This window comes from Conexibacter arvalis (assembly GCF_014199525.1).
Classification (GTDB): Bacteria; Actinomycetota; Thermoleophilia; order Solirubrobacterales; family Solirubrobacteraceae; genus Conexibacter; species Conexibacter arvalis.
On the sequence record NZ_JACHNU010000001.1, the window covers coordinates 333,377 to 389,934 of the forward strand.

The 56,558-nt window shown below is 75.3% G+C and carries 49 protein-coding genes and 1 riboswitch (2 of these 50 running past the window's edge); of the genes, 21 read left to right on the forward strand and 28 right to left on the reverse strand.

Features of this window, described 5'->3' with window-relative positions; genetic code table 11:
• Together BDZ31_RS01545 and BDZ31_RS01550 are read left to right on the forward strand one after the other, a co-directional pair.
• Positions 1–1,037, forward strand: partial view of an ABC-F family ATP-binding cassette domain-containing protein gene (locus BDZ31_RS01545; RefSeq protein ID WP_183338317.1) — the 3' portion only. The gene continues 823 nt to the left of window position 1, outside the view; the window shows 1,037 of its 1,860 coding nt (coding positions 824–1,860); its start codon lies off the left edge, out of view; it ends in the stop codon at positions 1,035–1,037.
• Positions 1,038–1,291: 254 nt separating this feature from the next.
• A complete protein-coding gene (locus BDZ31_RS01550; protein WP_183338319.1) occupies positions 1,292–3,439 on the forward strand; it encodes an FUSC family protein in 2,148 nt (715 codons plus the stop codon).
• Between the two features lie 55 nt (positions 3,440–3,494).
• Here BDZ31_RS01550 and BDZ31_RS01555 read toward each other — a convergent pair whose 3' ends face one another.
• The 3 genes from BDZ31_RS01555 to BDZ31_RS01565 all read right to left on the reverse strand — a co-directional run bounded on the left by BDZ31_RS01555 (position 3,495) and on the right by BDZ31_RS01565 (position 5,620).
• Positions 3,495–3,818 (reverse strand): UBP-type zinc finger domain-containing protein, encoded by a 324-nt coding sequence (locus BDZ31_RS01555; RefSeq protein ID WP_183338321.1) that lies wholly within the window; start codon positions 3,816–3,818, stop codon positions 3,495–3,497.
• 66 nt (positions 3,819–3,884) lie between these two features.
• Positions 3,885–5,048 (reverse strand): hypothetical protein, encoded by a 1,164-nt coding sequence (locus tag BDZ31_RS01560; protein ID WP_183338323.1) that lies wholly within the window; start codon positions 5,046–5,048, stop codon positions 3,885–3,887.
• Positions 5,045–5,620, reverse strand: a complete 576-nt coding sequence (locus BDZ31_RS01565) for an RNA polymerase sigma factor (RefSeq protein WP_183338325.1) — start codon at positions 5,618–5,620, stop codon at positions 5,045–5,047. Before BDZ31_RS01565 ends, BDZ31_RS01560 begins: the two co-directional genes overlap by 4 nt.
• 113 nt (positions 5,621–5,733) lie before the next feature.
• Here BDZ31_RS01565 and BDZ31_RS01570 point away from each other — a divergent pair, with 113 nt between their 5' ends.
• On the forward strand, positions 5,734–6,549 hold the full coding sequence (locus BDZ31_RS01570; protein WP_183338327.1) for a hypothetical protein: 816 nt from the start codon (positions 5,734–5,736) through the stop codon (positions 6,547–6,549).
• A 102-nt stretch (positions 6,550–6,651) separates the two neighbouring features.
• On the opposite strand, the gene BDZ31_RS01575 is transcribed toward BDZ31_RS01570, so the two are convergent.
• The 4 genes from BDZ31_RS01575 to BDZ31_RS01590 all read right to left on the reverse strand — a co-directional run bounded on the left by BDZ31_RS01575 (position 6,652) and on the right by BDZ31_RS01590 (position 12,073).
• Complete coding sequence (locus BDZ31_RS01575; protein WP_183338329.1) at positions 6,652–8,256, reverse strand: PucR family transcriptional regulator ligand-binding domain-containing protein; 1,605 nt, start codon at positions 8,254–8,256, stop codon at positions 6,652–6,654.
• Between the two features lie 143 nt (positions 8,257–8,399).
• Positions 8,400–9,911 carry a CoA-acylating methylmalonate-semialdehyde dehydrogenase gene (locus tag BDZ31_RS01580; protein ID WP_183338331.1) on the reverse strand — a complete coding sequence of 504 codons (1,512 nt, stop codon included), beginning with the start codon at positions 9,909–9,911 and terminating at the stop codon, positions 8,400–8,402.
• Positions 9,912–9,958: 47 nt separating this feature from the next.
• Positions 9,959–11,356, reverse strand: coding sequence for an aspartate aminotransferase family protein (locus BDZ31_RS01585; protein ID WP_183338333.1), 1,398 nt, complete (start codon positions 11,354–11,356; stop codon positions 9,959–9,961).
• Between the two features lie 105 nt (positions 11,357–11,461).
• A complete protein-coding gene (locus tag BDZ31_RS01590) occupies positions 11,462–12,073 on the reverse strand; it encodes a TetR/AcrR family transcriptional regulator (RefSeq protein ID WP_183338335.1) in 612 nt (203 codons plus the stop codon).
• A gap of 325 nt (positions 12,074–12,398) precedes the next feature.
• Here BDZ31_RS01590 and BDZ31_RS01595 point away from each other — a divergent pair, with 325 nt between their 5' ends.
• Positions 12,399–12,848, forward strand: coding sequence for a hypothetical protein (locus BDZ31_RS01595; protein ID WP_183338337.1), 450 nt, complete (start codon positions 12,399–12,401; stop codon positions 12,846–12,848).
• A gap of 211 nt (positions 12,849–13,059) precedes the next feature.
• Here BDZ31_RS01595 and BDZ31_RS01600 read toward each other — a convergent pair whose 3' ends face one another.
• Both BDZ31_RS01600 and BDZ31_RS01605 read right to left on the reverse strand, forming a co-directional pair.
• Positions 13,060–13,878, reverse strand: a complete 819-nt coding sequence (locus BDZ31_RS01600; protein WP_183338339.1) for an SRPBCC family protein — start codon at positions 13,876–13,878, stop codon at positions 13,060–13,062.
• Positions 13,875–14,570 (reverse strand): winged helix-turn-helix domain-containing protein, encoded by a 696-nt coding sequence (locus tag BDZ31_RS01605; protein WP_183338341.1) that lies wholly within the window; start codon positions 14,568–14,570, stop codon positions 13,875–13,877. Before BDZ31_RS01605 ends, BDZ31_RS01600 begins: the two co-directional genes overlap by 4 nt.
• 474 nt (positions 14,571–15,044) lie before the next feature.
• Between BDZ31_RS01605 and BDZ31_RS01610 the strand changes: the two genes are divergently transcribed.
• Together BDZ31_RS01610 and BDZ31_RS01615 are read left to right on the forward strand one after the other, a co-directional pair.
• The gene (locus BDZ31_RS01610; protein ID WP_183338343.1) at positions 15,045–16,133 is read left to right on the forward strand and encodes a phosphotransferase; all 1,089 of its coding nucleotides are present in this window, start codon (positions 15,045–15,047) and stop codon (positions 16,131–16,133) included.
• A 124-nt stretch (positions 16,134–16,257) separates the two neighbouring features.
• Positions 16,258–16,340: riboswitch (cyclic di-GMP riboswitch) on the forward strand.
• Between the two features lie 51 nt (positions 16,341–16,391).
• A complete protein-coding gene (locus BDZ31_RS01615; protein WP_183338344.1) occupies positions 16,392–16,952 on the forward strand; it encodes a CAP domain-containing protein in 561 nt (186 codons plus the stop codon).
• Positions 16,953–16,954: 2 nt separating this feature from the next.
• On the opposite strand, the gene BDZ31_RS01620 is transcribed toward BDZ31_RS01615, so the two are convergent.
• The gene (locus BDZ31_RS01620; protein ID WP_183338346.1) at positions 16,955–19,063 is read right to left on the reverse strand and encodes a RecQ family ATP-dependent DNA helicase; all 2,109 of its coding nucleotides are present in this window, start codon (positions 19,061–19,063) and stop codon (positions 16,955–16,957) included.
• Positions 19,064–19,261: 198 nt separating this feature from the next.
• Between BDZ31_RS01620 and BDZ31_RS24440 the strand changes: the two genes are divergently transcribed.
• Entirely contained in the window at positions 19,262–19,510 is a 249-nt protein-coding gene (locus tag BDZ31_RS24440; protein ID WP_221242780.1) for a type II toxin-antitoxin system VapB family antitoxin, read from the forward strand.
• On the forward strand, positions 19,510–19,899 hold the full coding sequence (locus tag BDZ31_RS01630) for a type II toxin-antitoxin system VapC family toxin (protein ID WP_183338348.1): 390 nt from the start codon (positions 19,510–19,512) through the stop codon (positions 19,897–19,899). The genes BDZ31_RS24440 and BDZ31_RS01630 overlap by 1 nt, the downstream gene beginning before the upstream one ends.
• Before the next feature lie 109 nt (positions 19,900–20,008).
• Here BDZ31_RS01630 and BDZ31_RS01635 read toward each other — a convergent pair whose 3' ends face one another.
• The 4 genes from BDZ31_RS01635 to BDZ31_RS25755 form a co-directional block, all read right to left on the reverse strand.
• Positions 20,009–20,740, reverse strand: a complete 732-nt coding sequence (locus tag BDZ31_RS01635) for an ABC transporter permease (RefSeq protein WP_183338350.1) — start codon at positions 20,738–20,740, stop codon at positions 20,009–20,011.
• Positions 20,737–21,714, reverse strand: coding sequence for an ABC transporter ATP-binding protein (locus BDZ31_RS01640; RefSeq protein WP_183338352.1), 978 nt, complete (start codon positions 21,712–21,714; stop codon positions 20,737–20,739). Before BDZ31_RS01640 ends, BDZ31_RS01635 begins: the two co-directional genes overlap by 4 nt.
• Before the next feature lie 83 nt (positions 21,715–21,797).
• Positions 21,798–23,948 carry an MMPL family transporter gene (locus BDZ31_RS01645; protein ID WP_183338354.1) on the reverse strand — a complete coding sequence of 717 codons (2,151 nt, stop codon included), beginning with the start codon at positions 23,946–23,948 and terminating at the stop codon, positions 21,798–21,800.
• 150 nt (positions 23,949–24,098) lie between these two features.
• The gene (locus BDZ31_RS25755) at positions 24,099–24,878 is read right to left on the reverse strand and encodes a L,D-transpeptidase family protein (protein WP_183338356.1); all 780 of its coding nucleotides are present in this window, start codon (positions 24,876–24,878) and stop codon (positions 24,099–24,101) included.
• Between the two features lie 72 nt (positions 24,879–24,950).
• Here BDZ31_RS25755 and BDZ31_RS01655 point away from each other — a divergent pair, with 72 nt between their 5' ends.
• The 4 genes from BDZ31_RS01655 (at position 24,951) to BDZ31_RS01670 (ending at position 29,990) form a co-directional block, all read left to right on the forward strand.
• Positions 24,951–26,774 carry an ABC transporter ATP-binding protein gene (locus BDZ31_RS01655; RefSeq protein ID WP_343075500.1) on the forward strand — a complete coding sequence of 608 codons (1,824 nt, stop codon included), beginning with the start codon at positions 24,951–24,953 and terminating at the stop codon, positions 26,772–26,774.
• Positions 26,775–26,884: 110 nt separating this feature from the next.
• Positions 26,885–28,066 (forward strand): beta-ketothiolase BktB, encoded by a 1,182-nt coding sequence (gene bktB / locus BDZ31_RS01660; protein WP_183338358.1) that lies wholly within the window; start codon positions 26,885–26,887, stop codon positions 28,064–28,066.
• 169 nt (positions 28,067–28,235) lie between these two features.
• Positions 28,236–28,733, forward strand: a complete 498-nt coding sequence (locus BDZ31_RS01665; protein WP_343075544.1) for a TetR/AcrR family transcriptional regulator — start codon at positions 28,236–28,238, stop codon at positions 28,731–28,733.
• 195 nt (positions 28,734–28,928) lie between these two features.
• Complete coding sequence (locus BDZ31_RS01670; RefSeq protein WP_183338360.1) at positions 28,929–29,990, forward strand: LacI family DNA-binding transcriptional regulator; 1,062 nt, start codon at positions 28,929–28,931, stop codon at positions 29,988–29,990.
• 22 nt (positions 29,991–30,012) lie between these two features.
• Here the strand turns inward: BDZ31_RS01670 and BDZ31_RS01675 are convergent, their stop codons facing one another.
• From BDZ31_RS01675 to BDZ31_RS01720, 10 genes are all read right to left on the reverse strand, one after another.
• Complete coding sequence (locus tag BDZ31_RS01675) at positions 30,013–31,602, reverse strand: amidohydrolase family protein (protein ID WP_183338361.1); 1,590 nt, start codon at positions 31,600–31,602, stop codon at positions 30,013–30,015.
• A 64-nt stretch (positions 31,603–31,666) separates the two neighbouring features.
• On the reverse strand, positions 31,667–32,893 hold the full coding sequence (locus tag BDZ31_RS01680) for a M24 family metallopeptidase (RefSeq protein WP_183338363.1): 1,227 nt from the start codon (positions 32,891–32,893) through the stop codon (positions 31,667–31,669).
• A gap of 90 nt (positions 32,894–32,983) precedes the next feature.
• Positions 32,984–34,030 carry an ABC transporter permease gene (locus tag BDZ31_RS01685; RefSeq protein WP_183338365.1) on the reverse strand — a complete coding sequence of 349 codons (1,047 nt, stop codon included), beginning with the start codon at positions 34,028–34,030 and terminating at the stop codon, positions 32,984–32,986.
• Positions 34,027–35,535: an ATP-binding cassette domain-containing protein gene (locus tag BDZ31_RS01690; RefSeq protein WP_183340916.1), complete on the reverse strand. Its 1,509-nt coding sequence runs from the start codon at positions 35,533–35,535 to the stop codon at positions 34,027–34,029. Before BDZ31_RS01690 ends, BDZ31_RS01685 begins: the two co-directional genes overlap by 4 nt.
• A 26-nt stretch (positions 35,536–35,561) precedes the next feature.
• Positions 35,562–36,698, reverse strand: coding sequence for a sugar ABC transporter substrate-binding protein (locus BDZ31_RS01695; RefSeq protein WP_183338367.1), 1,137 nt, complete (start codon positions 36,696–36,698; stop codon positions 35,562–35,564).
• Between the two features lie 205 nt (positions 36,699–36,903).
• Positions 36,904–38,814: a glycoside hydrolase family 15 protein gene (locus BDZ31_RS01700; protein ID WP_183338369.1), complete on the reverse strand. Its 1,911-nt coding sequence runs from the start codon at positions 38,812–38,814 to the stop codon at positions 36,904–36,906.
• A gap of 124 nt (positions 38,815–38,938) precedes the next feature.
• The gene (locus tag BDZ31_RS01705) at positions 38,939–40,333 is read right to left on the reverse strand and encodes a hypothetical protein (RefSeq protein WP_183338371.1); all 1,395 of its coding nucleotides are present in this window, start codon (positions 40,331–40,333) and stop codon (positions 38,939–38,941) included.
• 221 nt (positions 40,334–40,554) lie between these two features.
• A complete protein-coding gene (locus BDZ31_RS01710) occupies positions 40,555–42,840 on the reverse strand; it encodes an FtsX-like permease family protein (RefSeq protein ID WP_183338372.1) in 2,286 nt (761 codons plus the stop codon).
• Between the two features lie 70 nt (positions 42,841–42,910).
• A complete protein-coding gene (locus tag BDZ31_RS01715; RefSeq protein ID WP_183338374.1) occupies positions 42,911–43,600 on the reverse strand; it encodes an ATP-binding cassette domain-containing protein in 690 nt (229 codons plus the stop codon).
• Positions 43,597–44,121: a PadR family transcriptional regulator gene (locus BDZ31_RS01720; protein WP_183338376.1), complete on the reverse strand. Its 525-nt coding sequence runs from the start codon at positions 44,119–44,121 to the stop codon at positions 43,597–43,599. Before BDZ31_RS01720 ends, BDZ31_RS01715 begins: the two co-directional genes overlap by 4 nt.
• A gap of 116 nt (positions 44,122–44,237) precedes the next feature.
• Between BDZ31_RS01720 and BDZ31_RS01725 the strand changes: the two genes are divergently transcribed.
• Positions 44,238–44,729 (forward strand): nitrogen regulation protein NR(II), encoded by a 492-nt coding sequence (locus BDZ31_RS01725; protein ID WP_183338378.1) that lies wholly within the window; start codon positions 44,238–44,240, stop codon positions 44,727–44,729.
• A gap of 25 nt (positions 44,730–44,754) precedes the next feature.
• Here the strand turns inward: BDZ31_RS01725 and BDZ31_RS01730 are convergent, their stop codons facing one another.
• A complete protein-coding gene (locus tag BDZ31_RS01730; RefSeq protein ID WP_183338380.1) occupies positions 44,755–45,399 on the reverse strand; it encodes a hypothetical protein in 645 nt (214 codons plus the stop codon).
• An 88-nt stretch (positions 45,400–45,487) separates the two neighbouring features.
• Positions 45,488–46,129, reverse strand: a complete 642-nt coding sequence (locus BDZ31_RS01735) for an FMN-dependent NADH-azoreductase (protein ID WP_183338382.1) — start codon at positions 46,127–46,129, stop codon at positions 45,488–45,490.
• A 77-nt stretch (positions 46,130–46,206) separates the two neighbouring features.
• On the opposite strand from BDZ31_RS01735, the gene BDZ31_RS01740 reads away from it, so the two are divergent.
• The 5 genes from BDZ31_RS01740 to BDZ31_RS01760 all read left to right on the forward strand — a co-directional run bounded on the left by BDZ31_RS01740 (position 46,207) and on the right by BDZ31_RS01760 (position 51,723).
• Positions 46,207–46,719, forward strand: coding sequence for a MarR family winged helix-turn-helix transcriptional regulator (locus BDZ31_RS01740; protein WP_183338384.1), 513 nt, complete (start codon positions 46,207–46,209; stop codon positions 46,717–46,719).
• 160 nt (positions 46,720–46,879) lie between these two features.
• Positions 46,880–47,995, forward strand: a complete 1,116-nt coding sequence (locus BDZ31_RS01745) for a CapA family protein (RefSeq protein WP_221242782.1) — start codon at positions 46,880–46,882, stop codon at positions 47,993–47,995.
• A 29-nt stretch (positions 47,996–48,024) separates the two neighbouring features.
• Entirely contained in the window at positions 48,025–49,575 is a 1,551-nt protein-coding gene (locus BDZ31_RS01750) for a family 43 glycosylhydrolase (protein ID WP_183338386.1), read from the forward strand.
• Positions 49,576–49,716: 141 nt separating this feature from the next.
• Positions 49,717–50,694 carry a helix-turn-helix transcriptional regulator gene (locus BDZ31_RS01755; protein ID WP_183338388.1) on the forward strand — a complete coding sequence of 326 codons (978 nt, stop codon included), beginning with the start codon at positions 49,717–49,719 and terminating at the stop codon, positions 50,692–50,694.
• Between the two features lie 99 nt (positions 50,695–50,793).
• Positions 50,794–51,723 carry a hypothetical protein gene (locus BDZ31_RS01760; protein WP_183338390.1) on the forward strand — a complete coding sequence of 310 codons (930 nt, stop codon included), beginning with the start codon at positions 50,794–50,796 and terminating at the stop codon, positions 51,721–51,723.
• On the opposite strand, the gene BDZ31_RS01765 is transcribed toward BDZ31_RS01760, so the two are convergent.
• Together BDZ31_RS01765 and BDZ31_RS24665 are read right to left on the reverse strand one after the other, a co-directional pair.
• Positions 51,683–52,609, reverse strand: coding sequence for a sterol desaturase family protein (locus tag BDZ31_RS01765; RefSeq protein WP_183338392.1), 927 nt, complete (start codon positions 52,607–52,609; stop codon positions 51,683–51,685). The two genes, BDZ31_RS01760 and BDZ31_RS01765, sit on opposite strands and share 41 nt — an antisense overlap.
• Positions 52,610–52,981: 372 nt before the next feature.
• Positions 52,982–53,866: a FadR/GntR family transcriptional regulator gene (locus BDZ31_RS24665; RefSeq protein WP_246344374.1), complete on the reverse strand. Its 885-nt coding sequence runs from the start codon at positions 53,864–53,866 to the stop codon at positions 52,982–52,984.
• Between the two features lie 277 nt (positions 53,867–54,143).
• Here BDZ31_RS24665 and BDZ31_RS24445 point away from each other — a divergent pair, with 277 nt between their 5' ends.
• The 3 genes from BDZ31_RS24445 to BDZ31_RS01785 all read left to right on the forward strand — a co-directional run.
• Positions 54,144–55,157 (forward strand): YybH family protein, encoded by a 1,014-nt coding sequence (locus BDZ31_RS24445; RefSeq protein WP_221242783.1) that lies wholly within the window; start codon positions 54,144–54,146, stop codon positions 55,155–55,157.
• 77 nt (positions 55,158–55,234) lie between these two features.
• The gene (locus tag BDZ31_RS01780) at positions 55,235–56,077 is read left to right on the forward strand and encodes a DMT family transporter (protein WP_183338394.1); all 843 of its coding nucleotides are present in this window, start codon (positions 55,235–55,237) and stop codon (positions 56,075–56,077) included.
• An 86-nt stretch (positions 56,078–56,163) separates the two neighbouring features.
• Positions 56,164–56,558, forward strand: partial view of an iron-siderophore ABC transporter substrate-binding protein gene (locus tag BDZ31_RS01785; RefSeq protein ID WP_183338396.1) — the 5' end (the start) only. Its footprint extends 613 nt past the window's final position; 395 of the gene's 1,008 nt are visible here — the first part of the coding sequence; it begins with the start codon at positions 56,164–56,166; its stop codon lies beyond the right edge, outside the window.

Here is a 56,558-nt window from a genome sequence, read left to right on the forward strand (position 1 = left end):
CGCGCAACACCGTCGAGCTGCTGCGCTTCTCCAGCGCGCGGCTCGGCGGCAAGGTGCTGGAGGCCGAGGAGGTGACCGTCAGCTTCGGCGAGCGCACGCCGCTGCGGCGCGTCACGTGGCGGCTGGGGCCGGGCGACCGCGTCGCGCTGGTCGGCGTCAACGGCTCCGGCAAGACGACGTTGATGAACGTGCTCGGCGGCGAGCTGGAGCCGGCGAGCGGGAGGGTCGAGCGCGGCCAGACGGTCCGCCTCGCCCACCTGACGCAGGACGCCGTCGAGCTGCCCGGCGACCGGCGCGTGCTGGAGTCGCTGGAGGAGGTGCGCGGGCGGATCGCGCTCGCCGACGGCAGAGAGCTGACCGCCGGCGGCCTCTGCGACCGCTTCGGCTTCCGCGGCGAGCGGGCGCGCACGCTGGTGAGGGACCTGTCAGGCGGCGAGCGGCGGCGGCTGCAGCTGATGCGGCTGCTGATGGGCGAGCCGAACGTGCTGCTGCTCGACGAGCCGACCAACGACCTCGACGTCGACACGCTCGCGGCGCTGGAGGACCTGCTCGACGAATGGCCCGGCACGCTGGTCGTCGTCAGCCACGACCGCTACTTCGTCGAGCGCGTCTGCGACGACGTCTACGCGCTCGGCACCGACGGCTCGATCCGCCACCTGCCCGGCGGGATCGAGCAGTACGTCGAGCAGCGGCGGACGGCGGGCGGGGGCGCGGGCGGCGGTGGCGCGCGCGGCGGGCGCGGCGGCCCCGGCGGCGGAGGCGCCAGCGGGCGCGGCGGCGGGAACGGCGCCAGCGGGAAGGCCGGCGGTGAGAAGGCCGGCGCGATCATCCGCGCCGCCCGCAAGGAGGTCCAGCGGACCGAGCGCCAGCTCGACAGAGTCGCGGCGCGCGAGGCCGCGCTGCACGAGGAGATGGCCGCCGCCGCGACCGACCACGGCCGCCTGCGCGAGCTGAACGACCAGCTCGCCGCGCTCGCCGCCGAGCGCGAGCAGTTGGAGGCCGCCTGGCTCGAGGCCTCCGAGGCGCTCGAGGGGTAGCGAGAGCGGCCCGACCGCAGGGCGCCGCGAACGACGCGCCCGACGTGAAGACCCGCTGCGCCGGCGCGCCCCAGGTCTGGCCCGCCGGCGCGCATCGGGTCTGGGCCGCCGGCGCGCGCCAGGTCTGGCCCGCCGGCGCGCGCCAGGTCTGGCCCGCCGGCGCGCGCCAGGTCTGGCCGGCCGGCGCGCGCGGGTCCGGTCGGCCGACCGCGAGGGTGGCCGCGGCGACGGTTGTCCGGAATGCTGTGCGGCAGATGTCCCGCTGGCGACCGGCGATCAGCGACCCCGGACTGTTCGGTCTGCGCAACGCGGCGCGCGCCGCGCTCGTGATGCCGGCCGTCTTCGCCTTCGCGCACTTCGTCGTCGACGACCCGCAGACGACGCTGTTCGCCGCCTTCGGCTCGTTCGCGGTGCTCGTCTTCGCCGACTTCGGCGGGACGCCGCGCCAGCGGCTGGAGGCGTACGGCGCGCTGGCGCTGGCCGGCACGGTGCTGATCGCGCTCGGGACGCTCTGCTCGCGCACGACCTGGGCGGCGACGGCGGCGATGGCCGCGATCGGCTTCGCGATCCTCTTCGCCGGGATCGTCAACGGCTGGCTGGCGGCCGGCGCGACCGCCGCGCTGCTGACGTTCGTGCTGCCGGTCTCGCTGCCGGCGGACGTCGCCGAGATCGCGCCCCGCCTGCTCGGCTGGGGCATCGCCTGCCTCGCCGGCACCGCCGCCCAGCTGGTGCTGTGGCCGCGGCGACCGCGCGACGCGCTGCGCGACCAGCTCGCCGACGCCGCGCGCGCCCTGGCGGCGCAGGTCGCCGCGCCCACTCCGGAGCGCGAGGCGGCGGCGGCCACCGCGGTGCGGGAGCTGGAGCGGCGCTTCCTCTCGACGCCCTACCGCCCCGCCGGCCCGACCGCGACCGCCGCCGCGCTCGCCTACCTCGTCGACGAGCTCGCCTGGCTCGCCGCCCTCGACGCCCAGCCGCTCCCCGGCGCCGGCGCACCGGACGCATCCGCCGACGACCGCGCCCTGCTCGGCGCCGCCGCGCGCACGCTCCACACGGCGGCCGATGCGCTCGACGAACCGCACCGCGCGAGCCGCCGTCGCGCGCTGCACGACGGCCTGGCGGCGTTGGATGCGGCGCGCGACGAGCTCACGAAGCGGCTGCCCGAGCGCTCGCAGGCGGCGGCCGCGGCTGGGGAGACGGCGCTCCAGCAAACGGTCGCCGAAGCCTTCCGCCACACCGCGGTCGCGCGCGCGGCCGCGGACGTCGGCCGCGCCGCGCTGGTCGCGGCCGGCGAGTCGCCGCCGCGGCTCGCGGAGGCCGGTCGCGCCGCCGAGCGGCTCGCGGCCGACCACGCGAGCGCGCGCTCGGTCTGGTTCCGCAACAGCGTGCGCGGCGCCGTCGCGCTCGCGCTGGCGGTGCTCGTCGCCCACGAGACCGGCGTGCAGGAGGGCTTCTGGGTCGTGCTCGGGACGCTGTCGGTGCTGCGCTCCAACGCGCTCGGGACCGGCGCGACGATCGTCGGCGCGCTCGTCGGCACCGCGCTCGGGATCGTCGCCGGCGCGGCGATCGTGCTCGCGATCGGGACGAGCGGCCCGGCGCTGTGGGCCTGCCTGCCGCCGGCGGTGCTGCTCGCCGCCTACGCGCCGCGCGCGATCTCGTTCCCCGCCGGCCAGGCCGGCTTCACCGTGCTGCTGCTGGTGCTCTTCAACCTGCTGAGACCGGTCGGCTGGGAGGTCGGGCTGGTGCGGATCGAGGACGTCGCGCTCGGCTTCTCGGTCAGCCTGCTCGTCGGGCTGCTGTTGTGGCCACGCGGCGCCGGCGCGCTGCTGCGCGCGACGCTCGGCGACGCCTACGCCCGCGGCGCCGACCACGTGCGGGCGGGGCTGCACGCGCTGACCGCGCCGGCCGGCGCGGCCGACGGGGCGCTGGCGGCGGCCGAGCGGGCCGCCGAGGGCAGCGGGCGGCGGCTCGACGACGCGCTGCGCCAGTACCTCTCCGAGCGCGGCGGCGACCACGCCGGACCGGCCGACGTCGCCGCGCTCGCGGCCGGCGCCGCGAGCGTGCGCCGGACGGCCCGCTCGCTCGCGGCGCTCGTCCCTGACGGCGACGACTCGCCGCTGCTGGAGCAGGGCGCCCGCGCGCTCTCCGACGACGTGCGCGCGGTGCACGACTGGTACGAGGGCCTCGGCCGCGCACTCGCCGCCGGCGAGGACGCCCCAGCGCTGCCGGCGCGCGACGGGAGCGCCCAGGAGCACGTCCTGCGCTGCGCCAGCCAGGCGGTCGCGGCACGCGACACCGGAGCGACCGCGGCCGCGTTCGCGCTGCTGTGGGCGAGCCTCCACCTCGACGACCTGCGGCGGCTCGAGCGCCGCCTCCGCGCCCCGGCCGAGGCGTTCGCGCGCTAGCGAGGCGCGGCCGCGGGCGCGGCCGCGCCGGCGCGCCCGACCTCCCGCCGCCCGCTCACGGGCCCCATTCGAGCGCGAGCGGCGAGGGCGGGATTCTCGTCTCGCCGTGGACCTGCGGCAGCGCCAGGCCGACCTCGTCGGCGAAGCACCACGACCACGTCTCGCCCGGCTCCAGCGAGCGGATCAGGGGATGGCCGGAGTCGGCGAAGTGTCTTCTCGCGTGCTGGTTGGGCGAGTCGTCGCAGCAGCCGACGTGACCGCAGCCGAGGCAGATCCGCAGATGGAGCCATCTGTCGCCGGTCGCGAGGCAGTCCTCGCAGCCGTCGACCGACGCGGGCAGCTCGGTGACGGCGACGGTGTCGAGGTGGGTGCAGGCCATCGAGGCTCCCTCCGGATCGGACTGGTCGAGGTGAGGCTACCCGCCGCGGGCGATCGGCTCGACGGCTCACCCTCCGCCGCGCTCGAAGACGGGCGGCGTCAGCGGCGGAAGCGGCCCGCCCATCGCGTTCAGTCCGGCGGCGAACATCGTGGCCCGCTCGGCGGTCATGCCGTCCGTGACGTCGAGCCCGCTGCGCCCGTCGATCCCGTCCGGAAGCGCCATCGGGTCGATCGCGACGACGCCCAGCAGGCGATCGTCGACGATGATCGCGACGTGCTGGACGGCGGCGAGCTCCGGCAGGCCCGGACGCAGCAGCGCCTGGCCGCGCCGCGAGACCGCGCGCGTGAGCTCGTGCACGCGGGCGTGCGCCTCGGCCCGGAAGGCGTAGCGGACCGCCGGACCGCCGCTGCCGCGCGGGACGGCGCGCACCCGCTCGACGTCGGCGCCGGTCAGCGGCGGCCTCCCGCGCAGCACGTGGAAGCGGGCACGCGGATCGTCGCGGCCCGGCCCCATGCCGTCCGGGCCGAGCGCCTGCACGATCGCCGTCGGGCCCGGAACGCGCTCGGCGGCCGCCTCGGCGTCGGCGAGCGACATGCCGGCGCCCGGCTGGCCGGCCATCATGCTCGTCCGCAGCGACCTCGCATCGGTCCGGCTCGCGATCGGCCGCCCGTCGCGGTCGACGACGCTCTCCTCCCAGTCGTAGAACGCGAGCTGGCCCGCTCCGAGCGCGGCGCCGATCTGGACGCGCTGGTTGGCGCGACCGCCCCGCCCGCTCGTCCACGACATGCCGGCGGCGACCCGCGAGCCGTCGCCGCGCACCTCCGCCGCCGGGTAGCCGACCGCGGCGAGCCGCGCGCGCACGCGCTCCAGCACGACGGCGTCGGCGCTCGCGCCCCATCTGACGGAGAAGCGCAGCCGCACGTCGCCGCGGACCGCGAGCGCCGCGCCGCTCCCGCCGCTCCCGTTCCCGCGGACGGTTGGCGCGCCGCGATCGCCGCGGAGCGTCGTGTCGTCCGCGGCGCCGCCGAGCGGCCCGCCGGGGACGAGCGCGACCGCCAGGGCGGCGACGAGCAGGGCGCCGGCGGCGGTGCCGCCCGCGATTCGGCGGCGGCTGCGGCGCCAGCGCAGGCGGCGCTCGGCCTCGATCAGCTGGCGGCCGACTCTCGCGAGCGGGTCGCCGTCGGGGGCGGGCGCGGAGGGCGCCCGCGGCGGGTCTCTGGTCACGGTCATGCGTCCTGCTCCCGGGTTCGGTCGATGCGCGCGCCGAGCCGGCGCAGCCCGCGGTGGACGCGGGCGCGCACGTTCGCCTCGCTCGTGTCGAAGCGCGCCGCCAGCTCGGCGTAGCCGGCCTCCTCGACGACGCGCGCCAGCACCGCCTCACGCTGGTCGGGCGGCAGATCGGCGACCAGCCGCATCGCCAGCTCGCCGTCGGCCTGCTCGCTGAGCCGCCGGTCGACCTCGGCGATCTCGTCGCGCGTCAGGTCGAGCGCGTCGATCCGCAGACGCCGCAGCGCGCGGCCGGCGACATACGAGCGGCGCCGCGCGTCGAGCAGCTTGTGGTTGGCGATCCCGAACAGCCACGCGCGCACCGGTCCGTCCGCCGCGCGGTAGCGGGCGGCCGCGTGCAGCGCCGACGCGAACGTCTCGGCGGTCAGGTCGAGCGCCTGCTCGGTCGAGCGCGTCCGCGCCCGCAGATAGGCGAGCACGGCCGGCGCGTGGCGCTCGTAGACGGGGCCGAAGGCGGCCGGGTCGCGGCGCGTGGCGGCGAGCAGCGCCGCGTCGGAGTCGTCTGCTGGTGCCATCTACCCAGTGCTTCGCACGGGCGCCGGCGCTGTGACAGCACGACGCCGCCGCCGGTGGGAGATTCTCTCCGACGGCCCCCTCGCCGCTTGCCAGGCCGATCTAGACTCGAACGGTGCCCCCAGCTCCGCAGCGCAACCGGCCCGGCCGCGCGATCGTCCACCTCGACGCCGGCAGACCGGGCGTGGCGCTCCCGCTCGGCAGCGACGTCGTCGAGGTGCTGCGGACGAAGGCCGCGGCGCTCGAGGCGCTCGCCGCGACGGTGGAGCGGATGCGGGCCGACGGCTGGCGGACCGAGGGCGCCGTCGGGCTCGCCTTCTCGCTCGGGATCGACGGCGTCAGCTTCGAGCGCGACCTGTCGGACTTCTCGCGGCTGGAGCGGGTCGCGCACGCGCTGCCGACCGGGACCGTCGTCCACTGGCACCGCCACGACCGCACGTGGCGCACCGGCGGCTGGATCGCCGGCCTGCCGGCCGATCAGCAGCTCGGCGAGGCCGACGACCTGCCGGTGATCGTCCAGTCCGCCCGCAGCGGGCGCCAGACTCGCTGCGAGAGCCAGCAGCAGCTGGTCGAGGCGGTGCTGCTCCACCTCGGCGAGGTCGCCGACGATCTCGACCTCGACCGGGCCCAGGCCGCACGCGCGGCCGAGGTGCGCGCGCAGATCGACGCGCTGCGGGCCGGCGAGCCGCCGCAGGTCTACTACCGCTTCGAGGGCTCGCCCGAGGCGGAGGACGCGCTCACCAGCGCCCACGTCGTCAACGTGCAGCCGGAGGGGCTCGCGCGCTGGGAGGGCTTTCTCGACGGCGTCACCGGCGAGCCGCTGTACGAGGGCGACAGCCGCCTGGAGGGACTGTCGGGGCTCGCCTTCCGCGACGGCTTCCGGCTCGGCGCCGAGCGCGCCCACCTGCTCGCGCCCCGCGGCCGGGGCTGAGCCGCCCGCGGCCACCGCCGCCCACGCCCCGCCCGCCGCCCCGCGCCCCGCGCCCGCGCCTCGACCCGCCCGCCGGCCGCGGCCGCCCGCCGCTCGCGCCGGCTACCCCGTGTACTCCCGCGCCAGCAGCGCGACGTGCAGCGTCAGCAGCTGCTCGGGGTCGCCGAGATCGACGCCGAGCAGCGCCTCGATCCGCGTCAGGCGGTGGTAGAGCGCCTGCCGGTTCAGGTGGAGCGCACGCGCCGTCTCGGCCTTCTGCCCGCCGTTGGCGAGCAGCGCCTCGAGCGTCGGCAGCAGCGCGAGCTTGCGCTGACGGTCGTGCGCGACGAGCGGCCCAAGGACCCGTCGGGCGAAGGCGGCCAGCTCCGCGTCGTCGCGGCCGCTCCACAGCAGCCGGCGCAGCTCCAGCCCCGCGACGTCGTGCCACGGGCGGGGCGGCAGCACGGCGGCGCTGGCCGCGCTCTCGGCCGCCATCCGCAGCTCGGCGCCGGCGTCGGCGAGCGCGCTGGCGCGGCCGGCGACGACCGTCGCCCCCTCGGCCGCCTCGGCGCCGAGCCGTCTCGCCAGCGTCGCGCGCACCAGCTCGGCGGCCGTCTCCACCGCGGCGCCCCGCTGCGCGGCGTCGCGCAGCGCAACCAGCAGCAGCGCGGTCGTCCCGCCCGGCCGCCGTCCCGCGACCGCCGGCAGCCCGCGGTCGGCGAGCAGCAGGCCGAGCTCGCGCAGCGCGACGTCCCAGTCGGCGTCGGCGGCGACCGTCTCCTCGCCGGCGCGCGCGGCGAGCGGCAGCACGAGCGCCGGCACCCGCTCCAGCCCGGCGGCGAGCAGCGCGCGGCCGACCGCGGCCGGCGCGATCCGCCCGTCGAGCAGGTTGACGAGCACGCTGCCGCGCTCGCGCGCGAGCAGCTCCTCCTCCTGGCGGGCGCGCAGCAGCGCGAGCGCGACGATCCCAGACGCCTGCTGCAGCGCGACCCTCGCGACGGTGTCGAGCGGCGGCCGCAGGTCGGCGACGAGCAGCCGCCCGTCCTCCTGGTGGCCGGCCATCCGCACCGCCGCGGCGGCCGTCCCGGGAGCGGCCGCGCCGGCGCCGCCGAGCCGCGCGACCTCCCAGCGGTCGAGCGGGTCGCCGTCGAAGCCCGGCGGCAGCCCGTGCGACAGCAGCTGGCCGGCGGGGTCCTCGAGGAAGACCGGGGCGTGCAGCGTCGTCGCGAGCGCGGCGAGCACCGCCGGGATCCCCTCGCCGTCGAGCATCATGCCGGTCAGCTCGCGCTGGATCTGCTCGCCGCGGCGCAGCAGCGCGTAGTGGGAGGAGACGATCTCGGTGTGGATCGCCTCGGTGACGGCGACGAACGGGATCTCGCTGCGCAGCGCGACGAGCGGCAGGAGGTGGCGCTCCGCGGCGGCGACGAGCGGCGGCGGCAGCTCTCTGAAGACCGTTCCCAGCTCGATCACGAGCGCGACCGCGCCGCGCTCGGCCAGGCCCTCGACGTATCTGCGCTGCTCGGCGGCGCGCGCGCCGATCCCCATCCCGGTCGTCAGTAGCATCTCGCCGCCTGACAGCAGCGAGCCGATGTTCGCCGCCTCGCCGGCGTGGACCCAGCGGATCGGCGTGTCGAGCCGCTCCGCGCCGGCGACGACCTCGGGCAGCCCGCGGCGCAGCACCGGCAGCTCCAGCGCGCGGCGGACGGTGATGTCGGGCGGGGCTCTCACGGCGCGTCGCAGGTCGTGCGCGGTCGCGGTCGCGCCTCCTCAGCGCAGGATACCCCCGCCGCGCCAGCCGCCCCCGGAACGACACGAGGCGCGCCCCGCGTGGGGCGCGCCTCAGCTCCTTCCAGGGGAGTTGTCGTCCGGGCCTACTTGTGGACCGGGAAGCCGAGGTCGATGCCGCGATCGGCCGGATCGGGCCAGCGCCGCGTGACGACCTTGCCGCGCGTGTAGAAGCGGACGCCGTCGGGTCCGTGGACGTGCAGGTCGCCGAACAGCGAGTCCTTCCAGCCGCCGAAGGAGTGGTAGGCCATCGGGACCGGGATCGGCACGTTGACGCCGACCATGCCGGCGGTCACGTCCTGCTCGAACTGGCGGGCGGCGCCGCCGTCGTTGGTGAAGATCGCCGCGCCGTTGCCGTACGGGCTGGAGTTGGCCAGCTCGATCGCCTCGTCGTAGGAGTCGGCGCGCACGACGCACAGCACCGGGCCGAAGATCTCCTCGTCGTAGATCGCCATGCCGGGCTTCACGTCGTCGAACAGCGTGGGGCCGAGCCAGTGGCCGCCGGGACGGCCCTCGACCTCGATCGCGCGGCCGTCGGCGACCAGCTTGGCGCCATCGGCCTCGCCGGTGTCGACCAGCCCGCGGACGCGGCCGAGGTGGCGCTCGCTGACCAGCGGCCCCATCTCGGAGTCGGCCTCGAAGCCGTCCCCGACCTTCAGGCCGGCGATCCGCTCCTGGATCTTCTCGACGAGCGGGTCGGCGATCGAGCCGACGGCGACGGCGACCGAGACGGCCATGCAGCGCTGCCCGGCCGAGCCGTAGCCGGCCGAGACGAGCGCGTCGGCGGCGAGGTCGAGATCGGCGTCGGGCAGCACGACCGCGTGGTTCTTCGCGCCGCCGAGCGCCTGCACGCGCTTGCCGTGGGCGGTCGCGGTCTCGTAGACGTGCTTGGCGATCGGCGTGGAGCCGACGAACGAGACCGCGCTCACCTTGGGGTGGACGAGCAGCGCGTTGACCGCGTCCTTGTCGCCGTTGATGACGGTGAAGACGCCCTTGGGCAGGCCGGCGTCGGCGAGGATCTCGGCCAGCAGCAGCGAGGCGCTCGGATCCTGTTCGCTCGGCTTCAGGACGAAGGCGTTGCCGCAGGCGAGCGCGACCGGCGCCATCCACAGCGGGACCATCACGGGGAAGTTGAACGGCGTGATGCCGGCGACGACGCCGAGCGGCTGGCGCAGCGAGTAGGAGTCGACGCCGCGCGAGACCTGACCGGACATCTCGCCCTTCAGCAGGTGGCCGAGGCCGCAGGCGAACTCGATCACCTCGAGGCCGCGCTGGACCTCGCCGGCGGCGTCGGAGAGGACCTTGCCGTGCTCGCGCGTGATCGCGCGGGCGAGCTCGTCGCGGCGGGCGTGGACGCCCTCGCGGAAGGCGAACAGGACCTTCGTGCGCTGGCCGAGCGACGACCGGCCCCACGCCTTCGCGGCCTCGGCGGCGACGCGGACGGCGCGGTCGACGTCGGCGTCGGTCGCGAACGGGACGCGCGCGACGACCTCGCCGGTCGCCGACTCGGTCACCTCGCCGAAGCGGTCGCCGCCGCCGGCGTCGGCGCGACCGCCGATCCAGTGGCTGAGCGTCGTGGGAGTGGTGGTCGTGGACATGTGGTCAGGGCTCCGTTGGTGCGATGGGGACGGTTTGGGGCGCGGCGTCAGGCGGCGGTCGCGGTCGCGGGCTCGACGCCCATGAACGTACCCGCGTCGGCGAGCACCTCCGCGAGCCGGTCGACGATCTCGTCGAGGACGGCCGTGTCGCTGATCAGCGGCGGCGCGATCTGGAGGACCGAGTCGCCGCGGTCGTCGGCGCGGGCGATCAGGCCGGCGTCGAGCAGGCGGCCGGGGAGGAAGCCGCGCAGCAGCCGGTCGCGCTCGGGCTTGTCGAAGGTGCGGTTGCCGGCGTCGCCGACCAGCTCCATCGCCCAGAAGTAGCCGCGGCCGCGCACGTCGCCGACGATCGGCAGCGCGAGCAGCTCGCGCAGGCGGGACTCCAGATGGGCCTCGTTGGCGCGCACGTTCTCGAGCACGCCCTCGCGCTCGAAGATCTCGATGTTCTTCAGCGCGATCGCGGCGCTGACGGGGTGGCCGCCGAAGGTGATGCCGTGTCTGAGCGGGCTGTTCATCGTCGCGACGACGTCGGCGACCTTGTCGCTGACGAGCACGGCGCCCATCGTCGCGTAGGCGGAGGTGAGCCCCTTCGCGGTCGTCGCCATGTCTGGGACGACGCCCTCGCGCTCCGAGCCGAGCCAGTGGCCGAGGCGGCCGAAGCCGCAGATCACCTCGTCGGCGACGAGCAGCGCGCCGAACTCGTCGGCGAGTGCCCGCAGGCCCTTCCAGTAGCCGGGCGGCGCGACGAGGCAGCCGCCGGCGTTCTGGACCGGCTCGGCGATGATGACCGCGACCTCGTCGGGGCCGGCGGCGACGATCGCGGCGCGGACCTCGTCGAGCAGCCGCTTGCAGAAGGCGGCCGGGTCGCCGCCGTCGGGGGCGCGGAACGCGTTCGTGTTGGAGACGTGCGTGACCTCGATCGGCGGCGTGCCGAAGATCTCCTTGAAGCCGGGGACGCCGGTGAAGGAGAGGGCGCCGAGCGTGACGCCGTGGTAGGCGCGGTCGCGCGCGATCGCCTTCGTCCGCTGCGGCTCCCCCTTGGCGACGAAGTGCTCGCGCGCGATCTTCCACATCGCCTCGACCGACTCCGAGCCGCCGGAGGTGAAGAAGACGTGGTTGAGCTCGCCGGGCATGATCTCGGCGAGCTTCTCGGCGAGCGCGATCGCCGGCGGATGCGCGGTCGCCCAGTTGGTGTTGAAGGCGAGCCGCTGCATCTGCGACGCCGCCGCGGCCGCCATCTCCTCGCCGAACGAGTAGCCGATCTGGGAGCAGAAGAGGCTGGAGAGCGCGTCGACGTAGCGGTTGCCCTTGTCGTCGAAGACGTAGGGACCCTCGCCGCGGTCGAGCACGAGGAGGTCGCGCTCGCCGCCGTACGCCGCGGCGTGGTTGGTGAAGTGGAGCAGGAGGTGCTCGCGAGCCGAGTCGTGCAGCGCGGAGTGGGTCATGGGAGCAGCCTCGCGCCGTGCGCCGCCGCCCGCCAGGGTCAGACCGTCGCGATCTGGGGCAGTCGATCCGACGGCCTGTATGCCCGGCGCCGCGCTGCCGCCTCGCTACCGCAGCATCCGCAGCACGAGATCGGCGTGGAGCCTGCCGATCTCCTCCGGGTCGACGCCGCGATGGGGCCGGTACCAGCGAGCAGAGTCGACGCCGAGCGAGAGGATCGCGCGCACGGTTCCGGTGAGGTCGCCGACGTGCAGCTCGCCGCGCTCGGCGCCGGCCTCCAGCTCGGCGGCGAGGAGACGCTCGGTTGTGCGGCGCAGCTCGAGGATCTCGGCGAACCGCTCCGGCGGGAGCGCCCGCAGCTCGTGGGCGGTGACCTGGCCGAGCGTCGCGTGGCGGGCGTGCCAGGAGGAGAACGCCTCGACGAAGGCGGCGATGCGGCCCGCCGGCGACTGCTGCCCGTCCATCGCGTCGCGCGCCTCGGCGAGCACCGCCTCGTGGCCGATCCGCATGATCTCCGACAGCAGGTCGAGCTTGGAGCGGTAGTGGACGTAGACGGCCGCGGGGCTCATCCCGGCCCGTCTGGAGATGTCGCGCGTGGTCGCCGCCTCGAAGCCCCGGTCGGCGAAGGCGTCGAGCGCGGCCAGCAGCAGCCGGCGCGAGCTCTCCGACTCGACGTGCGCCCAAAGGTCGGCGTCCCGCCGAGCGATTCCGTCTTGCATGTCCCACAGGATCGCGGATGAAGCCGCGAAACGGCCCCAGCGCAGCGCCCACGGCCGCGTGCCCCGCGGCGGCGCGGCGGCATCGCTCGCCGCGCCGGGGCGACCTCGCTTTCGGCGCCGCGTCCGCCTCGCGCACCGCGCCGCCGTCCGCCCGGCACCAGCGCGCGCCGCCCGCCAGCTCGCGCCGCACACCGACTGTCAGCGCACCGGTTTCAAAGAAATATGGTGACTACGCCGATCCGGGTCATTGCCGTGCGGCGAACTGGCGCGCGACGGCCGCGTGGGGTACTCTAAGCAAGCGCTTAGTCACTGAAGGAGAGAACTCGTGCTCTACCAGTTCAGCCGCGCGATGTACCGGGCCCTCGCCGAGGGGATCAGCGACAGCCCGGGCGCATGCGCGAACGACCGCAGCAACCATGTCCGCGTGCTCCACGCCTGCGAGGCGACGCTGGAGCGGATGGCGACCGACCGGTGGTACTTCGCGAAGCCCACACGGAGCCTCATCCGCGAGCTGCGTCCCTACTTCCCGCTCTCCGAGCAGGCCCACATGAACTCGATCGTCGAGCAGTACCTCTCGCTCGCCGACGAGGCGATCGAGGAGCAGTTCGAGAGCGGGTACGACTTCGCCGGCAACCGTCTCTGCTGCCGTGCGATGACGCGCAAGGGCACGCCCTGCCAGCGCCTGCCGCATCCGCGCAACGGCTACTGCCCCTCCCACCAGCACCTCGCCGACGCCGACGAGCTCGACCACACGCGCGTCGCCGTAGCCGCCTGACGGACACCACCGCCCCTTCGCTCGGCGCGCGTCCTCGCTGACGCGCGCCGGCGCGCTCGCGTCACCGCCCGCGCCGGTCCCGGCTGACGCGCGTCGGCGCGCTCCGTCACCGCCCGCGCCCGTCCCGGCTGACGCGCGCCGGCGCGCCCCTTGCGCCCAGGCGCGCGCGGGTCCAGAGCCGCGCGCCGCAGCCCGACGCGGGCCGCCTGACTCACCCGTGTCGCTCAGCCGGCTCCGCTGCCGGGAACTGCCGCTCCAGCCACGACCGCCACTGCTCCTCGGCGCGAGCGCGGGCGGCCTGGCCGGCCTCCCCGTAGAGATAGCCGCGCACGACCGCGTGGGTTCTGCCGGCCCGCTGGTGGACGGCGAGGTCGACGATCCCGGGCGCGGGCTCGTCGGTCCGCAGCTTGACCTGCAGCGGACCGACGCTCTCGACGACGCCGCTGAGCCGCGGCGCCGTCCCCGCCACCGCGCGCCGCTGGCCGACGGCGAGGTCCTCCAGCGCGAGCGCGCCGAGCATCCGGCGCCAGGCGGCGTCGGCGTCGTCGCCGAGCGCGTGGAAGAGGATCACCGACGACGTCGGCTGCCCGGCGAAGTGGGTCAGGTAGATGCGCAGGTGCTCCATGCCGTCGAGCCAGCCCTCGTCGGTCCCCGCCAGCTCGTCCTCCCAGTCGGCGCCGTCGCTGCGGAAGCCCGACGCGAGGCGGATGACGCAGGTGCCGCCGGCGCGCGCCTCGACGAGGATCTCCGTCGCCCACGGCGGCGCGTCCGCGTCCTCGGACCACTCCCGCTCCTCGTACGCGAAGCGACGCGGCGGATCCCACGCGGTGACGACGCCGCGCGAGTCGCCGAACGGGCCGTGGTGGGTGACGATCTCGCCGCCCTCGCACTCCTCGACCTCGGCCGGGACGAACCAGGCGGCGAGGCCCGGACCGGTCGCAATCGCCTCCCACACCTGCTCGGGAGTCGCTGGCACCTCGACTTCGACGCGGACCATGCGGGCGTCGGGCGGATCGGGCGTCGTCGTCATCTCGGCTCCTCGGTTTGTGGGTCCGGTGCGGGGTCGGGCTGCGCGGCGGCGTTGGTCTGCGCGGCGGCGAACGTCGCACCGACGGCGGGCCCCTCCCGCGATGGGCCGTCTTCTGCCGGCACGGGGTGCGCGGCGACGAGCAGGCGGTAGCTGCGCCCGTCGGCGACGGCGCCGTCGTGGTACTTGGAGACGAGCGCGGCGACCGCGCGGGTCAGCTCGTCGGCGAAGGCGGCGCGGTCGGCCGCCGAGCGGAAGCGGACCTCGGTGTCGAGCGCGAGCGTGGCGAGCCGGCGGTCGCCGCGACGGGCGCGCCGCGCCAGCGCGCCGACCTCGCGCACCGCCCGCCCCGCCAGCGCGACGAGGTAGGCGGCCGAGAGGCGGTCGGCGGCGCGCGCCGGATCGTCGGCGCCGGCCGAGCCGAGCGCGCCCGGCGAGACGGCATACGTCGCGGCGCTGGCGACGAGCAGCCGCTCGGTCAGCCCGCCGTGCCGCCGCTCGCCGGCGACCTCGACGAGGCCGTGGGACTCGAGCGTGCGCAGGTGGTAGTTGACCTTCTGCCGCGTGAGCCCGACCCGCTGCGCCAGCGCCGCCGCCGAGGCCGGCTCCGCCAGCTGCGCCAGCAGCCGCGCGCGGATCGGGTCGAGCGCGACCGCCGCGACGGCCGGATCCTCGATCACCTCGATGTCGAGCATGCACCAACTCCAGCATTGACAAGAAGTTTTGTCAAGCTGTGGGTGCGAGGGATGTACGACGGCGGCCCAGGGCGATGCGCCGACGTCCTCCGGCCGCCGCCATCGCCGCCCCGCCGCCTGCCGTCGCCGCCCCGCCGCGCGCCGTGCCGCTCCGCCGCGCGCCGTGCCGCTCCGCCGCCCGCCGTCGCCGCCCCGCCGCGCGCCGACGTCCTCCGGCCGCCGCCATCGCCGCCCCGCCGCCTGCCGTCGCCGCCCCGCCGCGCGCCATGCCGCCCCGCCGCCCGCCGTCGCCGCCCCGCCGCGCGCCATCGCCGCCCCGCCGCCCGCCGTCGCCGCCCCCCGCCGCCGTCGCCGCCCCGCCGCCGGCCGTTGCCGGCCCAGCGCGCGCCGTCGCGGCCAGTGCGGCGACGCAGCACGCGCGTTGGGCGCGCGGCGGCGCGCCTCGATGACGGTGCGGCGTCTAGCCTGCAGCCGGTGCATGGCGACGACCTGACCGCGGAGGAGCGCCTGCTGCTGCGCGGCCGCCCGCCCGCGGCGGCGCTGCGCTGGGCCGCGCGGGCGGCGGGCGGCGTCGGTGCCGAGGTCGTCGCGGTCGAGGCGCTCGAAGGCGGCACCTCCTCCGCCGTCCACGCGCTCGACGTGCGCGACCGCGCCGGTCGCACGCGTGCGCTGGTCCTGCGTCGCTTCGTGCGCGCCGACTGGCTGGCCGAGGAGCCCGACGCCCCCTTGCGCGAGGCCGCCGCGCTCGACATCGTCGCGGCAGGTGGGCTCGTGGCGCCGCGGCTCGTCGCGCTCGACCCGCGGGGAGCCGAGATCGGCGACGGCAGACCGGCGCTGCTGATGACGCGCCTGCCCGGCCGCGTCGTCTGGACACCGCCACCCGACCAACTCGACACGTGGCTGCGCGGCCTCGCCGCGACGCTCCCGCAGATCCACGCAACCGTCCTCTCCTCCGCGTCGGCGCCCGCCACCCTCACGCCCCCGCCCGCTCCCACCGCGCCCACGGCCCCCGCCGCGCCCGCCGCGCCCGCCGCGCCCGCCGCGCCCACCGCGCCCACCGCGCCCGCCGCGCCCACCGCGCCCACCGCGCCCACCGCGCCCACCGCGCCCACCGCGCCCACCGCGATCGGGCGCTACTCGGACTGGGGGCTGCACGTCGAGCGCCCGCCGGCCGGGTCGCGGCTGCCGGCGCCGACCTGGGAGCGGGCCTTCGCCGTCTTCGACCGGTCGCCGGAGGTCGGCGACAGACTGATCCACCGCGACTTCCATCCCGGCAACGTGCTCTGGCGCGACGGTCAGGTCAGCGCGATCGTCGACTGGGCGTGCGCCTCGCGAGGCCACCCGGACGCCGACGTCGGCTACTGCCGCGAGAACCTCGCCAGAGCGCATTCGGTCGCGGTCGCCGACCGCTTCCTCACCTTCCATCGCGCACTCACCGGCGCGGGCGAGCTCGACCCGGCATGGGACGTGCGCGCCGCACTCGGCGGCTACGCCGCCGACGACCTCGTCGGCTGGTCGACGCGGGAGGACGCCTTCCTCGCGCAGGCCGTCGCGCGGCTGTAGCGGCGCGTGGCCGCTCGACGGCGAGTGGCCACGCGCCGACGCCGCCCGAGCCGCGCACTTTTCCGACGCGTCGGCACTCCTCTCGTCGGGTAGCTTGCCGTCGAACTTCAAAGACGCAGCTCGCATCTCGAAAGGGCAAACCACTCGCGAGGGTGGGACGCAAAGCCACGGGGCTCCAGATGGGAGGGAGCCAGCCGGGCCGCCGAAGGAGGCGTTCGAGACAGTCGCGGGCGCTCGAACGCACAAGGAGTTGTTGTCGTGCTTCGCTCAGTCGGGTCGCGGATGGCCGCAGCGGTCGTCGCGCTCGCCACCGGTCTCATCCTCCTCGCTACCATGCCGGCCGCCGCGCGCGCATGCGCCGGCGCCAACGCCAGCCCCGGCGCCAACCTCAAGCGCGCGAGCGCCGCGACGCTCTGCCTCCTCAACCGGCAGCGCAAGGCGCACGGCCTGCGGCCGCTCCGCGTCAACGGCGCGCTCAGAAAGGCCGCGGCACGGCACTCCCGTGACATGGCCCGGCGGAACTTCTTCTCCCACACCTCCCCTGGCAACGTCTCGTTCGACCAGCGCATCCGACGCGCCAACTACCGTCCGCGCGGCGGCTGGTCGATCGGCGAGAACATCGCCTGGGGCAGCGGCCACCTCGCCAGCCCCGCGTCGATCGTGCGCAGCTGGATGAATAGCCCCGGTCACCGCGCCAACATCCTCAACCGCGGCTTCCGCAAGATCGGCGTCGGCGTCGCCCGCGGCGTCCCCTTCGCCGCCTCGGCCGCCGTCAGCCGCAGCGGCGGGCTCTACACGACCGACTTCGGCTCGCGCTGAGGTCAGCTCAACGTCGCGAGCGTCGCGGGCACCACCGCCTCGGCTCCGGCCTTGCGCAGCTGCCCGCCGACCATCGCGAGCGTGAACCCCGACAGGCGCCGGTCGTCGACGAGGACGCCGGTGCCGGGCGGCGGCTGCTGCACGACCGCGAAGGCGCCGCGCACGTTGGCCGCCTGCTGCGCGGCGTTCGCCATCTCGCGCTGCGGCGGGCGCTGCTCGCGCCGTTCGAGCAGCCGCAGGCGCGGGACGCCGAGCTGGCGCGCGAGCTGCTCGGCGAACGACTCGACGACCGCGCCGTTGGCGACCGACGGCACGTCGGTCACCCACGCCGGCGCCACTCCCGCGCCGCGCAGCGCCTCGGCAAGCGCGACGGCGACCTCGTCGTCGAGCCGGCCGGCGCGCAGCCCGCGCTCGATCGCCGGCCACCAGCCGCCGTCGCCGAGGCGCGCCAGCGCGAAGCCGGGCGCGACCAGCGCGTCGACCGGAATCTTGCGCATCGTGCCGGCGGGGTCCGGCGCCATCTTGCGCTGCTCCAGGACGATCGGCTTCGAGCGCAGATGGCGCTGCGCCTGCTCGACGAGCCGCTCGTCGGGCGGCGCGGCGTAGCGAGGACCGGCGCAGACCGAGCAGCGGCCGCAGTCGGCCGGCTCCGGATCGTCGAGCTCCTCCTGCAGCGCGCGCATCAGGCAGCGGCCGTCGGTCCCGAAGGCGGCCATCGCCTGCTGCTCGGCGCGGCGGAGCGCGGTGATCTGGGCGTAGCGGTCGCCGTCGTACGACCAGCCGCTGTCGGGCACCGCGAACCAGCGCGTTCCTTCCCGGCGGACCGCGCCCTCGACGTCGAGGATCTTCAGCATCGCCTCGATGCGCCCGGCGCCGAGGTTGACGACCGCCATCAGCTCGCGGCTCGTCCGGCCCCTGCCGTCGGCGGTGGCGTCGTGCAGCTCAGCCAGCACCGCCTCGACCTTGTCGCGCGCCGGGAAGGCCTGCTCGATGAAGAAGTCCTGGATGCGGCGGTCCTCGGCGCCGCGCAGCAGCACGACCTCGGCGTGGGCGACTCCGCGACCGGCGCGGCCGACCTGCTGGTAGTAGGAGACGACCGAGCCGGGCGCCTGGTAGTGGACGACGAACTCGAGATCGGCCTTGTCGTAGCCCATCCCCAGCGCGCTCGTCGCGACCAGCGCCTTCACCTCGTTGCGCAGCAGCCGCTCCTCGGCTGCGATCCGCTCCTCGCTCGCCTGCTCGCCGCTGTACGCGAGCGCCGCGATCCCGTTGGCGGTGAGGAAGCTGGCGACCTGATCCGCGTCGCGCTTGGTGAGGGTGTAGACGATCCCCGAGCCGGGCAGCCGCGGCAGCGTCTCTACCAGCCATGCGAGCCGCTGCGCGGGCCGCGGCAGCTCCAGCGCCTCCAGCCGCAGGCTGCTGCGCCCGAGCGGCCCGCGGTAGGAGCGCAGCTCGCCGGCGCCGTCCCCCGGCGCGGTGCCGGCTCCGACGCCGAGCTGGTCGAGCACGTCGGCGACGACGCGGTCGTTCGCGGTCGCCGTCGTGCCGAGCACGGCGACACCGCTCGGCAGTGCCTCCAGCATCTCCTTCACGCGCCGGTAGTCGGGCCGGAAGTCGTGGCCCCAGTCGGAGATGCAGTGCGCCTCGTCGATCACGAGCAGCCCGACCGAGGCGGCGAAGAGCGGCAGCAGCTCGTCGCGGAAACGGGGGTTGTTGAGCCGCTCGGGCGAGATCAGCAGCAGGTCGACCTCGTCGGCGGCGAGCATCCCGCGGATCGCGTCCCACTCGTCGCGGTTGGTCGAGTTGATCGTGTGGGCCCGCAGACCGAGCCGCTGCGCGCCGGCGATCTGGTTGCGCATCAGCGCGAGCAGCGGCGAGACGATCAGCGTCGGCCCGGCGCCCTCGGCGCGCAGGAGCGCGGTGGCGACGAAGTAGACGGCCGACTTCCCCCAGCCGGTGCGCTGGACGCAGAGCACGCGGGCGCGGTCGGCGACGATGTCGTGGATCGCGTCGAGCTGGCCGTCGCGGAAGTCGGCGGCGGGGTCGCCGGTGAGGTCGCGCAGTCGGTCGAGCGCGGCGGCGGCGAAGTCGGGGGCGACGGAGGTGGGCATGCCGTCGAGCGTAGCCGCGAGGGGGGCGAACTCTCGAGACCGCGCGAGAGATTTCGCAGCCCTGCGCACACGTGTCGCGATTCGATCGTCAGGCTCGATCGCATGCTCACTTCCCCGCCGCCTCCAGCACACGATGAATCGAGAACAACATCGATCGGGTGGACCGATCGAGACGAGGGTTCTAGCCTCCTCGATGCGATGACGCTCCATGTAGACGACCCCGGATTCCTCGCCCTCCGCAGCGCCAGCGCGCGTCATCCGCTCGCCCGCCCGGAGGCGGTCGCGCAGCGTGATCGCGAGCACGTCGCGGCGGGAAGGCTTCCAACCGTCGAGGAGCGGGAACGGGCGATGCTCGCCGCCGCAGATGTGATCGCGAACCTCCCCGTGCTCGATGACCGCTCCCCGGAAGAGATCCTTGGCTACGACGAGTCCGGCCTTCCGACCTGATGGTCGTCGACAGCTCGGCCATCATCGCAATCCTCCTCGACGAGCCCGAAAAGTGCCGTTTCGTACGACTCGTCGCAGCCGCACGCGAACCGTCGATCTCAGCAGCATCACTGCTCGAATGCGCGATCGTCATGCATCGGCGCGCGGGCGCGACGGGATTCGCGCAACTCGACGGGATAGTGCACGACACCGGGATCCGCTGCATCCCCGTCGATCTCGACCAGGCACTCGCCGCGCGGCGGGCGTGGGTGCGGTACGGGAAGGGCAACTCGCCCGCGGGGCTGAACTTCGGCGACTGCTTCAGCTACGCGCTGGCGCGGACGATGGACCGGCCGCTGCTGTTCAAGGGCGGTGACTTCACGCGCACCGATGTGCGTGCGGCGGAGTGAACGGCGGCAGGACGCGGCAAGCCCGGTGCGCATCCGCGACGCCGCGCGACCGTTGGCGGCCTCAGGCCCGCGCCTGCACCAGGCACGGCTGGAACCGCCGCGCGCGGCGCTACACCCGCACGGTGTCGCGGCGGTAGGCGCGGACGGCCAGCGCGGTCAGCACGACCGACCAGGCGGCGACGACGGCCCAGCCCTGCGCGCTCCAGCCGTCGCCGCCGACGCCGACGTGGCTCGCCTGCACCAGCCAGTAGGAGGGGAGGCAGCGGGCGATGTCGAGCATCGCGCCGGAGGTGATCGGGAACCAGGTGCCGCCGAGCAGCGCCAGCAGCGACGTGACGCCGCCCATCACGGGGCCAATCGAATCGGCTGTGAGCAGGTGGCCGAGCGTGACGCCGAGCGCGGCGAAGGGCACCAGTCCGACGAGCATCAGCGCCGTCATCGCGACCCACTCGCCGACGGGCAACCGCACGCCGAGCGCGAAGCCGGCGGCATAGAGCAGGACGATCGTCAGCAGTGCCATCGCGTAGGCGGTCGCGACCTTCGCACCGAGGTAGACCGGCGCCTTCAGCGGGGTGATCCGCAGCTGGCGGTTCCAGCCGACCGAGCGCTCGGCGGCGATGCGGCCGCCGCAGCTGATCGTCGCCATCATCGCGCCGAAGCCGGCGATCCCGACCATGTAGTAGAGGGGCACCGACAGCCCAAGGCCCTCGAAGTTCTCCTCGTTCGCGTTCGGGCCGGCGATCGCGACGTAGATGATCAGCGGGATGCCGAGCGAGAAGACGAAGAAGCGGCCGTTGCGGACGGTCCGCAGCAGCTCGTAGCGCAGGTACGTGAGCGTCATCGCCGCTCCCCCTCGTCGTCGTCTCCGGTCAGCTGCAGGAAGGCCTGCTCCAGCCCGGCGCCGCTGATCTCGATGTCGCGCGCCTCGCGATGCGCGGCCAGCAGGGCGCGGATCGCCGCGTCGGAGTCCGAGCAGGTGAGGATAACCGCATCGCCGTGGCGGTCGGCGGTGACGACCCCGGGCAGGGCGCCGAGCGCCGGGAGGTCGGCGCCCGGCAGCGTCGCGCGGATCGTGCGCGACCCGACCCGCGCCTTGATCTCGGTCGTCGGACCGTCTGCGACGACGCGGCCGCGCGCCATCAGCACGGCGCGGTCGGCGTGGGCGTCGGCCTCGTCGAGGTAGTGGGTGGCGAAGACGACCGTCTTGCCGCGCGCCGCGAAGGCGCGCATCGTCGCCCAGAAGGCATGGCGGCCCTCGACGTCCAGCGCGACCGTCGGCTCGTCGAGCACGAGCAGATCGGGGTCGCCGACGAGCGCGATCGCGGCGCGCACCCGCTGCGTCTGGCCGCCGGAGAGGCGGTTCGTGCGCTGGCCTGCGATCGGCTCGATCCCGGCCAGCGCCATTACCTCGTCGACGTCCATCGGCACCGGGAACAGCGCGGCGGTCATCCGCACCAGCTCGCGCACGGTCAGGTCGCGGATCAGCGCGCCGGTCTGCAGCATCGCGCCGACGGCGCCTGCGTCGATCGCGGCGGCGGGGCGCATGCCGAAGACCGAGACGGTGCCGGCGTCGGGCTCGGCCAGCCCGAGCATCATGTCGATCGTCGTCGACTTGCCGGCGCCGTTGGGGCCAAGCAGCGCGACCGTCTCGCCGCGCGCGATCGAGACGTCGATCCCGCGCACGGCGTCGACGGGCCCGGCCGCCGAGCGCCAGCGCTTCACCAGCCCTCTCAGCTCGATGCCGGCGGCGGCGCGCGGCGCCCCGTCCGGCTCGACGCCCGCGGGGCCTGCGGTTGTCGGAGTCGGGTTGCTCATGCGCTCAAGTGTGCGACGAGCGGACGGCCGGCAGCAGTGCCGGCCGTCCGGAATCGCCCGTGACATCCGTCACGGTCGGGGCATCAGCCGCGCTCGAGCGCGACGCGCGGGAGGCGGCGTCGGATCCACGCCGGCATCCACCACGCCCAGCGGCCCATCAGCTCCATCGCGGCGGGGACGACGAGGCAGCGGATCACGACTGCGTCGAGCAGGATCGCGACCGCGAGGCCGAGCCCGAACTGCTTCATCATCCGGTCGGGGCTCATCATGAAGGCGCCGAAGACGACGACCATGATCGCGCCGGCCGCCGTCACGACCCGCCCGGTCTGCGCCAGCCCCTCGCGGACGGCATGCCGCGCGTCGCCGCTGCGCTCCCACTCCTCGTGCATCCGCCCGACGAGGAAGACCTCGTAGTCCATCGAGAGGCCGAAGACGATCGCGAAGATCAGGATCGGGATCGTCGCGTCGACCGGGCTGCCCTCGATCCCGAAGAGGCCGTGCTGGAAGACGAGCGTCACCGCGCCGAGCGCCGCGCCGATCGACAGCAGGTTGAGCAGCGCCGCCTTCAGCGGGATCAGCAGCGAGCGGAAGACGACCGCGAGCAGCAGCGCCGACAGCCCGACGACGATCGCGAGGAAGAGCGGCAGGCGCTCCTGGACCGCGTGGGCGTAGTCGTCGGAGCCGGCGGTCGTGCCGCCGACGAGGTAGGTCGCGCCGGTCTCGCGCGCCAGCGGCGGCAGCACCTCCTCGCGCAGCTCGGTCACGAGCCGCTGCGTCTCCTCGTCCTGCGGCTTGGCGTCCGGGTACGCGATCACCGTCGCGACGTCGCTGCCCTCGGCCTGCTGCACCGGCGCGACGCCGGCGACTCCCGGGGCGCTCGCCAGCGTCGCGTGGAGGCGCTGCGCGGCGTTCTCGTCGCCGCCGTCGGAGACGACGACGAGCGGGCCGTTGTAGCCGGCGCCGAAGCCGTCGGCGAGCAGGTCGTACGCCTTGCGCGAGGTCGTCGCGCTGTCGTCGTTGCCGGCGTCGGCGAAGCCGAGCCGCATGTCGGTCGCGGGCAGTGCGAGCGCGACCAGGAAGGCGAGCGAGACGGCGAGGATCGCGGCCGGGCGGCGCTGGACGAAGGCCGCCCAGCGACGCCAGCGCTCGCCCTCGACCCGCTCGCGCTTGCGCGCCTTCAGCGCCCGCTTGCGGACGCTGCGCTCGATCCGCTTGCCGAAGATCGTCAGCAGCGCTGGCAGCAGCGTCAGCGAGGCGATCAGCGTCACCAGCACCGTCGCCGCGACGCCGAGCGCGACGCCCTGCAGCATGCCGATGCCGAGCGCGACGAGGCCGAGCAGTCCGATGATCACCGTCGTCCCGGCGAAGACGACCGAGCGGCCGGCGGTGTCGAGCGCGATCCGCAGCGCGGCGTCGCGGTCGCGGTCGTTCAGCAGCTCCGCGCGGTATCGGGAGAAGATCAGCAGCGCGTAGTCGATGCCGACGCCGAGCCCGACCAGCGACATCAGCGGCGGCGTGAAGTCGGCGACGTCGAACAGGTGCGAGGCGACGACCATCACGGCGGTCGTGCCGCCGACGGCGGCGATCGCGGTGACGATCGGGATGCTCGCGGCCAGCAGCGAGCCGAAGAGGAAGACGAGGATCACCAGCGCGGCGAGCGTGCCGGCCGCCTCGGCTCCGCCGGCGCCGGCGTCGACGTAGCGGACGGCGTCGCCGCCCAGCTCGACCTGCAGCGCGCCGCTCTCGGCCGACTCGGCCGTCTCGATCAGCCGCTCGACCGACGCTCTCGGCACGTCCCCCGAGCTGCCGTCGAGCATCACGGTCGCGTGCGCGATCGTCCCATCTCTGGAGATCCCGCCGGGCCCAAGGGGATCGTCGACCGCGGCGACGTGGGGCAGCCTGCCGATCTCCGCGACCATCGACGCGATCCGCTCGCGCGTCCCGGGTGCGTCGATCCCGGCTGGAGCTCGCATCACGACGTCGACCGCGTCGCCGGCCTGGGCGGGGGCGCCGCGCTTCAGCGTGTCGAGCGCCTGCTGGGACTCGGTGCCGGGCAGCGAGAAGTCGTTGTTCCAGGCGGCGCCGATCGCGGTCGAGGCGCCGAGCACCGCCAGCAGCGTCACGACCCACAGCGCGATCGCGCGCCTGCGATTGCGAATCGACCAGTCTGCGAGCCGCTCGAAACGGCTCTCGAGGGGGCGCGGGCGGGCGCGCCGTGAGCGTGTGGAAGCCATGGCCCGCACGCTCTCAACGGCGCGGCCGGCTGTCGCTGGGGCGCCGTGGCGTCCGCGCGGGGGCGCGCGGGCCGATCGCGGCCGGGGGATATCCCCCGCCTGCGGTGGGGTCGCTCCGCGCTCCCGCTCCGCCCGGGTAGCGCCGACGGCTCAGGGTTGGATCAGCACCGGCGTGCCGCGCGGCGCGAGCGCCAGCAGCCGGTTGACGAGCCGCTGCGGCATCCGCACGCACCCGTGCGAGGCCGCCGACCCGAGCGGCGCCCCAAGGTACTCGGCGGCGTGGATCGCCGTCTGCGGCAGGCCGCCGTCGTACTCGGTCAGCGTGCGCGAGTAGGCGACGACGGCGAGCACGCGCGGGCCGAGCTTCGCCCTGCGGGGGACCGACGGCGCGGCGTCGACGGCGAACTGGCCGGTCGGCGTCGGGGTGCCGCGCGCGCCGATCACGACGCGCGAGCGCAGCCGCGTCTTGCCGGCGCGCTGGAAGACGAGCGTCCGCGCCGACAGGTCGACGACGATCCGGCGGTCGGTGCGGCGCACCGTCGCCGCGTATTCCGGGATCCAGCCGTGCGAGCCGGCCGGCATGCCCTTGACGAGCACGTCGAGCCAGCGCTCCCCGTCGACCACCCGCGACCCCAGCACCAGCAGCACCTCCGGCCCTCCCCACCACTGCGCCCGCGGCGTGAGGCGGCGGACGGCTCGCGCCCGCGGGTGGGGCCGGACCCGGGCGACGACCGGATCGACGATCCGCGCCGTCCACGCCGCCCGGGGCGTCGGCCCGTGGATCTCGGGCCCCGGCGCGTCGCCGGGCGCCTCCTGCCCGCTCTGATCGGACGGCGGCGGCTCCTGCCGGTCGGCCGCCGAGGCGACTGCTGGAGCGAGCGCGAGCACGACCAGCAGGAGGAGCGCGACGAGGCCGCGACGGCTCGGCACGGAGGTGGGAGGCGCGGATCGGAGCATGGGGAGCAAGGTGCCTTTACAGCGGACCGCCTACCCTTCTGCCTCGTGATCGAGGCCCCCGTCCATCCGCTGCGCCGTCTCTGGCGCCGTGCGCCGCGCTATCGCGGCCGCGTGGTGATGGGAACCGTGTGGGCGGTCCTCAACCAGGTCTTCGACATCCTGCCAGAGCTCTTGATCGGCGTCGCGATCGACGTCGTCGTGCGCGAGGAGGGCAGCTTCGTCGGCCAGTGGACCGGGATCGACGATCGCGAGGCGCAGCTGTTCGTGCTCGCCGGCGTGACCGCGGTCGTGTGGCTGCTGGAGTCGCTGACCGAGTACCTCGCCCAACGCTCGTGGCGGACCCTGTCGCAGGCGCTCCAGCACGACCTGCGGATGGACGCCTACGGCCACGTGCAGGAGCTCGAGCTGGCGTGGTTCGAGGACCGCGAGGCCGGCAGACTGCTCACGGTCCTCAACGACGACGTCAACCAGCTCGAGCGCTTCCTCGACGTCGGCGCGCTGCAGATCATCCAGACCGCCACCAGCGTCGTCGCCGTCGGCGCCGTCTTCCTCGTCATCTCGCCGCTGCTGGCGCTGCTCGCCTTCCTGCCGATCCCGGTGATCGTCGGCGGCTCGCTGCTGTTCCAGAGACGGCTCGAGCCGCGCTACGCGAAGGTCCGCGAGCAGGCCGGCCGGCTCGGCGGCCTGATCGGCGGCAACCTCGGCGGGATCGCGACGATCAAGGCGTTCGGCGCCGAGCGGCGCGAGTCGCTGCGCGTCGAGGCAGCCTCCGACGCCTACGCGGAGGCCAACCGCGCGGCGATCACGCTCAGCGCCGCCTTCGTCCCGATCATCCGCGTCGCGATCCTCTGCGGCTTCATGGTCACGCTCGTCGTCGGCGGCCATCTGACGCTCAACGGGACGCTCGAGGTCGGCATGTACTCGGTGCTCGTCTTCATGACCCAGCGGCTGCTGTGGCCGCTGACGCGCCTCGGCGAGACGCTCGACCTCTACCAGCGCGGCACCGCCTCGCTGCGGCGGATCCTCGACCTGATCGACGCGCCGATCTCGGTGCGGCCGGGCGCCCGCGAGCTGCCGCCGGCCGCCGACGGCGAGCGCGGCCGCGCGGTCTCCTTCGACGCCGTCGAGTTCGTCTACCGCGACGGCGACGGCAGCGTCCGCACGCGCGTGCTCGACGGCCTCGAGCTGGAGGTGCGCAGCGGCGAGACGCACGCGATCGTCGGCCCGACCGGCGCCGGCAAGTCGACCGTCGTGAAGCTGCTGCTGCGCCTCTACGACGCCGAGGGCGGGACGGTCGCGATCGACGGCGTGCCGGTCGGCGAGCTGAGTTTCGAGAGCCTGCGCGGCGCGATCGGCTACGTCGGGCAGGACACCTTCCTGTTCGACGGCTCGGTCGCCGACAACCTCCGCTACGGCATGCCCGACGCGACCGACGAGCAGCTGCGCGCCGCCGCCGAGGCGGCCGAGGCGCACGAGTTCGTCGCCGCGCTGCCGCACGGCTACGACACGCCGGTCGGCGAGCGCGGCGTGCGGCTGTCGGGCGGCCAGCGCCAGCGGCTGACGATCGCCCGCGCGCTCGTGCGCGACCCCGCGATCCTCGTGCTCGACGAGGCGACCTCGGCGGTCGACAACGAGACCGAGGCGGCGATCCAGCGCTCGCTGCTGCGGATCAGCCGCGAGCGGACGACGATCGTGATCGCCCACCGCCTCTCGACGATCCGCCACGCCGACCGCATCCACGTGCTCGACGGCGGCAGGGTCGCCGAGGCCGGCACGCACGACGAGCTGCTCGCGCTGCGCGGCCGCTACGCCGCGCTGTGGGCGGTGCAGACCGGCGAGGTCGCGCAGGCGGACGCGGCGCTCGACTGAGCCACGGCGCCGCGGGCCGGCCATCCGCGGCGCACCGCGATCCGACCGGGTCCCCCCGCGGGGTCGCGCTGTCACGATCCCTCGGTCGAACCCGAGGAGACACCACCGCTATGACCGATGTCGTGATCGCTTCCGCCGCCCGCACCGCCGTCGGCGGCTACGGGAAGTCGCTGAAGGACGTGCCGCCGAACGAGCTGGGCGCGACCGCCGCCCGCGCGGCGATCGAGCGCGCCGGGCTGCAGCCCGAGCAGATCGAGCACGTCGTCTTCGGCAACGTGATCCACACCGAGCCGAGAGACATGTACATGGCGCGCGTCGTCGGCATGAAGGCCGGCGTCCCGCAGGAGACGCCCGCCTTCACCGTCAACCGCCTCTGCGGCACCGGCGTGCAGTCGATCGTCTCCGCCGCACAGGCGATCCAGAGCGGCGACGTCGACGTCGCGCTCGCCGGCGGCTGCGAGTCGATGAGCCGCGGGCCCTACTGGCTGCCGACCGGCCGCTGGGGCGCGCGGATGGGCGAGGCGGCCGTCACCGACCCGGTCTCCGGCGCGCTGACCGATCCCTTCAACGACATCCTGATGGGCGTCACCGCCGAGAACCTCGCCGAGCGCGGCGGGATCACGCGCGAGCAGCAGGACGCCTTCGCGGTCGAGTCCCACCGCCGCGCCGCCGCCGCTCGCGACGCCGGCAAGTTCGAGGGCGAGATCGTCCCGCTGACGCTGAAGACCCGCAAGGGCGAGGTCGAGTTCAAGGTCGACGAGCACATCCGCGACGACGCGTCGATCGAGTCGATGGCGAAGCTGAAGCCGGTCTTCAAGCGCGACGGCGGCACCGTCACCGCCGGCAACGCCTCCGGCATGAACGACGCCGGCGCGGCGACCGTGCTGATGAGCGCCGCGAAGGCGCAGGAGCTCGGGACGCAGGTGAGAGCGCGGATCCTTGGCTACGCGACCTGCGGCGTCGACCCGAAGATCATGGGCATCGGCCCGGTCCCGGCGATCAGGAAGGTGCTCGACCGCGCCGGCCTGGGGCTCGACCAGATCGGCGTCTTCGAGCTGAACGAAGCATTCGCGGCGCAGGCGCTCGCGGTCATGCAGGATCTCGACCTCGACCCGGCCAAGGTCAACCCCAACGGCGGCGCCGTCGGCCTCGGCCACCCGATCTCCGCGACCGGCACCGTCATCACGACGAAGGCGATCTCCGAGATGGAGCGCGAGGGCCACGACTACGGCATCGTCTCGCTCTGCATCGGCGGCGGCCAGGGGATCGCGCTGCTGCTCGGCAAGCCGTAGCGGACAGCACGCGGCGGCGCCCTCGGCGCCGCCGCTCGCGCCCGGGCGGGAGGCGACGATCCGACCTCTCCGCGCCACCCGTCCGGCGCCCGCCGCCGGGCGCGTCGCCTCGCTAGGCTCGGGCATCGCCGTCCCCCGCCTGTCAGACCTCTCCCCGCGCGCGCTCGAGATCGTCGCCGTCGCCCGCCGGCTGCTCGAACGCGACGGCCCCGACGGCGTCTCGATGCGCCGCATCGCCGCCGAGCTGAACCTCCGCGCCCCGTCGCTGTACGAGCACGTCGCCGACAAGCGGGCGCTCGAGAACGCGATGATCTCCCAGGCCTTCTACGAGCAGGGCGACGCGACCCGCTCCGCGCTCGACGCCGCCGTCGCCGCCGACGGCGACCGGCTCGGCGCGATCGGCCAGGCCTTCCGCACCTACGCGCTGGAGCATCCCCATCTGTACCGGCTGATGACGCAGAGACTCGACCGCGCGGCGCTCGACCCCGGCGCCGAGCTGCACGCCGGCCAGCCGCTGCGCGACGCCGTCGGCGGCGACCTCGTCGAGGCGCGCGTCCTGTGGGCCTTCGCCCACGGCCTGATCATGCTGGAGCTGAACGACCGCTTCCCGCCCGGGACCGACCCGGACGAGCTGTGGGAGGTCGGGCTCGCGGCGCTGCGGCGCTGAGGCGCGCTGCCCGCTCGACGTGGCACGTCGGCCTTCTCAGGCCGTGTCCGGTGCCGCCGCCGCCGAGCTTCCGGCCGCGGACGCCTGACCCGTGATCGCGCCGCCGGCGACGGCGGGCCGATTTCCCGCCGGAGCTGGTGCCGAATGGTTTTGTCGTCCGTGCCGCCGAGCGTCTCACGGGAGTAAGATCGACCGATGTCCTCTCCTCGTGCGCGGCGCGTCGGCATCAAGGACGTGGCAGCAGCAGCCGGGGTGTCGATGTCGACGGTCTCCCACGCTCTCAACGGGAGGGGTCGGGTCGACCCGGCCACGCGCCAGCGCATCTCCGAGGTCGCCGACCGGCTCGGGTACCGGCCGAACGTCAACGCGGTCAACCTGCTGCGCGAGCGCAGCAAGACGCTCGCGCTGACGGTCTCCTCGCCGGAGGCCTCGCCGCTCAGCCTCTTCGACGTCGAGTTCCTCATCCGCCTCGCCAACGCCGCGACCGCCGCGGCGCTCGACGCCGGCTACGCGCTCGTCATCACGCCGTATCGCGGCGCGGAGACGTTCGACGGCATCGCGATCGACGGCGGCATCGTGATCGACCCGGAGATGAACGACCCGCTGATCGCCGCGCTCGACAAGCGCGGCATCCCGCTCGTCACCAGCGGCCGCGACCTCGCCCGCGCCGACGTCCCGTCGGTCGACAACGACCTCGTCGGGGGGCTGGCCGCGATCCTCGACCACCTTCACGATCGCGGCGCCGCGCGGGTCGCGCTCGTGACGACGTCGCAGCGGTACTCCTACGGCGTCGACGTCCGCGCGGCGTACGAGACCTGGTGCGCCGGCCACGGCATGGCTCCGCTCGTCCACGAGGTCGGCGCCCGCCTGACGGAGACCGCCGGCTACGAGGCGGCGATGAAGGCGCTCGGCGGGCCCGATCGCGCCGACGCGCTTCTGACCGCCTTCGACTGCCACGCCGCCGGCGCGGTGATGGCGGCGCGAGAGCTCGGCCTGGCGGTGCCCGCCGACGTCATGCTGGCGACGGCGACCGACAGCGAGAACGTCCGCTCCTGCAGCCCGCCGATCACGGCGCTCGACCTCCACCCGGAACGCAACGGCAGGCAGGCCATCGCGCTGCTGATCGAGCGCATCGAGGGCGACGCGGCCCCGGCGACGACGGCCGTCACGATGCCCTACGACCTCGTCGAACGCGCATCGACGGCGCGAGCGGCGATCGCGCCGCGCTCATCCGCCGTCGGCGCGCCGGCGCCCTGAGCCGGGCGCCGGCGCGTCGCGCTCACCCGCCGCGGTACGCGGCCGCGCCCGCGACGATCGTCGCCAGCACGGGCACGTCGGGCAGCTCGTCGGCCGGGCAGTCGACCGGGTCGGCGCCCAGCACCGTGAGGTCGGCGCGGCGGCCGACGGCGATCCGGCCCGCGACGTCAGCCTCCCCGGCGATCGCCGCCGCCGCGGTCGTGTAGCCCGCGAGCGCCTGCTCGGGCGTCAGCCGCTCGTGCGGCTCGAACGGCGCCGCGCCGATCGCGCCCGGCTGGCGCCGCAGCCGGCTCCAGGCCATTCCGACGCGCGGATCGCTCGACGCCACCGGCCAGTCGGATCCGAGCGCGACGATCGCGCCCGTCTCCGCGATGCTGCGCGCGGGAAAGCCCCGCTCGGTGCGCTCGCGGCCCAGCCGCGCGGCCCATTGGTCGCCGCCGTCCTCCCGCCGCCACTGCATGTGCAGCGGCTGCATCGACGCGGCGACCCCCTCGGCGGCGAAGCGGGGCAGATCGGCGGGGTCGAGCACCTCGATGTGCTCGACGCGATGCGGCGCGCCCGGCCGCGGCAGCCCGCGGTACGCGTCGAGCACGGCGCGCACGGCGCGATCGCCGACGGCGTGCGTCGCGCACTGGAAGCCGGCCTCCGCGAAGAGCCGCACCGCCGCGGCGTACGCCTGCGGCTCCGGCCAGAACGGCTGTCCGCCGTCCCCGCAGGCGTCCGGCGCCCCGAGCCACGCGGTGCCCGACTCGACGACGCCGTCGAGGTAGAACTTGGCCGTGCCGCCGCGCCAGCGGACGCCGCGCTCGCCGACCAGCGGCAGCTGCGCGAGCATCTCGTCGCGGGTCGTCTCCGGCGTCTGCCACAGCGGCACGACGAGGCGCACCGGCAGGGGCGCCGTCGCCTCCAGCTCGCGCAGCAGCGCGAACGTCTCCGGGCTGCCGTCCATCAGGTGCGCACCCGTCAGCCCCTGCGCCGACAGCCGCTCGAGCGCCTGCGCGGCCAGGCGGCGGCGCTCGCCGTCGCCGAGCTCGGGCACGACGTCGCGAACCAGCGCGATCGCCGCGAACTCCCGCAGCTCGCCGGTCGGCAGGCCGTCGCGGGTGGCGACCTCGGCAGCCTGCTCGAACCGCTCCGCGCCGGTGACCCCGGCGATCTCCAGCGCGCGCCGGCTCGCGAGCGCCGTGTGCTGGTCCATGAACGTCACCAGTGCGGGCGCGTCGCCGACGACCTCGTCGAGAAGCGCGCCGTCGAGCGGCCGGCCCTCGAACGCCTCGTAGGAGAGGCCCCAGCCGAGCACCCACCCGCTCGGGTCGCGGGCGCCCTCGCACAGCGCGTCGCGCAACTCCATGAGGGAGGTGCACGCGGTCAGGTCGACACCGCGCGTCTGCTCGACGAAGAACGGGTGCACGTGCGCGTCGACCAGCCCGGGGACGACGTGCCGGCCGGCCCCGTCCAGCAGCTCGGTGCGCGCGTCGCAGCAGGCCCGGATCTCCGCGTCGTCGCCGACCGCGACGACACGGCCGTCGCGGCAGGCGACGGCCGTGGCGTGCGGCCGGCTGGGATCGAGCGTCCGGACGGTCGCTCCGACGATCGCGAGGTCGGCGCTCACCGCGACGCCCTCGCGGGCCGGCGGCGCCCGTCGGGCGCCGCCGCTGAACGAACCCGGTCGCCGCTCACCAGAACAGCATCGGCGTCGTCGTCAGGCGCTCGGGCGCACCGTCGCGGACGATCAGGATCTCCTCGAAGGAGGCCATCCCCACGCCCGGCTCCTGCACGAACGTCTCGACGGTCATCACCTGGCCGTCGAAGAACGGCTCGTCGACGTTCCACCAGCCTCTGTCGTCTTCGAAGGTCGCCGCGCCGTGCGACGGGATGATCGGACCGTGGAAGTAGGTGCTCAGGCCGTGGCCGTACAGATCCCACAGCGCGCCGCCCATCTCTTCGCCGTAGCCCATCGACTTGGCGAGGTCGTCGCCGACGATGCCGGCGTCGCGCGGCGTGGCGCCGACTCTCACCGCGTCGATGATCCGCTCGGTCAGCTCGACGGTGTTCTCGACCAGCTTGCGCTGCTCGGCCGAGGGGTTGCGCCCGCAGACCGAGCTGCGGCCCGGATCGACCCAGTAGCCCTCGAAGATCGGCCCGTAGACCCAGGCCCGGACCATGTCGCCGGGCTGGGGCGCCGTCTTCGAGTAGCCGTACAGCGGGTAGTCCCACATCGACATCTCGCTCTCGGCGCCGGTGTGGCACCCAAGGCGCTGGAAGCCGCCGCCGCGCCGGATGATCACCGAGCCGGCCTCGGCGGCCGCGTCGCACTGCCGCTCGCCGCGCAGCAGCCCCTCCATGAAGACCGTCAGCGCGGCGCTGGAGATCTCGCCGGCCTCGCGGATCAGGTCGAGCTCGCGCTCGCTCTTCCTGCTCTGCAGGCCGTAGAGCAGGTACTCCTCCGGGACCCACTCGATCTCCGGCGTCTCGGCGAGCAGGACCCGGTACATCTGCGCCGGCAGGAAGTCGTCGCCGAGGTAGGCGACTCTGCCGGCGATGCCGAGCTCTCTCAGCCGCTTCGCGAGCCCGAGCGGCAGGTTCTCCGTGTGGGCGAAGAAGCTGTCGACCGCGACGTAGCGCCGCTCGACGGTGTGGGTCTCCTCCGCGATGTGCAGCTCAGGCGCGTGGCCGCGGCGGAACAGCAGCGCCGCGAAGCTCAGCCCGAGCTGGCTGGCGCCGGCCGAGGACTCCTGGCCCGAGGCGTGCGAGGCGTAGTTGGAGAGGTACCAGACGTTGCCGGCCCGGTCGTAGCTGCCGCCGCTGCGCTGCCAGATGACCGCGGTGTCGTAGCCCATCTGCTCGAGCTGCTCGTCGAGGCGCGCCCAGCGGCTCTCGTATTCGTCCTGCGTGAAGTACATCGTCGTCCTGTCGTTGGATGGGTTGCTGAAAGGTTTTGTCACGGTCCGAGGCACGGCCTCGGAGCGATCGCTCCGGCGCTGCCGCGCCGCTCAGGAGCCGCGCGCGGCGCGCAGGCGCCGGCGACCGAGATAGGCCGCGAGCGCGACGCCGGCCACGAGCGCGACGCCGTTGACGATGTCGCTGACGTAGGGCTGGACGCCGGCCAGGTTCAGGCCGCTCTTGAGCACGGCGAGGAAGATGATCGCCACGATCGCGCCGAAGACGTTGAAGCGCCCGGGGCGGATCGCCGCGGCGCTGAGGAAGGCGGCCGCGAACGCCGGCATCGTGTACGTCTCGCCGACCCGCGGGCTCGCGCCGCCGGTGCGCGCGACCATCAGCATGCCGGCCGCGCCGGCGAGCAGGCCCGCCGTGACGAACGACATCAGCACCAGCCGCTGCGGGCGCAGGCCGACGAGCCGGGCCGCCTCCTCGTTGGACCCGAGCGCGTACAGGTAGCGGCCGATCGGCATGTGCTCCAGCACCCGCCACGCGAGCAGCGCGAGGACGACCAGGACGAGGAAGAGGTTCGGAACCCCGAGCGTCTGGCTCGACCCGAAGGAGATCAGATCCGACGGGATCCCCTGGATGATCGCCTGCCCGCCCGTGATGCCGTTGACCGCGCCGGTCATGACCAGCGCGGTGCCGAGCGTCACGACGACGGCGTTGACCCGTCCCCGCGTCACGACGAGGCCGTTCACGAGGCCGCCGAGCGCGCCGACCGCGAGCGCGACCGCGATCGCCGCCGGGAGCGGCGCCCCCTCGCTCAGCACCTTCGCCGCGAGCACAGCCGAGAGCCCAAGGTTCGCGCCGACCGACAGGTCGTACTGGTTGCAGACCAGCGGGACGAGGATCGCGAGCGTGGCGACGCCGAGCACCGCCTGGTTGGCGAGCAGCGCCTCCATGTTGGCCGTGGTCGGGAAGGTCGCGCTGGTCTCCCCCCAGACGCCGAAGAAGACGCACAGCGCGACGGTCACGAGCGCGAGCGTCAGCGCCTCGACCGTGTGGCCGAAGCCCGAGCGCCCGGACCTCGCCTCGCCGCTCCTGGCCGCCGGTGCGCCGGCTGCCTCCATCGGATCGGCCTCCGTCGTTCCGTTCATCGTGCCTCCGCATAGGTCAAGGTGTTCAGGTCGTCGGCCGTGAGGTCGGCGCACGGGACCTCGGCCGAGATGCGGCCCGCGACCAGGACCACGCAGCGGTCGCACAGCGCGACCAGCTCCTCCGCGTCGGAGGAGGCGACGAGGACCGCCGCGCCGCCGGCCGCAGCGGCTCTGATGACCGCGTGCAGCTCGGCGCGCGCGCCGATGTCGACGCCGTGGGTCGGCTCGTCGAGCAGCAGCAGCCGGGGGTCGCGCTGCAGCCAGCGGGCGAGCAGCACCTTCTGCTGGTTGCCGCCCGACAGCGTCGACAGCAGCGCCTCCTCGGAGGCGGCCCGGACGCCGAAGCCGGAGATCAGCTCTCTGGCGGCGCGACGCGCGCCGGCGCGGTCGATCGAGCCGAGCCCCCGCCGGTACCTTGGCATGACGACCATCGCGAGGTTGTCGGTCAGCGAGTGGTCGAAGAAGCCCATGTCGCCGCGGTGTTCGGGCAGGTAGGCGACGCCGGCCGCCATCGCCGCCGCGACGGAGCCGAGCGCCAGCGGGCGGCTGTCGACCGTCACGTCGCCCGCTGCCGCGCGCGCTCCGCCGAGCGCCGCCAGGATGCTCGAGCGGCCCGAGCCGACGAGGCCCGCGAGACCGGTGATCTCGCCCGGTCGCAGGTCGAGGTCGATCCCCCTCGCCCGGCCGCACGCGAGCCCCCGGACGGTGACGGCCGGCGCCGTGCCGGCGGCGAGCGCCGGGCGGTCGGCCGCGGCGCGGTGGTCGAGCTGTCCGCCGACGATCAGCGCGACGAGGCGGTCGTGGTCGATCTCGGCGCGCTCCAGCGAGCCCGCGACGACGCCGTCGCGCAGCACCGTCACGCGGTCGGCGATCTGCAGGACCTCCGGCAGGCGATGGGAGATGTAGACGATCGACCGGCCCTCGGCCGCATACCGCTGCAGCGAGCTGAGCAGGTGCTGCGCGTCGCGCTCGGGCAGCGACGCCGTCGGCTCGTCGAGGACGAGCACGCCGCTGCCCTCCTCGCGCTGGGAGGCGAGCGCGCGTGCGATCGCCACGAGCGTCCGGTTCGCGGCGCTCAGGTCCGACAGCCGTGCGCGCGGCGAGACGGGCACCTCGAACCGGTCGAGGATCGCCTGCGCCGCACGCCGCTGACGGGACCAGCTGATCTGCCCCAGAGCCGAGCGCTCGAACTGCGCCCCGACCGCGAGGTTCTCGGCGACCGTCAGGTCCGGGAAGGTCGACGGCTGCTGGTGGACGAAGCGCAGGCCCGCTTCCCAGGCGTCGTCGGGCGTGAACGTGCTCGCGTCGTGCTCGGCGTCTCCGAGCACGAGCGTCCCGCGATCTGCCGGCTGCACCCCGGCCAGCGCCTTCGTCAGCGTCGACTTGCCGGAGCCGTTGCCTCCGAGCAGCGCGTGGATCTCCCCGGCGCGCAGCTCGAGCGACACGCCGTCGAGCGCGACGGTGCCCGGGAACGCCTTGTGCAGCTCCCGGGCGGCCACGAGCACCCGCGAGGGACTCGCCGCAGCGACGTTCACCCGACTCCCCACGCCTTCTCGTAGGCGGCGACGAAATCGATCGGCGGCTCGAAGCTGCCGCCCTCGGCCGGGAGGTTGTGGTCCTTGTCCCACGTCTGCAGGCCGATGCCCGAGCTCTCGGTCTTCTCGCCGTTGGCGAGGCGGATCAGCCCGTCGACGGCGGCATAGCCCTCCCACTTCGGCACGAAGCCGATCCCGGCGTCCTGCTGGATCCCGGCCCGCACCAGGTCGGGGGCGGGCGCGAGCCCCTCGGCGCCCATCACGAACATCGATCCGCGGTTCTGCGACTGGATCGCCGGCCCGACGCCGCTGCTGATGATCGCGTCGATGTTGGTGTAGACCGAGTTCGCGTCCGGGTTCTTGATCAGCGCCTGCTCGGCCTTGGACTGCAGCGGGTTCCCGAGCTCGGAGTAGGTGAAGGGAACCTTGACGATCTCGCAGCCCGCGCACGCTCTGAGCTGCTCGTAGAGCCCGGCGTTCTGGATCTTGACGCCCTGCGACTCGCTGTTCTCGAACACCAGCGTCTTCGCCTTGCCCTCCGTCTTGGCGATGATCCAGTCGGCCTGCTGGCGGCCGTACGCCGCGATGAACTCGGCGAAGGTGCCCTCGGCGTACTCGACCGCGCCGTCGTAGAGCGGCTCCTGGGTCTCGTCGGTCTCGCTGCAGTCGAGCGACTCGATCCCGAACAGGGTCACGCCCTTGCGCTTCGCCGCCTGCAGCTGTCCGCGGGCGGAGGAGCAGTCGATCAGCCACGGGACGACCGCGTCGGCGCCGGCCGCCACCGCCTGGGAGACGCCTTCGCCGAGGCTCGCGGGATTGCCCTTGGTGTCGAACACGTCGACCTCCCAGCCGAGCGATCGCCCGGCCTCCTTGAGGCCCTTCGAGCCTTCGGCGCAGTACGTCACCTGCTCGCCGCAGGAGATGACCCACACCTTGTAGTCCCTCGGCGCTCTCGGCGCGGTCGTGGGAGGGGCCTTGAACGTGCCTCTGTACTGCTCGTCGAGGCGCGCCTGGACCTCGGCGACGTACGCGTCGTCCGAGACGTCGGATCCGCTCGACGACGAGTCGCTCCCACAGCCCGAGACAAGGGCGATTGCTGCTGCCATCGCGACGGCGGCGCGAAGTCGGCTCATAGGTGGTGCTCTCCTCCGGGTCACCCTGCCAAAACCTTGTGGCAGGTCTGCCAAAAGCTTATGGCAGATCGGACCCGTTTGTCCAGAGCGCCGCTCCGAGCAGGTCAGAGGCGGCCGTCGCGCCGCCTCTCCCAGGCCGCGCGCAGGTCAGCCCGTCGCGTGCGACCGCACGCGCCGGCGGCGCCGATCGCGTGTGCCGGAGCGGCTAGCGGATGTCCTCGACCAGCGCCTCGTCGGCGCGGATGATGTGCATCACCGCGTTGATGAGCGCCAGGTGGGTGAAGGCCTGCGGGAAGTTGCCGAGGTGGCGGCCGCTGTGCGGATCGATCTCCTCCGCGTAAAGGGCCAGCGGCGAGGCGTAGGAGAGCAGCTTGTCGCAGAGGTCGCGGGCGCGCTGGACCTCGCCGATCTCGACCAGCGCCGAGACGAGCCAGAAGGAGCAGATCGCGAAGGTCCCCTCCTCGCCGACGAGGCCGTCGTCGGTCTCCTCGACCTTGTAGCGCAGGACCATGTCGTTGACGGTCAGCTCGTCGGCGATCGCCAGCACGGTGTTGCGCACGCGCGGATCGGAGGCCGGCAGGAAGCCGAGCATCGGGATCAGCAGCAGCGAGGCGTCGAGCGCGTCGGTGTCGTAGTGCTGGACGAAGACGCCGCGCTCGTCGACGCCCTGCTCGCAGATCTCGGCGTGCATCTCGTCGGCGGCCGCGCGCCACCGCTTCGCCGACTCGCGGTCGCCGCGCAGCCGCGCCAGCCGCGCGCCGCGGTCGGCGGCGACCCAGCAGAAGATCTTCGAGGAGGTGAAGTGCTTCGGCTCCCCGCGCACCTCCCAGATGCCGCGGTCGGGCTCGCGCCACTCGGCGACGGCGGTGTCGACCTGCCTGACGACCAGCGGCCAGAGGCGGTCGTCGAGGCGGTCGCCGGAGCGGATGTGGAGCCGCAGCGAGTCGAGCAGCACGCCCCAGACGTCGTGCTGGCGCTGGTCCCAGGCGCCGTTGCCGATGCGGACCGGCTTGGCCCCCTCGTAGCCGGAGAGGTGGTCGAGGATCTGCTCCTCCAGCCTCTCGCGGCCGTCGATCCCGTACATGATCCCGAGCCGGCCGCCGGCCTCCAGCCGGTCGGTGATGAAGTAGAGGAAGTCGGAGGCCTCGCGGTCGAAGCCGAGCGTCGAGAGCCCCCACAGCATGAAGGTCGAGTCGCGCAGCCAGGTGTAGCGGTAGTCCCAGTTGCGCTCGCCGCCGGGCGTCTCGGGCAGCGAGGTCGTCGCCGCCGCCATCATCGCCCCGGTCGGCGCGTAGGTGAGGCCCTTCAAGGTCAGCGCCGAGCGCTGCAGGTAGACGCGCCACGGGTGGTCGGGGAAGCGGCCGCGGCTGATCCACTCGTGCCAGAAGTTGCCCGTGTAGCCGAGCTGCTCGTGGGCCTGCTCGAAGGTCTCCGGCGGCAGGTGGCTGCTCCAGCCCAGCGCGCAGAAGAGCGTGTCGCCGGCTCTCATGCGCGTCTCGGCACGGGCGCGCGGGCCCTCGAAGCCGAGCCGCATGTCGGTCCGCAGCCGCAGCTGCAGGTCGCTGCCCTCGACCGAGCAGATGCCGTCGCCGTAGCCGTCGCCGGCGTAGTCCCACGTGCCGCGGGTGCGGCCGTAGTCGAAGGCCGGCTCGCAGTCGAGCTCGACGTCGACGAAGCCGTTGAGGCAGCGCATCGTGCGCAGCAGCACGTGGGCCGCCTCGTGGTCGCGCGGCGAGCGGGCGTAGCGCCTGGAGCGCTCGTCGCCGTGGTGCCAGGGACCGATCACGAGCAGGTCGCGGACGACCAGCCAGCCGGTCGGCGTCCCCCACGTCGTCTCCAGGATCATCGTGCCGGGCAGGTAGCGGCGGTCGGCCGGCACGACCTCGTCGCGCGGGCCGACGCGGAAGCGGCCGGCGTGGCGGTCGAGGATGCTGGCGAAGACCGACGGCCCGTCCATCCGCGGCAGGCACATCCACTCGATGTTGCCGCTCAGCGCGACGAGCGCGCACACCTCGCAGTCCGACAGGAAGCCGTAGTCGGCGATCGGCGGATAGGGGCTCCCGCCGAGCGGGATCTCCTGCGCTGCGGGCTCGGCGGTTGCGACTTCGAACTCCACGAGACGAAGAAATGTAGCTGCCTCGCGGGGACGGGCGTATGTCCAAAGGGAGGGGGAGGTTCGTCCGGGCGTGGGGGCGCCGCCGGAGACGGCGCATGCGCGCGCTCGTTCCCGACGTCGCCCGCTACCCCGCGGCCAGCCCGCCGAGCAGGGTGCCGAGCGCGAGGCCGGCGCCCTGGGCGGTCGTCAGCCAGGTCAGCGCCTCGACCGCGTTGCGGGCGGGGACGAGGCGGTCGAGCAGCTCCAGCAGCGCGACGGTGAAGAGCCCGTAGCCGACGCCGGCGAGCGGGAAGGCCAGGCAGAGCGGGGCGAGCGGGTTGCCAGACGCACCGAGCGGCGTCGCGAGCAGACCGGCGGCGTGCGGGGATGCGGTCGTCGGGCTGAGCAGGGAGGCGAGCAGGCCGGCCGGGAGCGCGGTCGCGAGCAGCGCCAGCCCGCCGAGGGCGCGGGCGGCGGGGGCGCCCGCGCGGCGGCTTCGCCCGCTCCACAGCGCGCCGGCCGCGCTGCCGGCCGCGAGCAGCGCGAGCGGCAGCGCGGCGAGCTGCGGCGTCCCGGCGGCCTCGGCGCGGGCCGGCGCGAGCAGCTCGGCGGCGCCGAGCAGCGTGCCGGCGAGCAGGTCGCCGGCCAGCAGCACCTGCATCCCGCGGTTGCCGCGCAGCACCCCGCGCCGCCCACCTGCGCCGCACGGACCGCCTTCACCCGGACCTCTGTCATCCAGGTGTCGCTCTGCAACACCTGGATGACAGAGGTCTCCCCCGTCTCCCCCGACCGCCGGATCGGTGGGCGACGGGGCCGGCCGGGGGAGCGCCGAGGCCGCACGGGCGAGCAGGAGCGCCCCGGCGAGCGGGCCGAGCGCGAGGAGCGCCGGCGCGACCGCTGGAGCGGCGACGGTCGTCAACAGCGCGGCGAGCGCGGGGCCTGCGACGCCGCCGAGATCGCCGAGCAGCGCGTTGAGCGCGTGCGCCGTGCGGACGAGCGACGGCCCGGCGACGCGCGGCCACAGCGCTCGCGCCGCGGCGACCAGCGGCGGGGCACAGGCGCCGGCGAGCGCGGCGAAGACGATCAGCGCGGCGGTCGGCGCGCCCGCCACCCCTGCGTCGCCGCCGGCCGCCAGTACGCCGACGCCCGCCACCCCTGCGTCGCCGCCGGCCGCCAGCACGGCGCCGCCACCACCCGCACCGGCCGCCGGCATGCCGCCATCGGCCGGCGCGCCGGGCATGACGACGACACCGGCTGCCGCGGCGAAGGCGGTCAGCGCGAGTGCGTGGAGCAGGGCGAGGGCGAGCAGCGCGGGGCCGCCGCGGCGGTCGACGAGACGGCCGCGCAGCGGGGCGAGCGACGCGGAGGCGGCCGTGAAGGCGGCGGCCGTCGCGCCCGCCGTCGGGAACGAACCGGTCGCGCGCTCGGCCGCGAGCACGATCACCAGCACCAGGCCGCCGAACGACAGCCATCCCAGCGCGCAGGCGCATGCCAGCGCCCGCGCTCCCGGCCGCGCCAGCAGCGCGCCGTAGACCGACATCGAGGTCTCCTTCCGTCAGGCGCCGGCCCGAGCCGGCGCGGACACCGAACCGAACCGCCGGCGGGCGGCTACGGCGGCGTCAGGCGGAAGAAGCTGCGCGCGGTCACGACGACGATCCTACGCCGCCCGCCCCGCGCCGTCGACCGGCCCGGCGGAGGAGCGCAGGCCAGCGGTGCGCGCACGGGGCGGCGCAGCGGACGCGCCGGGGGCGAGCCGCGCCCCTACTCCGTCCGCAACCCCTCGGGGCGCATGGTGCGGCGCAGGGCGGGGAGGCTGGCGGCGGTGACGAGGAGGACGACGGCGGCGCCGGCGGCGGTCAGGCCGGCGATGCTGCCGAGGTCGAGGCTGACCGGCGCGCCGACCATCCGCAGCAGCGCCGCGCCGAGGCCGGCGCCAGCGAGCACCGACAGCGCCAGGCCGAGCGCGACGGGGATCGCCGTCTGCCACAGGATCGAGCGGGCGATCGCGCTCTGCGGCGTGCCGAACGCGGCGAGGACGGCGAGCGGCCGGCGCCGCTCGCGCAGCTGCTCGAGCCCGCCGACGAGCATGCTCGCGCCGATCAGCGCCAGCACCGCCACCGCGCCGGCGAACAGCGCCCGCCGCAGGGTGGCGTACTGGCGTCTGTAGCTGCGGTCGCCCATCGTGAAGACGTCGGCGGTCGGGTCGAGTCGCGCGACGGCGTTGCGGACGTGCTCGATCGCGTCGGGCGTCGTCTCGTCGAGCGTGACCGACGCGAGCAGCGTCCGCGGCGGCACGGCGACGCCCGCGAGCGCGCCGGGCGTCGCGAGCACCGGATCGGGGATCGAGCGGACCGCGCCCTGCGCCGGTTCGGTGCCGGGGAAGTCGACGACGCGCGCGTCGCGCGGCACCGTCCACGCGACCGCGTCGCCGAGCCGCACCCTCGCGCCCGGTCGCAGCGAGGTCATGCCGTCGAGCAGGAAGGCGTCGCCGTCCGCGCAGCGGCCGACCGGGACGACCGCCTGGAGCGTCGCGCAGTCGGCGACGCGAACGATCTCGGAGGCGGTCCCATGGGACGCCTCCAGCTGCTCGACCGCGAGCGCGCCGCGCACCCCGGCGCTCTCCCGCAGCGCAGCCGCGAGCCGCTCGGCGCCGCCGCCGAGTCGGCCGCCGCCGTCGTCTGCCAGCCACACGTCGGCGACCGCGTCGCCGCTCGCCTCCCGGCCGGTGACGTAGTCGCCCTCGACGCCGGAGAAGGTCGTCTGCAGCGCGATCGCACCGGCGACCGCGACGGCGATCCCGCTCACCACGCGCGCGGAGGCGCCGCTGTCGAGCTGCAGCCGCCGCGTCGCGAGCTGCCACGCGACGCCACCGCCTCCCAGCCGCCGAACGACCGCCTCGACGAGCCACGGCAGCAGCGCCGCGATGCCGACGAGCACGAGCACGACGCCGGCGGCGAGCTGTGCCTCCCCGCCCGACCCCGACGCGGCATCGCCCGCGCCGACCAGCGGGAGCAGCAGCAGCGCGCCGGCCGCCGGCAGCGCGAGCCGCCACCAGAGGCGGCGGCGGCGCGGCGCAGCGCGGCGGACGAGGCCGAGCGGCTCGACCGTGACTCCGCGCAGCGCGACCAGCGTGACGAGCACCGCGGCGGCGGGGACGCCGAGCGCGACGGCGGCCGCGAGCGGCACGCTCGGCGTGACGTCGGCCGGGAAGACGCTCAGATCCCAGAGCGTCACGTCGCGCGCCAGACCACGCACGAGCAGGAACAGCAGCCCGCCGAGCAGCAGGCCGAGCAGCGCCGCGACGAGCGCCTCGCCGGCGGCGATCCGGCGCGTCATCCGCATGTCGGCGCCGAGCAGCCGCAATGCCGCCAGCCGCCGGTCGCGTGCCTCGCCGCCGAAGCGGACGGCGGCGGCGATGAAGACGGCGACCGGCACCAGCAGCGCCGTCAGCACGACGACCGCGAGCGCCTGCAGGACCGGGTCGAGCCCCTCCGGCTCGACGTCGGCGCCGAAGCGGTCGATGCGACGGGCGCCGGCATCGGCGAGCGCGTCGCTGCCGAGGTAGAAGGCGAGCTCGGCCGGTCCCGCGAGGCCCTCGTCGCCGATCGTCCCCGCGATCGGGTGCGGCAGCCGCTCGCGCAGCAGCGCCCCCTCCTTGGAGCGCAGCAGCGTCGCGAGCGCCGGCGAGACGAACAGCTCGCCCGGTCGCGGGAGGCGGTCGAGCCCGGGCGGGATCGGCGCCTGCGCTCCCTCCGCTCTCAGCAGGCGGCCGCGGAGGTCGCGGTCGCGGAACTCCCAGTTGGCGTCGGCGACCAGCAGCGTGCGATCGCCCGCCCGCTGACGCGCCTCCTTGGACGCCGCGTCGGCGCGCGCGGCGTCGCGGGCGTCGCGGCCGTCGATCATCCGCGGGACCGACGCGGCGACGAGCAGCAGCGCGACGCCGAGCGCGACGCCGACCGCGGTCAGCGCGACGCGCGTCAGCGAGCCGCGGCCGCCGCTGCGCGCCAGCCGCGCCCCGATCGCCAGCTCGCGCGCCCACGCCCTCACGAGCCGACCTCCGCCGCGGAGAGGCGGGCCGCGTCGACGGGCGTCACCGGCGCGATCCCGGGGCGCGCCCTCACGACGCCACCGGCGCGGTCGTGCGGGTGCGGCCGTCGCGGACGACGACCTCCCGGTCCGACCAGGCGGCGACGCGCGGCTCGTGCGTGACGAGCACGACCGCGGCGCCGCTGTCGTGCGCGGCCTCGCGCAGCAGCCGCATCACGTGCTCGCCGTTGAGCGAGTCGAGCGCGCCGGTCGGCTCGTCGGCGAACAGGACGCACGGCTCGGTCGCGAGGGCGCGGGCGATCGCGACGCGCTGCCCCTGTCCGCCGGAGATCTGGCCGGGCGTCTTGGCGGCCAGCTCGCCGACCTCCAGCCGCTCCAGCCACGTGCGCGCCCGGCGCTCGGCGTCGCGGCGGGAGGCGCCGTCGAGCCGCAGCGGCAGCGCGACGTTCTCGACGCAGCTCAGCTCCGGCACGAGCTGGCCGAACTGGAAGACGAAGCCGAACTCGCCGCGCCGCAGCGCGCTCAGCGCGGCGTCGTCGCAGGCGGTCAGGTCGCGGCCGCGGTAGCTGACCCGGCCCTCGTCGGGGCGGACGATGCCGGCGAGGCAGTGCAGCAGCGTCGACTTGCCCGAGCCCGACGGGCCCATGACTGCGACCACCTCGCCGGCGGCGACGGCGATCGAGGCGCCGTCGAGCGCCGTGCTCTGCCCGAACGCCTTGCGCAGACCCTGCGCCGCCAGCAGCGGCTCGGAGGCGCTCACGCGACCACCTCGGCCCGCAGCTGGTCGAGCCGGGCGGCGGTCAGCTCCAGCCAGCGCAGATCGGCCTCCAGGTGGAAGAGCGCGTGGTCGCAGACGAGCTGGTCGGCGAGGTCGCCGGCGGCCTTGCGGCGCGTCAGCTCGCGCATCAGCTGGAGATGGGCGGCGCGCTGGACGTCGAGCACGTCGCTCGCCGGGCGGTCGGTCAGCAGCGCCAGCACGACCTTGGCGTAGAGCGTGCTCTGGAGGTAGGGCTCCGGTCTCTCCGGCTGGCCGAGCCAGAGGCCGACGTCGGCGACGCCCGCGTCGGTGATCGCGTAGCGCTTTCGCTCCGGGCCGCCGCCTGGCTCGATCCCGTCGACCTCGACGAGGCCGTTTCTGAGCAGGCGCGAGAGCGTCGCGTAGACCTGCCCGTAGGCGAGCGGGCGATCGTGGCCGAAGCGCTCGTCGTAGGTGCGCTTGAGGTCGTAGCCGTGGCGCGGCCCGGCTTCGAGCAGCCCGAGGAAGGTCTTCGCGATCGACATGGGCGAGCACTATACACGCGGTGTATACCCGGGGTGTATAGACATTCGCTCGACAGACGCCGTCCGTCACACCAAACCCTTACACCCGAAACAGGCGCGCTTGCGATACTCGCCGCATGGCCTCGGCGCACCGCCCCACGCTCCGGCTCGTCCCCGCGACGGGCGAGGAGCCGCGTTCGACGCGCTGGTTCTGCGGCCATTGCGGTGCGCTCAGCGACGTCGTCCCGGCGCCGCCGGCGCGCGTCTGCGGCGACTGCGGGCTCGGCCTGCTGCTGGAGGCGCGCGACGACCTCGTCCCGCAGGCCGGCGAGTCCTTCCTGATCGTCGACGCCGCGCTCGCCGTCCAGGCGCTGTCGGCCGCGGCCGAGCGGCTGCTCGCCGTCAGGGAGCAGGACGTCGTCGGCCGGCCGGTCGCCGAGCTGCTGGCGCCGGCCGACGCCGAGGCCGGCGGCCCGACCGGCTTCGCGCACGCGATCCACCTCTCCGCCCGCGGCGACGACGAGCCGCACCGGGCCACGGTCCGCCCCGCCAACGTCTTCGGCGTGCGGATGAGCGCGCGCGTCGGCCTCTGCGGCCCGCCGCGCGCCTCGCTGGTCGTGCTCGAGTAGCGGGCGCGCGCCCGCGGCCTCGCGCTCAGCCGCCGATCTGGCGGTAGAGGACCGGCAGGTCCGGATAGCCGCTCGACGCCCAGCCGGAGCGCTGGAGCGCCGCGATCTGCGCCTCCGGCGCCTGGCCGGCCGTCGTGAGGATCGACTGGACGCCGGCGCTCGCGCGGCCGTAGCCGTCGACGGTGTCCTCGCCCTTCAGCCACCCGGCGGTCGCGTGCGCGGCGGCGATCGGGTCCGACCAGACCGCTGCGTTCGCGCCGTAGGTGCCCGAGTCGGTCCAGCCGATGTTGAGCCAGTTGTGGTTGCCCTGCGCCTCGCGCGATCTGGCGGCGGTGCTCGACTGCTCGGCCAGCATCCAGGACGCGATCACCTGCGGATGGAGGCCGGTCTCGGCGGCGAGCTGGCCGGCGAAGGCCCGCTGGCCGGGCGTCATCAGCGACGAGGCCTTCGCCGACAGCGCCCCGGTCGCGCCGGCGAGCACGTTGCCGAAGCTCGCCGGCTGCACGCCGGTCGTCGCGCCGGGGCCGGCGAGCGCCGCGGTCGCCAGCGGCTGGCTCGCGACGGCGGTCGCGGCCGTCGCCGGAGCAGGCGGGAGCGCCGCGCCGCCGTGCAGCGGCGCGATCATCGCCTGGATCTGGCTGATCCGCTGGAGCGCGAGGTCGAGGCTCATCTGCTGACCCGGTGATCGGCGGCGGGGAGGCGGGCTTGAGCGGCGGGCCGGCGCGCGCCGGCCCGCCGACCCGCCGGGCCCGAGCGGCCTACGCGGCCACCGGCGTCCACAGCCCGTCGACCTCGCGCCGCGCCGCCTCCAGGCTCTCGGCGGCGAGGTCGCGCAGCTCGGCCATCGCGGGCGTGACGTCGGCGAGCGTCAGCTCGGCGACGATGAAGCGCGGCTCCAGGCCGGTCATGCTGAGGCCGTGCGGCAGCCAGGCGCCGGCGTGGTCCCAGCCCTCGCGCGGCGTGCCGAGCCCGTAGCCGCCGCCGCGACTGGCGAGCACGATCAGCTCGGTCCCTCCGAGCAGGCCGTCGCCGCCCGCCGGATCGGTCGACAGGCCCGGGAAGAGCAGGTGGTCGACCCACGCCTTGACGGTGCTCGGAGCGCCGAAGTTGTAGAGCGGCAGGCCGAGCAGCACGACGTCGGCCGCCTTCACCTCGTCGACCAGGCGCCGTGACAGCTCGTATGCGGCGGCCTGGGCGGGGGTGCGCCGCTCGGCGGGGACGGCCCGCGCCGCGAATGCGTCGCCGTCGAGGTGCGGAAGCGGGTCGGCCGCGAGATCGCGATGGACGACGGTGCCGCCGGGATGCGCGCGCTTCCAGCGCTCGGCGGCGCGCGCGCTCAGCGAACGGCTGATCGAGCGATCGCCCTGGATGCTCGCGTCGAGATGCAGAAGATGGGCCATGGTTCCTCACAAAACATTTGTGGAGCACAAACGAGTTGCAGTGTAGAACATGTTTGGCAGCCACCTACAATCGAGCGATGGCGACCGCGCGCACCACGCCCCATTCCGTCTCGGCGCTGCTCGACCACCTCGCGCGACTGTCGCGGGTCCACACCGAGGCGACGCTCGACGCGCGCGGCCTGCGCCAGCGCCACCTCGTCGCGCTGACCGTCCTGCGCGAGCACGCGCCGGCGACGCAGCAGGCGCTCGCCTCCGCGCTCGCGATCGACCGCACCAACCTCGTCGGCCTGCTGAACGAGCTGGAGGGCGACGGCTACGTCGAGCGCCGCCGCTCGGCCGAGGACCGCCGCCGCCACATCGTCGAGCTGACGCCGGCCGGGGAGCGCGCGCTGACCGGCGCCGAGCAGGCGATCGAGCAGGCCGAGGCGGAGATCTTCCACGGCCTCAGCGAGCAGGAGCGCGCGACCCTGCGCGCGCTGCTCCAGCGCGCGACCGCCGGGCACGTGCTCGACTGCGCCGCCGCGGCCGGCCTGCGCGACCCGGTCGAGACCGCCCGCGACGAGGACGAGGGCGCCGTCCCGGCCGCCTGAGCGGCGCGCTGCGGGCGGAGCGCCGCAGGCCGGCGCGCGACCTGAGCGCCGGCGCGCCGGCCGTCACCCGCCGGGTGACGCGGCCCTCATAGAGCGCCGACGCGCCATCTACGATGCACCGAATGGCAAGAGAACGGCGCGGCGCGTCGAATCAGTCGCCGTGTCGAGGGGAACCGCCCGCCGCCGTCGCGCGGCCCACGTCGTGATGCCGTTCGCCGCGGCCGCCGCGCTCGCGCTGCCGCTCGCCGGCTGCGGCGGCGCCGGCGCGGGCGGCCCGGCCGTCGCCTCCGCCGAGCCCGACCCGCTCGGCAGCGGCCGCTCGGTGACCTTCGCCTTCGGAGGCGACGTCCACTTCGAGGAGGGCCTGCGCACGCGGCTGGACGCCGACCCGCGCACGGCGCTCGACCCGCTGCCGCGGCTGCTGCGCGGCGCCGACGTCGCGATGGTCAACCTCGAGACGGCGGTCACGACCGACGGCGGGTGCCCGCAGAGACAGCCGAAGCAGTTCACCTTCGCGGTCGGCTCGAGCGCCTTCGCGGCGTTGAGAGCGGCCGGCGTGACGGTGACGACGATGGCCAACAACCACGGGCTCGACTGCGGTCGCGCCGGCCTCGTCCAGTCGCTGGAGGCGGCGAGACGGGCGGGGATGCCGCTGATCGGCGTCGGCGCCGACCGCGACGCCGCGTTCGCGCCGTACCGGACGCGCGTCAACGGCCAGCGGATCGCGATCGTCGCCGCCTCGCAGGTGCTCGACGACGAGCTGCGAGGCGAATGGATGGTGACCGACGAGCAGCCGGGGATGGCGACCGCGCGCGACCTCGGGGGGCTGGTGCGGGCCGTGCGCGAGGCGCGCGCGAGCGCCGACACCGTCGTCGTCTTCCTCCACTGGGGGACCGAGCTGGGCCAATGCCCCAACCCGAGCCAGCCGCCGCTGGCGAGACTGCTCGCGGCCGCCGGCGCCGACGTCGTCGTCGGCTCCCACGCCCACGTCCTGCTCGGCGCCGGCTACCAGGGCCGCACGCTCGTCGCCTACGGCCTCGGCAACCTCGCCTTCTACGCGAAGGGAGCGCCGAGAACGACGAGCGGCGTCCTGCTCGTGACCGTGACCGGCCGCCGCGTCGACCGCCACCGCTGGCGGCCCGCCGTGATCGAGGACGGCGCGCCGGTGCCGGTGCGCGGCGGCGCGGCCGACGCCGCCCGCGCCGCGTGGCGGGAGCTGCGCGGCTGCACCGGGCTCGCCGCGCGCCCGAGCGGCGCGTACCTGACAGCGGAGTGACCGGACGGCACCGATACGCTGGCACGAGCGTGCCCAGCCGTGTCGTCACCGCCCTCGTCGGGCTGTTCGCGCTCGCAGCGGCGCTGCCGCCCATCTCCGGCGCAGCCGCGCGGAGCGCCGCGCCGACCTTCTCCAACCCCGTGATCGCGGGCCAGTTCGCCGACCCGACGGTGCTGCGCGACGGCGACGTCTACTACCTGTCGGTGACGAGCCGCGCGTGGGCGCCGATCTTCCCGCTCTTCCGCTCGAGGGACCTCGTCAACTGGGAGCGGCTGCCGGCCGCGATGGCACGGCCGCCGGCGTGGGCGAGCGCGCCGTTCTGGGCGCCCGAGCTGGTCCGCTGGGACGGCGAGACGCGGATCTACTTCACCGCCCGCCCGCAGCGCGACATCCACGCGCCGTGCATCGGCGTCGCGCGCGCCGCCTCCCCCGACGGGCCGTACCGCGACCTCGGCAGACCGCTGCTGTGCCCGCCCGACGGGGCGATCGACGCCTTCGTCGCGCGCGACGAGCACGACAACCCCTACCTGCTCTATCGCCGCTTCGCCGGTGAGGGCGGCATCTGGGCGCAGCAGCTGAGCGCCGACGGCCTGCGCGTCACCGGCCCCGAGCGCCTGCTGATCGCGGTCGCGCCCGGGGACGACGGCGTCGTCGAGGGACCGGCCGTGATCGCGCGCGACGGCGCCTTCTTCCTCACGTTCGCGGCGCGCAACTGCTGCAAGCCGCCGTGCGACTACGTCCAGGCGATCGCCCGCTCCGACCGGCTGCTCGGGCCGTACGTGCGGGCGCCCCGCCTGGCGCTCGCGGGGACGCCGCGCGCTCGCTGCCCCGGTCACGGCACGCCGGTCGACGATCCGCTCGGCGGCGGCTGGTTCCTCCACCACGCGGTGCTCGCCGACGACCCGGTCAACGCCCGCCGCAACGTCTTCCTCGAGCCGCTCAGGTGGGGGCTCGACGGCTGGCCGGTGCTCGGCGACGCCGGCAGACCGCTGCTGCGCGCGCCCGGGCCGCCCGGCTTCGCCTTCCGCGCCCCGCTGCGTCAGACCCCCGACCTGAACGCGCCGTCGCTCGACGTCGGCTGGGAGTGGCCGTGGAACAGACCGGCGCGCGCGAGCCAGCGCGACGGCCGCATCACGCTCGGCGGCCAGCCGCGCGGCGCGGTGCTCGCGCGACAGGTCGCCGGCAGGATGGTGCGCGCCGAGGTGCGCACGACGGCGCGCGGGTGCGTCCCGGGCCTCGCCGCCGTCCAGGGCGACGAGCACGCCGGCGAGGCGATCGGCGTCGAGCGGCTCGCCGACGGGCGACTGCGCGCCTGGCGCGGCAGGGCCGGCGCCGGCGCGGGCCGCACGCTCGCGACGGTGACGCCGCCGGCGGGCGCCGTGCGCGCGACCCCGACGCTCGCGCTGACCGTGCGCGACAGCCGGCTCGTGCGGCTGTCGGTGCGCGCCGGCGGGCGGACGTACCGCATCGGCGGGGCGTTCGCGACCCCGCCGAAGCGGCGCGTCGTGCGCCTCGCGCTGACCTGCCGCGGGCCGCGCACGGCGCAGGCGCGCTTCGAGCGGCTGAGGATCTCGGGCTAGTCGGTCGCGCCGCGCGCTCGTCCGGCGTCCGCTCGACGGGGCGCTCGACGACGGCCGGACAGCGCGGCGGGCGGCCGGTGCGGCGACGGCTCGGCAGGCTTCAGGTCAGCACCTGTCCTCAATCCCTGCGAGCCTGTCGCCATGCTCGAGACCTCGGGACGCCTGCTCAGACTGCTGTCGCTGCTGCAGATGCGGCGCGAATGGAGCGGCGCGGAGCTGGCCGACCGACTCGGCGTCACCCCGCGCACGATCCGCCGCGACGTCGACAAGCTGCGCGAGCTCGGCTACCCGGTCGACGCGACGCGCGGCGTCGCCGGCGGCTACCGCCTCGGCGCCGGCGCCGAGCTGCCGCCGCTGCTGCTCGACGACGAGGAGGCGGTCGCCGTCGCGATCGCGCTGCGGACCGCGACCGGCGGCGCGGTGGAGGGGATCGGCGAAAGCTCCGTGCGGGCGCTCGCGAAGCTCGAGCAGGTGCTGCCGAGACACCTGCGCCGGCGGGTCGGCGCGCTCCAGACCTTCACCGCCGCGCTGCCGATCGCGACCGACGCCGCCGTCGACCACGAGCTGCTGAGCCTGATCGCGAGCGCCGCCCGCGACCGCGAGCGGCTGCGCTTCTCCTACCGCCGCCACGACGGCGCGAGCGGCCGGCGGCTGGTCGAGCCGGTCCGGCTCGTGCACGCGGAGCGGCGCTGGTACCTCGTCGCGTGGGATGTCGACCGCGACGACTGGCGGCTGTTCCGCGTCGACCGGATCGACGGCAGGCCGATGGTCGACCGCCGCTTCGAGCCGCGCGATCCGCCGGCCGAGGACGTCGCCGCCTACGTGCAGCGGCAGGTCGCCAGCGCGCGCGGGCGGGTTGAGGCGCGCGTGCTGCTGCGCCTGCCGCTCGAGGAGGCCGTCGCGCGCGTGCCGTACCTGTCGGCGTCGCTGACGGCCGTCGACGCGGAGAGCTGCCTGCTGAGCACCCACTCGGAGTGGTACGGCGGCCTCGCCGTCCACGTCGCCTCGATCGGCTGCGAGTTCGAGGTGCTCGAGCCGCCGGCGTTCGTCGCCGAGGTCGAACGGCTGGCCGGCGCGTTCGGTCGCGCCGCCGGCGCCGCGCGCGGCGACGGCGGCTGAGTCGGGCCGGTCCGTCTCGCCGGCGCGGAACCCGCCTGCACGACGCATGACGTCCGTTTCGTTCAAGCGCTCCGGTGCGCGGCGCGCGACGATCTCCCCATGATCGATCTCGCCGCAGCCCGCGACTTCATGGCCACCCATGCCCGCCTGCTCGACCGGCGGCATCTCGACGTCGTGCTCGGCGGCGGCGCGCCGGCCGCCGTCGCGCTGACCGCGACGCTCGTCGGCTACCGCAATCCCGACGGCGGCTTCGGCTGGGCGCTGGAGCCCGACCTGCGCGCCGAGAGCAGCCAGCCGGTCGGGGCGCTTCACGCGCTCGAGCTGCTGGAATCGGCGCTCGCCGCGGGGCTCCCTCCTGACCGCGCGAGCGGCGGAACGCCGGTGCCGGCCGAGATCGGCCGCGCGCTGTGCGACTGGCTCGACCGCGTCACGCTCGCCGACGGCGGCTTGCCCTTCTCGATCGCGGGCGCCGCCTCTCCCGGAACCGCGCCGTGGTGGGCCGGCGCCGACCCGACCGTCTCCTCGCTCCACATCACGGCCGGGATCGCCAGCGCCGCCCACCGCCTCGCCGACCTCGACCCGGGCGTCGCGGCCCACCCGTGGCTGGAGCGCGTCACCGCGTACTGCCTCGGCGAGATCGGCCAGATGCGCGAGCGCGGGCCGGCGTACCAGCTGCGCTACGTGCTGTGGCTGCTCGACGCCGCGCAGGCGCGCGTCCCCGCCGCGGCCGCGGAGCTGGAGCGGATCGCGGCGTTCGTGCCGGCCGACGCCGAGCTGCCGGTCGAGGGCGGCGTCGAGGGCGAGCGGCTGCGCGCGCTCGACATCTCGCCGCTGCCCGGCCGCCCGCTGCGAGCGCTCGCGCCGGCCGACGCCGTCGCCCGCCATCTCGACGACCTCGAGCGCGAGCAGCGGGAGGACGGCGGCTGGACGGTCGACTTCCCGTCGGCGTCGCCGGCCGGCGCGATCGAGTGGCGCGGGATCGCGACCGTCAGAGCGCTCGCGCTGTTGCGGGCGCACGGTCGTCTCTGACCGGTTCCGGCTCCAGCTCGGCGCGCTCGGGTCGCGGTCGCCAGCCCGGTCCGCGGAAGGCGTAGCCGAGGCGGTCGCGCCAGCCGCGCGCCCGCCGCACGTCGCGCCAGATGTCGACGTACTCGTGGAAGGCGACGCGGACCGGGTTGAACGTGTCGATGTTTCTCGTCAGCCCGTAGCGGACCCGCTCGCCCTCCGGCTCGAAGGTGCCGAAGAGGCGGTCCCAGACGATCAGGATCCCGCCGTAGTTGCGGTCGAGGTACTGCTGCTGGGAGCCGTGGTGGACACGGTGGTGGCTCGGGGTGTTGAAGATCCACTCGATCGGGCGCGGCAGTCTCCCGATCGTCTCGGTGTGGAGGCCGAACTGGTACAGCAGGCTCCACGACTGGGCGAGGAAGATCGTCCACACCTCGAAGCCGGCGAGCGGCATCCAGATCCAGAACAGCCCGACGCCGAACGGCGTCCAGTCCTGCCGCAGCGCGGTCGAGAGGTTGAAGTGCTGCGAGCTGTGATGGACGACGTGGGTCGCCCAGAAGAAGCGGACGCGGTGGTGGCAGCGATGCCAGATATAGAAGGTGAAGTCGTCGGCAAGGAAGAGCAGCGCCCAGCCCCACCAGGCGTCGGTCGGGATCCGCAGCGGGGTGAGCGTGAACAGCGCCGCGTAGACGGCGACTATGCCGAGCTTGAAGATCCCAAGGATGACGAGGTGGCCGATCCCCATCGCCAGGCTCGTGCGCGTGTCGCGGAGCTCGTAGCCGATCGGCGCGCCCGGGTCTCGCTCGCGCCCGTCCGCGCTCGCCTCCCGCGCCTCGCGCACGAGCACGGCGAACTCGACCGCCATCGACAGCAGGAAGAACGGAACCGCGGCGAGGAAGACGCCGAGCACGGCTCACCTCCGGATGCGCGCCGGGCGAAGCTGGAGCCCGTCCTCCCGGTCGCACACCTCGCTCCGCACGCTGGTTGGACCAGTTGCCGAACTGGTTATACCAGTGGTGACGAGCCGCGGCAACCGCCGGCCGCGGCACCACACACCCCGGCCAAATCCCCACATCCGACGGGACAACGCTCGTATGAGTGGCGATCAGGGGTCGCAATACGACCCCAAATCGCCACTCATACCGCGGTGGTCACGAGGGATGTGGGAGGGGCGCGTGGTGGCGGGGCCGGCGGAGGTGGCGGCGCGGGCGCGGGTGGCAGCGCGGCGCGGGCGCGGGTGGCAGCGCGGCGCGGGCGCGGGTGGCAGTGCGGGGCAGCCGGCTCAGGCCGGCGGCTCGTCGGCTTCGAGCAGCGCGCGGGCGGCGGACTCGGCGGCGGCGGGGTCGCCGGCGGCGATCGCGTCGCCGAGCGCGTGGAGGCGCACCGGGTCGTCCGGGACGAGCGCGATCGCGAGGCGCGGAAACGACGCGAGCGCGGCGAGCAGCGAGTTGAGCGCGAGCCGGTAGGCGAGGTTGCCGGCGCCGACGACGATCTCCCGCCACAACTCGTCGTAGAGCGCGAGCACCGTCTCGTCTGCGGCACCGTCGGACGCGCGCTGGTCGGGACGGCCGGCCGCGCGCCGATCGGCGCCGTCAGGCGCGCGCTGGTCGGGACGGCCTGGGGCTCGCGGGTCGGTACCACTGGACGCGCGCTGGTCGGCGCCGCCGGGGGCGACGGGCGGGCGGGGTTCCGCACCGACCGAGGCGCCGGGGGCGTGCGCGCCCCCGGCACCCGGCGCGCGTGCCGCGGCGAGCGCGGCAGCGAGCGACGCGATCCGCTCGCGGGCCGCGGCCGGGGCGCGCTCGGCGCAGCGGCGGGCGGCGTCGGTGCCGATGCAGGCGCGCAGCTCGAGCACCGCGCGCACCAGCTCCTTGGGCGGCAGCTCGCCGGGGTCGTCGATCAGGTCGAGCAGTACCTCCAGGCCGCCGCGCTCGCGCCAGTCGAGCACGCGCGTCGGGCCGCCCTGGCTGATCTGGACGAGTCCGGCCTGCTCCAGCCGCTTCAGCGCCTCGCGCACCGCGTGGCGGTTGACGCCGAGCTCCTCGGCGAGCACCCGCTCCGAGGGCACCGCAGCGCCCGGCTCCAGCCGCCCGCTGAGGATCTCCTGCCGCAGCCGCTCGTGGACGACGTCTGAGACGCGTCGTGCCTGGATGTCGCCAGCGGCCATCGCACCGGTTGTACCAGTGCGCGCCGGCCGCGGGTCGCGCCGGCCGCAAGCGACGGCCAAAGCACACGCCGACGACGCGCCGACCGCCGATCGCGCCGGACGCAAGCGACGGCCAAAGCACACGCCGACGACGCGCCGACCGCCGGTCGCGCCGGACGGCCGTGCGGGCGGAAGCCGGCGGTCGAGCGCATGTCGGCGGCGCGGGCGCGTCGGCGCAGCGGCGGCGCTCGGCGGGCGGGGCGGCGTCGCGGTCCGGCGCAACGGGTACCACCGGTCGATGAACCGCCGCCACCGCAACCACCACTCGCCCCACGCCCCCGAGGCGCGCCCGGCCAGCGCGATCGGCGCCAACGCTCGCGGCTCGACCGCGTTCGGCGCGGTCGCGGGCGGTGCGCTCGCCGTCGGCGCCGCGGCGATCGGCCGGCTCGCGATCGGCCGCCTCGCGATCGGCCGCGCGAAGGTGAAGCGCCTGGAGATCGACGAGCTGGTCGTCAACCGCGTCCACGCGCCGACCGGGCCGTTCGCCGGACGCGCGGCGTTCGGCGGTCCAGGCGCCGCCGCGCCCGCTCCCCCGCCACCCGGCGCCCCCACACCGGCGCCGCCCGCCCCGTCCCCGCCACCCGGCGGACCCGCTGCGGGCGGCCACGCCGGCCCGCCTCCGCCACCCGGCGGACCCGCTGCGGGCGGCCACCCCGGTCCGCCTCCGCCACCCGGCGGACCCGCTGCGGGCGGCCACCCCGGCCCTCCCCCGCCACCCGGCGGACCCGCTGCGGGCGGCCACCCCGGTCCGCCTCCGCCACCCGGCATCCCGCCTGCGGGCGCCCACCCCGGCGCTCCCGCGCCGCCGCCGGGCGCCCCGCCTCCGGGCGCCGCCGCGGCCGGTCCCCCGCCGGCACCCGGCGACGCCCAGCTGCGCGACCGCGCGGCGGCGTGGGTGGCCGCGTACGAGCGCGCGTGGCGGACGGCCGGGACCGAGCCGGTCGCCGATCTGTTCGCCCCCGACGCGACCTACTCGCTCAAGCCGTTCGAGCCGACCCTGACCGGCCACGCGGAGATCATGGAGTTCTGGGACGCCGGCCGCGACGGCCCCGGCGAGCCGTTCACGCTGACGAGCGAGCACGTCGCCGCCGAGGGCGACGTCGCGGTGCTGCGGACCGAGGTCGTCTACGGCGCGCCCGAGCGGCGCTACCGCAACCTCTGGATCGTCCGCTTCGGCCCCGACGGCCGCGCCGTCGCGTTCGAGGAATGGCCGTTCGCGCCGAGCGGCGGCGACGGGAGCGAGACGGCCTGACGCGGCGCCCCGGCTCCGCCGTCGTTGTTCGCCGCGGTCGTTGACCGCGCCCGGCGCAACTGCGAGCTTGGCGGGCGATGACCGCACTGCTGCTCTCGCTCGGCGCGTCGCTCACCTGGGGCGTGGCCGACTTCGGCGCCGGCACCGCCGGCCGCTCGCGCAGCCCGGTCGCGGTCGCGCTGATGCTGCGCTTCGGCGGCCTCGTGTCGATCGGGCTGGTCGCGCTCGCGCTCGCCGCTCCGTGGGACCCGCCGCGGATGCCGCTGGCCGTCGGCGCCGGCGTCGCCACGGCGCTCGGCGGCATCGCGCTCGTGCGCGCGCTGGCGATCGGCCCGATGGGGATCACCGCGCCGATCATCGCGACGAGCGGCATCGTCCCCGCGGTCGTCGGGCTGTTCGGCGGCGCCGGCCTCGGCGCGGTCACGCTGGTCGGACTCGCCGTCGCGTGCGCCGGCGCCGTGCTCGCCAGCCGAGCACGCGGCCACGGCGGCGAGCGCGCGAACCGGGCGGGCATCGCCGCGGCGGTCGTCACGGCCGTCCTGATCGGATCGGCGCTGCTGCTGATCCACGAGGCCTCCAAGGAGGTCGTCGTGACGGCGGTGCTGACGCAGCGGCTGACCGAGGTGACGCTGCTCGCTGCGCTGTTCGCGACCCGCCGAGCGCTGCGACGCGAGGCGCCGCTGCGGCCCAGCGCCGCGATCCTCGGCCTCGGCGTCGTCGAGTCGTGCGCGATCACCCTCTACGCGACCGCCGCCGCGCTCGGGCCGCTGACGCTCGCTGCGATCCTCTCGTCGCTCTACCCGGTCGTCACGGTGGTGCTGGCGCGGACGATCCACCACGAGCGGCTGACGCGGCTGCAGCGGACCGGCGCGGCGCTGACGCTCGCCGGCGTCGCGCTCGTCGTCGCCGGGACCGCCTGAGCACCACCCCGTCCGCCGAGCACCGCCTGCGGACCGGCGCGGGGTACCCGGCATCACCCGCACGCGATCGTTGTTAGGGTGCCCTAATGCGCTCGATCACCCGAATTCCGCTGCTGGCCCTCGTCGCCGCGCTGCTCGTGACGCTCGCGGGCTGCGGCTCCGACGACGACAGCGGCGGCAACGCCGCCACCACCACCGCGGCGACCTCGACCGCGACCGCCGGCGCCTTCCCCGTGACGATCGAGAACGCGCTCGGGACGGTCGAGATCGAGCAGGCGCCCGAGCGCGTCGTCGCGCTCGACTTCCCGTCGGCCGACGCGGCGCTGGCGCTCGGCGTCAGACCGGTCGCGATCGCGAGAGTCGACTACGCCGACGACGGCATCCAGCCGTGGACGAAGGAGGCGCTCGGCGGCGAGCGACCGAAGCTGCTGACGACGTCGACCGGCTACCCGGTCGAGCAGGTCGCGGCCGAGCGACCGGA

Bases quoted from the DNA above. Each gene is read 5' to 3' on its own strand.
- BDZ31_RS01680 (WP_183338363.1), bottom strand. From the start codon at position 32,893: ATGTACTTCACGCAGGACGAATACGAGAGCCGCTGGGCGCGCCTCGAC.
- BDZ31_RS24445 (WP_221242783.1), top strand. From the start codon at position 54,144: ATGAACCGCCGCCACCGCAACCACCACTCGCCCCACGCCCCCGAGGCG.
- BDZ31_RS01585 (WP_183338333.1), bottom strand. From the start codon at position 11,356: ATGACCCACTCCGCGCTGCACGACTCGGCTCGCGAGCACCTCCTGCTC.
- BDZ31_RS01580 (WP_183338331.1), bottom strand. From the start codon at position 9,911: ATGTCCACGACCACCACTCCCACGACGCTCAGCCACTGGATCGGCGGT.
- BDZ31_RS01735 (WP_183338382.1), bottom strand. From the start codon at position 46,129: ATGGCCCATCTTCTGCATCTCGACGCGAGCATCCAGGGCGATCGCTCG.
- BDZ31_RS01635 (WP_183338350.1), bottom strand. From the start codon at position 20,740: ATGACGCTCACGTACCTGCGCTACGAGCTGCTGCGGACCGTCCGCAAC.
- BDZ31_RS01730 (WP_183338380.1), bottom strand. From the start codon at position 45,399: ATGAGCCTCGACCTCGCGCTCCAGCGGATCAGCCAGATCCAGGCGATG.
- BDZ31_RS01555 (WP_183338321.1), bottom strand. From the start codon at position 3,818: ATGGCCTGCACCCACCTCGACACCGTCGCCGTCACCGAGCTGCCCGCG.
- BDZ31_RS01565 (WP_183338325.1), bottom strand. From the start codon at position 5,620: ATGGCACCAGCAGACGACTCCGACGCGGCGCTGCTCGCCGCCACGCGC.
- BDZ31_RS01600 (WP_183338339.1), bottom strand. From the start codon at position 13,878: ATGACGACGACGCCCGATCCGCCCGACGCCCGCATGGTCCGCGTCGAA.
- BDZ31_RS01685 (WP_183338365.1), bottom strand. From the start codon at position 34,030: ATGAACGGAACGACGGAGGCCGATCCGATGGAGGCAGCCGGCGCACCG.
- BDZ31_RS01780 (WP_183338394.1), top strand. From the start codon at position 55,235: ATGACCGCACTGCTGCTCTCGCTCGGCGCGTCGCTCACCTGGGGCGTG.
- BDZ31_RS01670 (WP_183338360.1), top strand. From the start codon at position 28,929: ATGTCCTCTCCTCGTGCGCGGCGCGTCGGCATCAAGGACGTGGCAGCA.
- BDZ31_RS01640 (WP_183338352.1), bottom strand. From the start codon at position 21,714: ATGAGCAACCCGACTCCGACAACCGCAGGCCCCGCGGGCGTCGAGCCG.
- BDZ31_RS01550 (WP_183338319.1), top strand. From the start codon at position 1,292: ATGTCCCGCTGGCGACCGGCGATCAGCGACCCCGGACTGTTCGGTCTG.
- BDZ31_RS01740 (WP_183338384.1), top strand. From the start codon at position 46,207: ATGGCGACCGCGCGCACCACGCCCCATTCCGTCTCGGCGCTGCTCGAC.
- BDZ31_RS01695 (WP_183338367.1), bottom strand. From the start codon at position 36,698: ATGAGCCGACTTCGCGCCGCCGTCGCGATGGCAGCAGCAATCGCCCTT.
- BDZ31_RS01725 (WP_183338378.1), top strand. From the start codon at position 44,238: ATGGCCTCGGCGCACCGCCCCACGCTCCGGCTCGTCCCCGCGACGGGC.
- BDZ31_RS01590 (WP_183338335.1), bottom strand. From the start codon at position 12,073: ATGCAAGACGGAATCGCTCGGCGGGACGCCGACCTTTGGGCGCACGTC.
- BDZ31_RS01720 (WP_183338376.1), bottom strand. From the start codon at position 44,121: ATGTCGATCGCGAAGACCTTCCTCGGGCTGCTCGAAGCCGGGCCGCGC.
- BDZ31_RS01755 (WP_183338388.1), top strand. From the start codon at position 49,717: ATGCTCGAGACCTCGGGACGCCTGCTCAGACTGCTGTCGCTGCTGCAG.
- bktB (WP_183338358.1), top strand. From the start codon at position 26,885: ATGACCGATGTCGTGATCGCTTCCGCCGCCCGCACCGCCGTCGGCGGC.
- BDZ31_RS24440 (WP_221242780.1), top strand. From the start codon at position 19,262: ATGACGCTCCATGTAGACGACCCCGGATTCCTCGCCCTCCGCAGCGCC.
- BDZ31_RS01620 (WP_183338346.1), bottom strand. From the start codon at position 19,063: ATGCCCACCTCCGTCGCCCCCGACTTCGCCGCCGCCGCGCTCGACCGA.
- BDZ31_RS01605 (WP_183338341.1), bottom strand. From the start codon at position 14,570: ATGCTCGACATCGAGGTGATCGAGGATCCGGCCGTCGCGGCGGTCGCG.
- BDZ31_RS01760 (WP_183338390.1), top strand. From the start codon at position 50,794: ATGATCGATCTCGCCGCAGCCCGCGACTTCATGGCCACCCATGCCCGC.
- BDZ31_RS24665 (WP_246344374.1), bottom strand. From the start codon at position 53,866: ATGGCCGCTGGCGACATCCAGGCACGACGCGTCTCAGACGTCGTCCAC.
- BDZ31_RS01630 (WP_183338348.1), top strand. From the start codon at position 19,510: ATGGTCGTCGACAGCTCGGCCATCATCGCAATCCTCCTCGACGAGCCC.
- BDZ31_RS01645 (WP_183338354.1), bottom strand. From the start codon at position 23,948: ATGGCTTCCACACGCTCACGGCGCGCCCGCCCGCGCCCCCTCGAGAGC.
- BDZ31_RS01560 (WP_183338323.1), bottom strand. From the start codon at position 5,048: ATGACCGTGACCAGAGACCCGCCGCGGGCGCCCTCCGCGCCCGCCCCC.
- BDZ31_RS01705 (WP_183338371.1), bottom strand. From the start codon at position 40,333: ATGTCGGTCTACGGCGCGCTGCTGGCGCGGCCGGGAGCGCGGGCGCTG.